64 protein-coding genes, 1 tRNA gene and 3 pseudogenes are annotated in these 53,588 nt (G+C 59.1%); 16 read left to right on the top strand and 52 right to left on the bottom strand.

What is annotated here, in order from left to right:
- Nucleotides 1-44: 44 nt before the first annotated feature.
- Complete coding sequence (locus tag ASC97_RS04725; protein WP_057467206.1) at nt 45-473, bottom strand: CoA-binding protein; 429 nt, start codon at nt 471-473, stop codon at nt 45-47.
- A 105-nt stretch (nt 474-578) separates the two neighbouring features.
- Here ASC97_RS04725 and ASC97_RS04720 point away from each other — a divergent pair, with 105 nt between their 5' ends.
- Together ASC97_RS04720 and ASC97_RS04715 are read left to right on the top strand one after the other, a co-directional pair.
- Nucleotides 579-908: a hypothetical protein gene (locus tag ASC97_RS04720; protein ID WP_057467205.1), complete on the top strand. Its 330-nt coding sequence runs from the start codon at nt 579-581 to the stop codon at nt 906-908.
- A 394-nt stretch (nt 909-1,302) separates the two neighbouring features.
- Nucleotides 1,303-2,139: a DMT family transporter gene (locus ASC97_RS04715; RefSeq protein WP_057467204.1), complete on the top strand. Its 837-nt coding sequence runs from the start codon at nt 1,303-1,305 to the stop codon at nt 2,137-2,139.
- A 75-nt stretch (nt 2,140-2,214) separates the two neighbouring features.
- Here ASC97_RS04715 and ASC97_RS04710 read toward each other — a convergent pair whose 3' ends face one another.
- The gene (locus ASC97_RS04710) at nt 2,215-3,042 is read right to left on the bottom strand and encodes an enoyl-CoA hydratase (RefSeq protein ID WP_057467203.1); all 828 of its coding nucleotides are present in this window, start codon (nt 3,040-3,042) and stop codon (nt 2,215-2,217) included.
- A gap of 73 nt (nt 3,043-3,115) precedes the next feature.
- Here ASC97_RS04710 and ASC97_RS04705 point away from each other — a divergent pair, with 73 nt between their 5' ends.
- From ASC97_RS04705 to ASC97_RS04675, 7 genes are all read left to right on the top strand, one after another.
- A complete protein-coding gene (locus tag ASC97_RS04705) occupies nt 3,116-3,541 on the top strand; it encodes a PaaI family thioesterase (protein WP_057467202.1) in 426 nt (141 codons plus the stop codon).
- 227 nt (nt 3,542-3,768) lie between these two features.
- Nucleotides 3,769-4,233 carry a 50S ribosomal protein L13 gene (gene rplM, locus ASC97_RS04700; protein WP_057467201.1) on the top strand — a complete coding sequence of 155 codons (465 nt, stop codon included), beginning with the start codon at nt 3,769-3,771 and terminating at the stop codon, nt 4,231-4,233.
- Between the two features lie 2 nt (nt 4,234-4,235).
- A complete protein-coding gene (gene rpsI / locus ASC97_RS04695; protein WP_057467200.1) occupies nt 4,236-4,703 on the top strand; it encodes a 30S ribosomal protein S9 in 468 nt (155 codons plus the stop codon).
- 139 nt (nt 4,704-4,842) lie between these two features.
- A complete protein-coding gene (locus ASC97_RS04690; protein ID WP_057467199.1) occupies nt 4,843-5,142 on the top strand; it encodes a putative quinol monooxygenase in 300 nt (99 codons plus the stop codon).
- Nucleotides 5,143-5,240: 98 nt separating this feature from the next.
- Nucleotides 5,241-6,200 (top strand): agmatinase, encoded by a 960-nt coding sequence (gene speB, locus ASC97_RS04685; protein ID WP_057467198.1) that lies wholly within the window; start codon nt 5,241-5,243, stop codon nt 6,198-6,200.
- Nucleotides 6,201-6,263: 63 nt separating this feature from the next.
- The gene (argC, locus tag ASC97_RS04680) at nt 6,264-7,196 is read left to right on the top strand and encodes an N-acetyl-gamma-glutamyl-phosphate reductase (RefSeq protein ID WP_057467197.1); all 933 of its coding nucleotides are present in this window, start codon (nt 6,264-6,266) and stop codon (nt 7,194-7,196) included.
- 16 nt (nt 7,197-7,212) lie between these two features.
- Nucleotides 7,213-8,004: a sulfite exporter TauE/SafE family protein gene (locus ASC97_RS04675; protein WP_057467196.1), complete on the top strand. Its 792-nt coding sequence runs from the start codon at nt 7,213-7,215 to the stop codon at nt 8,002-8,004.
- A 9-nt stretch (nt 8,005-8,013) separates the two neighbouring features.
- Here ASC97_RS04675 and ASC97_RS04670 read toward each other — a convergent pair whose 3' ends face one another.
- Complete coding sequence (locus ASC97_RS04670; RefSeq protein ID WP_057467195.1) at nt 8,014-8,421, bottom strand: DoxX family protein; 408 nt, start codon at nt 8,419-8,421, stop codon at nt 8,014-8,016.
- 129 nt (nt 8,422-8,550) lie between these two features.
- The gene (locus tag ASC97_RS04665) at nt 8,551-9,447 is read right to left on the bottom strand and encodes an aminoglycoside phosphotransferase family protein (RefSeq protein ID WP_057467194.1); all 897 of its coding nucleotides are present in this window, start codon (nt 9,445-9,447) and stop codon (nt 8,551-8,553) included.
- Between the two features lie 439 nt (nt 9,448-9,886).
- Here ASC97_RS04665 and dapA point away from each other — a divergent pair, with 439 nt between their 5' ends.
- Nucleotides 9,887-10,801: a 4-hydroxy-tetrahydrodipicolinate synthase gene (gene dapA / locus ASC97_RS04660; protein WP_057467193.1), complete on the top strand. Its 915-nt coding sequence runs from the start codon at nt 9,887-9,889 to the stop codon at nt 10,799-10,801.
- 126 nt (nt 10,802-10,927) lie between these two features.
- Here the strand turns inward: dapA and ASC97_RS36170 are convergent, their stop codons facing one another.
- Nucleotides 10,928-11,158, bottom strand: a complete 231-nt coding sequence (locus tag ASC97_RS36170; protein WP_057467192.1) for a hypothetical protein — start codon at nt 11,156-11,158, stop codon at nt 10,928-10,930.
- A gap of 114 nt (nt 11,159-11,272) precedes the next feature.
- Here ASC97_RS36170 and ASC97_RS04650 point away from each other — a divergent pair, with 114 nt between their 5' ends.
- Nucleotides 11,273-11,575 (top strand): DUF1883 domain-containing protein, encoded by a 303-nt coding sequence (locus ASC97_RS04650; RefSeq protein WP_057467191.1) that lies wholly within the window; start codon nt 11,273-11,275, stop codon nt 11,573-11,575.
- Here ASC97_RS04650 and ASC97_RS04645 read toward each other — a convergent pair whose 3' ends face one another.
- Both ASC97_RS04645 and ASC97_RS04640 read right to left on the bottom strand, forming a co-directional pair.
- Nucleotides 11,576-12,892 carry a replication-associated recombination protein A gene (locus ASC97_RS04645; protein ID WP_057467190.1) on the bottom strand — a complete coding sequence of 439 codons (1,317 nt, stop codon included), beginning with the start codon at nt 12,890-12,892 and terminating at the stop codon, nt 11,576-11,578.
- Nucleotides 12,889-14,292, bottom strand: a complete 1,404-nt coding sequence (locus tag ASC97_RS04640; protein ID WP_057467189.1) for a DegQ family serine endoprotease — start codon at nt 14,290-14,292, stop codon at nt 12,889-12,891. Before ASC97_RS04640 ends, ASC97_RS04645 begins: the two co-directional genes overlap by 4 nt.
- A gap of 364 nt (nt 14,293-14,656) precedes the next feature.
- Here ASC97_RS04640 and ASC97_RS04630 point away from each other — a divergent pair, with 364 nt between their 5' ends.
- Nucleotides 14,657-14,980 (top strand): lysozyme inhibitor LprI family protein, encoded by a 324-nt coding sequence (locus ASC97_RS04630; protein WP_443216726.1) that lies wholly within the window; start codon nt 14,657-14,659, stop codon nt 14,978-14,980.
- Nucleotides 14,981-15,026: 46 nt separating this feature from the next.
- Here ASC97_RS04630 and ilvD read toward each other — a convergent pair whose 3' ends face one another.
- On the bottom strand, nt 15,027-16,865 hold the full coding sequence (gene ilvD / locus ASC97_RS04625) for a dihydroxy-acid dehydratase (protein ID WP_057467186.1): 1,839 nt from the start codon (nt 16,863-16,865) through the stop codon (nt 15,027-15,029).
- A gap of 326 nt (nt 16,866-17,191) precedes the next feature.
- Between ilvD and msrP the strand changes: the two genes are divergently transcribed.
- A complete protein-coding gene (gene msrP / locus ASC97_RS04620) occupies nt 17,192-18,139 on the top strand; it encodes a protein-methionine-sulfoxide reductase catalytic subunit MsrP (protein ID WP_057467185.1) in 948 nt (315 codons plus the stop codon).
- Nucleotides 18,139-18,801, top strand: coding sequence for a protein-methionine-sulfoxide reductase heme-binding subunit MsrQ (msrQ, locus tag ASC97_RS04615; RefSeq protein WP_057467184.1), 663 nt, complete (start codon nt 18,139-18,141; stop codon nt 18,799-18,801). The genes msrP and msrQ overlap by 1 nt, the downstream gene beginning before the upstream one ends.
- A gap of 97 nt (nt 18,802-18,898) precedes the next feature.
- Here the strand turns inward: msrQ and rplQ are convergent, their stop codons facing one another.
- The 33 genes and pseudogenes from rplQ to rpsL all read right to left on the bottom strand — a co-directional run bounded on the left by rplQ (nt 18,899) and on the right by rpsL (nt 38,612).
- A complete protein-coding gene (gene rplQ / locus ASC97_RS04610; RefSeq protein WP_007531696.1) occupies nt 18,899-19,324 on the bottom strand; it encodes a 50S ribosomal protein L17 in 426 nt (141 codons plus the stop codon).
- 45 nt (nt 19,325-19,369) lie between these two features.
- Nucleotides 19,370-20,380, bottom strand: coding sequence for a DNA-directed RNA polymerase subunit alpha (locus tag ASC97_RS04605; RefSeq protein WP_024314764.1), 1,011 nt, complete (start codon nt 20,378-20,380; stop codon nt 19,370-19,372).
- 100 nt (nt 20,381-20,480) lie between these two features.
- The gene (gene rpsK / locus ASC97_RS04600) at nt 20,481-20,870 is read right to left on the bottom strand and encodes a 30S ribosomal protein S11 (protein WP_003547577.1); all 390 of its coding nucleotides are present in this window, start codon (nt 20,868-20,870) and stop codon (nt 20,481-20,483) included.
- A 134-nt stretch (nt 20,871-21,004) separates the two neighbouring features.
- Nucleotides 21,005-21,373, bottom strand: coding sequence for a 30S ribosomal protein S13 (gene rpsM / locus ASC97_RS04595; protein ID WP_037063318.1), 369 nt, complete (start codon nt 21,371-21,373; stop codon nt 21,005-21,007).
- Nucleotides 21,374-21,601: 228 nt separating this feature from the next.
- Nucleotides 21,602-22,252 carry an adenylate kinase gene (locus ASC97_RS04590; RefSeq protein WP_057467183.1) on the bottom strand — a complete coding sequence of 217 codons (651 nt, stop codon included), beginning with the start codon at nt 22,250-22,252 and terminating at the stop codon, nt 21,602-21,604.
- Entirely contained in the window at nt 22,249-23,589 is a 1,341-nt protein-coding gene (gene secY, locus ASC97_RS04585) for a preprotein translocase subunit SecY (protein WP_057467182.1), read from the bottom strand. Before secY ends, ASC97_RS04590 begins: the two co-directional genes overlap by 4 nt.
- Nucleotides 23,590-23,826: 237 nt before the next feature.
- A complete protein-coding gene (gene rplO, locus ASC97_RS04580; RefSeq protein ID WP_037063311.1) occupies nt 23,827-24,300 on the bottom strand; it encodes a 50S ribosomal protein L15 in 474 nt (157 codons plus the stop codon).
- 16 nt (nt 24,301-24,316) lie between these two features.
- On the bottom strand, nt 24,317-24,526 hold the full coding sequence (gene rpmD / locus ASC97_RS04575; protein ID WP_037063309.1) for a 50S ribosomal protein L30: 210 nt from the start codon (nt 24,524-24,526) through the stop codon (nt 24,317-24,319).
- A 14-nt stretch (nt 24,527-24,540) separates the two neighbouring features.
- On the bottom strand, nt 24,541-25,110 hold the full coding sequence (rpsE, locus tag ASC97_RS04570) for a 30S ribosomal protein S5 (RefSeq protein ID WP_016553561.1): 570 nt from the start codon (nt 25,108-25,110) through the stop codon (nt 24,541-24,543).
- Between the two features lie 134 nt (nt 25,111-25,244).
- Complete coding sequence (rplR, locus tag ASC97_RS04565; RefSeq protein ID WP_037063305.1) at nt 25,245-25,607, bottom strand: 50S ribosomal protein L18; 363 nt, start codon at nt 25,605-25,607, stop codon at nt 25,245-25,247.
- A 12-nt stretch (nt 25,608-25,619) separates the two neighbouring features.
- Nucleotides 25,620-26,153 (bottom strand): 50S ribosomal protein L6, encoded by a 534-nt coding sequence (rplF, locus tag ASC97_RS04560; RefSeq protein WP_057467181.1) that lies wholly within the window; start codon nt 26,151-26,153, stop codon nt 25,620-25,622.
- A gap of 42 nt (nt 26,154-26,195) precedes the next feature.
- Nucleotides 26,196-26,594: a 30S ribosomal protein S8 gene (gene rpsH, locus ASC97_RS04555; RefSeq protein WP_037063300.1), complete on the bottom strand. Its 399-nt coding sequence runs from the start codon at nt 26,592-26,594 to the stop codon at nt 26,196-26,198.
- Between the two features lie 12 nt (nt 26,595-26,606).
- Nucleotides 26,607-26,912: a 30S ribosomal protein S14 gene (gene rpsN / locus ASC97_RS04550; RefSeq protein ID WP_057467180.1), complete on the bottom strand. Its 306-nt coding sequence runs from the start codon at nt 26,910-26,912 to the stop codon at nt 26,607-26,609.
- A 32-nt stretch (nt 26,913-26,944) separates the two neighbouring features.
- Complete coding sequence (gene rplE, locus ASC97_RS04545; protein WP_037063297.1) at nt 26,945-27,502, bottom strand: 50S ribosomal protein L5; 558 nt, start codon at nt 27,500-27,502, stop codon at nt 26,945-26,947.
- Nucleotides 27,495-27,803, bottom strand: coding sequence for a 50S ribosomal protein L24 (rplX, locus tag ASC97_RS04540; protein ID WP_057467179.1), 309 nt, complete (start codon nt 27,801-27,803; stop codon nt 27,495-27,497). The genes rplE and rplX overlap by 8 nt, the downstream gene beginning before the upstream one ends.
- A gap of 12 nt (nt 27,804-27,815) precedes the next feature.
- Nucleotides 27,816-28,184 (bottom strand): 50S ribosomal protein L14, encoded by a 369-nt coding sequence (gene rplN / locus ASC97_RS04535; protein WP_037063292.1) that lies wholly within the window; start codon nt 28,182-28,184, stop codon nt 27,816-27,818.
- A 260-nt stretch (nt 28,185-28,444) separates the two neighbouring features.
- Nucleotides 28,445-28,684: a 30S ribosomal protein S17 gene (rpsQ, locus tag ASC97_RS04530; protein WP_057467178.1), complete on the bottom strand. Its 240-nt coding sequence runs from the start codon at nt 28,682-28,684 to the stop codon at nt 28,445-28,447.
- Nucleotides 28,685-28,688: 4 nt separating this feature from the next.
- Nucleotides 28,689-28,889 (bottom strand): 50S ribosomal protein L29, encoded by a 201-nt coding sequence (rpmC, locus tag ASC97_RS04525; protein WP_037063288.1) that lies wholly within the window; start codon nt 28,887-28,889, stop codon nt 28,689-28,691.
- 12 nt (nt 28,890-28,901) lie between these two features.
- Nucleotides 28,902-29,315: a 50S ribosomal protein L16 gene (gene rplP / locus ASC97_RS04520; protein ID WP_003573792.1), complete on the bottom strand. Its 414-nt coding sequence runs from the start codon at nt 29,313-29,315 to the stop codon at nt 28,902-28,904.
- A gap of 36 nt (nt 29,316-29,351) precedes the next feature.
- On the bottom strand, nt 29,352-30,071 hold the full coding sequence (rpsC, locus tag ASC97_RS04515; RefSeq protein WP_018900270.1) for a 30S ribosomal protein S3: 720 nt from the start codon (nt 30,069-30,071) through the stop codon (nt 29,352-29,354).
- Nucleotides 30,071-30,460 (bottom strand): 50S ribosomal protein L22, encoded by a 390-nt coding sequence (rplV, locus tag ASC97_RS04510; protein WP_037063285.1) that lies wholly within the window; start codon nt 30,458-30,460, stop codon nt 30,071-30,073. The genes rpsC and rplV overlap by 1 nt, the downstream gene beginning before the upstream one ends.
- A gap of 1 nt (nt 30,461) precedes the next feature.
- Nucleotides 30,462-30,740, bottom strand: coding sequence for a 30S ribosomal protein S19 (gene rpsS / locus ASC97_RS04505; protein WP_018900272.1), 279 nt, complete (start codon nt 30,738-30,740; stop codon nt 30,462-30,464).
- A 15-nt stretch (nt 30,741-30,755) separates the two neighbouring features.
- Nucleotides 30,756-31,592, bottom strand: coding sequence for a 50S ribosomal protein L2 (gene rplB, locus ASC97_RS04500; RefSeq protein ID WP_057467177.1), 837 nt, complete (start codon nt 31,590-31,592; stop codon nt 30,756-30,758).
- Nucleotides 31,593-31,603: 11 nt separating this feature from the next.
- Nucleotides 31,604-31,897: a 50S ribosomal protein L23 gene (locus ASC97_RS04495; RefSeq protein WP_037063279.1), complete on the bottom strand. Its 294-nt coding sequence runs from the start codon at nt 31,895-31,897 to the stop codon at nt 31,604-31,606.
- Nucleotides 31,894-32,514 (bottom strand): 50S ribosomal protein L4, encoded by a 621-nt coding sequence (rplD, locus tag ASC97_RS04490; RefSeq protein ID WP_037063276.1) that lies wholly within the window; start codon nt 32,512-32,514, stop codon nt 31,894-31,896. Before rplD ends, ASC97_RS04495 begins: the two co-directional genes overlap by 4 nt.
- Before the next feature lie 13 nt (nt 32,515-32,527).
- The gene (gene rplC / locus ASC97_RS04485; RefSeq protein WP_037063273.1) at nt 32,528-33,169 is read right to left on the bottom strand and encodes a 50S ribosomal protein L3; all 642 of its coding nucleotides are present in this window, start codon (nt 33,167-33,169) and stop codon (nt 32,528-32,530) included.
- 34 nt (nt 33,170-33,203) lie between these two features.
- Nucleotides 33,204-33,512: a 30S ribosomal protein S10 gene (rpsJ, locus tag ASC97_RS04480; protein WP_003547547.1), complete on the bottom strand. Its 309-nt coding sequence runs from the start codon at nt 33,510-33,512 to the stop codon at nt 33,204-33,206.
- A 312-nt stretch (nt 33,513-33,824) separates the two neighbouring features.
- A pseudogene (locus ASC97_RS36165) lies at nt 33,825-33,912 on the bottom strand (elongation factor Tu); the annotation flags it as partial.
- Between the two features lie 12 nt (nt 33,913-33,924).
- Nucleotides 33,925-35,100 (bottom strand): elongation factor Tu, encoded by a 1,176-nt coding sequence (gene tuf, locus ASC97_RS04475; RefSeq protein WP_057467294.1) that lies wholly within the window; start codon nt 35,098-35,100, stop codon nt 33,925-33,927.
- Nucleotides 35,101-35,496: pseudogene (locus tag ASC97_RS35025) on the bottom strand (GTP-binding protein); the annotation flags it as partial.
- Between the two features lie 68 nt (nt 35,497-35,564).
- Entirely contained in the window at nt 35,565-37,664 is a 2,100-nt protein-coding gene (gene fusA, locus ASC97_RS04470; protein WP_057467176.1) for an elongation factor G, read from the bottom strand.
- 29 nt (nt 37,665-37,693) lie between these two features.
- Complete coding sequence (gene rpsG, locus ASC97_RS04465) at nt 37,694-38,164, bottom strand: 30S ribosomal protein S7 (RefSeq protein ID WP_037068782.1); 471 nt, start codon at nt 38,162-38,164, stop codon at nt 37,694-37,696.
- A 76-nt stretch (nt 38,165-38,240) separates the two neighbouring features.
- Nucleotides 38,241-38,612 (bottom strand): 30S ribosomal protein S12, encoded by a 372-nt coding sequence (rpsL, locus tag ASC97_RS04460; protein ID WP_018902683.1) that lies wholly within the window; start codon nt 38,610-38,612, stop codon nt 38,241-38,243.
- A 484-nt stretch (nt 38,613-39,096) separates the two neighbouring features.
- Here rpsL and ASC97_RS04455 point away from each other — a divergent pair, with 484 nt between their 5' ends.
- Nucleotides 39,097-39,390, top strand: a complete 294-nt coding sequence (locus tag ASC97_RS04455) for a hypothetical protein (protein WP_057467175.1) — start codon at nt 39,097-39,099, stop codon at nt 39,388-39,390.
- A gap of 8 nt (nt 39,391-39,398) precedes the next feature.
- On the top strand, nt 39,399-39,827 hold the full coding sequence (locus tag ASC97_RS04450) for an NUDIX hydrolase (protein ID WP_057467174.1): 429 nt from the start codon (nt 39,399-39,401) through the stop codon (nt 39,825-39,827).
- Nucleotides 39,828-39,932: 105 nt separating this feature from the next.
- Here ASC97_RS04450 and rpoC read toward each other — a convergent pair whose 3' ends face one another.
- The 11 genes and pseudogenes from rpoC to ASC97_RS34425 form a co-directional block, all read right to left on the bottom strand.
- A complete protein-coding gene (rpoC, locus tag ASC97_RS04445) occupies nt 39,933-44,144 on the bottom strand; it encodes a DNA-directed RNA polymerase subunit beta' (RefSeq protein WP_057467173.1) in 4,212 nt (1,403 codons plus the stop codon).
- A 187-nt stretch (nt 44,145-44,331) separates the two neighbouring features.
- The gene (rpoB, locus tag ASC97_RS04440; RefSeq protein ID WP_057467172.1) at nt 44,332-48,471 is read right to left on the bottom strand and encodes a DNA-directed RNA polymerase subunit beta; all 4,140 of its coding nucleotides are present in this window, start codon (nt 48,469-48,471) and stop codon (nt 44,332-44,334) included.
- 259 nt (nt 48,472-48,730) lie between these two features.
- A complete protein-coding gene (gene rplL / locus ASC97_RS04435) occupies nt 48,731-49,108 on the bottom strand; it encodes a 50S ribosomal protein L7/L12 (protein ID WP_057467171.1) in 378 nt (125 codons plus the stop codon).
- Between the two features lie 58 nt (nt 49,109-49,166).
- Nucleotides 49,167-49,685, bottom strand: coding sequence for a 50S ribosomal protein L10 (rplJ, locus tag ASC97_RS04430; protein ID WP_037068786.1), 519 nt, complete (start codon nt 49,683-49,685; stop codon nt 49,167-49,169).
- A 329-nt stretch (nt 49,686-50,014) separates the two neighbouring features.
- A complete protein-coding gene (gene rplA, locus ASC97_RS04425; protein WP_057467170.1) occupies nt 50,015-50,707 on the bottom strand; it encodes a 50S ribosomal protein L1 in 693 nt (230 codons plus the stop codon).
- A gap of 4 nt (nt 50,708-50,711) precedes the next feature.
- On the bottom strand, nt 50,712-51,143 hold the full coding sequence (gene rplK, locus ASC97_RS04420; RefSeq protein WP_057467169.1) for a 50S ribosomal protein L11: 432 nt from the start codon (nt 51,141-51,143) through the stop codon (nt 50,712-50,714).
- A gap of 142 nt (nt 51,144-51,285) precedes the next feature.
- On the bottom strand, nt 51,286-51,816 hold the full coding sequence (gene nusG / locus ASC97_RS04415) for a transcription termination/antitermination protein NusG (RefSeq protein ID WP_037068790.1): 531 nt from the start codon (nt 51,814-51,816) through the stop codon (nt 51,286-51,288).
- A gap of 17 nt (nt 51,817-51,833) precedes the next feature.
- Complete coding sequence (gene secE, locus ASC97_RS04410) at nt 51,834-52,034, bottom strand: preprotein translocase subunit SecE (protein WP_037068792.1); 201 nt, start codon at nt 52,032-52,034, stop codon at nt 51,834-51,836.
- Between the two features lie 187 nt (nt 52,035-52,221).
- A tRNA-Trp gene (locus ASC97_RS04405) sits at nt 52,222-52,297 on the bottom strand.
- Nucleotides 52,298-52,438: 141 nt separating this feature from the next.
- Nucleotides 52,439-53,332, bottom strand: coding sequence for an NAD-dependent epimerase/dehydratase family protein (locus tag ASC97_RS04400; protein WP_057467168.1), 894 nt, complete (start codon nt 53,330-53,332; stop codon nt 52,439-52,441).
- A 168-nt stretch (nt 53,333-53,500) separates the two neighbouring features.
- Nucleotides 53,501-53,588 (bottom strand): annotated as a pseudogene (locus tag ASC97_RS34425) (elongation factor Tu); the annotation flags it as partial.

The raw sequence follows: 53,588 nt of genomic DNA, 5'->3' as shown, positions 1-53,588 counted from the left end.
ATCTGTTTCAACCGAAACGCGTTTCGAGAAAAATCTTCCCCCTTCTATGCGACAAGGCGCGGATACTCGATTGCCGGGCAGCGATTCATGACGACCTTGATGCCGCCAGCTTCCGCCCTTGCGGCAGCGGCGTCATCGCGAACGCCAAGCTGCGCCCAGATCACCTTCGGCCGGGGGTTCATGGCAAGCGACTCGTCCACCACTTCAGACAGGTGTTCCGACGCACGGAAGACGTCGACCATATCGACGGGAACGGGAAGATCGGCGAGCCGCGCATAGACCGTCTGCCCCTGTATGTGTTTTCCGGCCTGCCCCGGATTGACGGGAATAACCTCATATCCGCGTGACAGCAGATAACCCATGACACCGTTGCTTGGTCGGGCAGGATTGGGGGAGGCACCCGTCAAAGCGATGGTCTTTACCGAACGCAGGATGTCGAGAATATAATTGTCGTCGTATTGATCGTGGATCATGTCGCTATTCTCCCAATGGTGATCGCACTTAGATCTAGCTGCAATTGAAACCAACGGCCGGTTTCAGCGTATATAGTCATCAGGAAGACGAAGGAGGATGTCCCGATGAGAAAACTGGCGCTTTTCACCGCCTTCGTTGTGGCCGCGTCGCCAGCGCTGGCAATCTCCCGCTATAATTCGCAGGCGATGACGTGTCAGAAGGCGCGTACGGCGATTCACAACGAAGGCGCGGTCATCTTGCGCTATCCCTCGAAGCGCGTTGCCGGCATGACCCTGTATGACCGCTACATTCGAAACAGCCGTTTCTGCGATGCCAATCAATATGCCGAGTGGACGAGGATACCGACAAAGGACAATCCCAACTGCCCTGTCCTCAATTGTCAGAACATAGACAACCTGGACGGGACTTTCATAATTCCCGACAATTCGCTTTGACTGCTGTTCTCTTCGAGACTTTCAGGTCTTAGAAACGGTTGCACGGCACAACCACATCGTCGTTGGAACCAACCGCGAATTGGCAAACGTGTGCCTATCGTGCATCACCCCTCAAAATTGCGAGGCCCCGGCAGGCAAATGTTCACTGTATATCGTGTATATGTCTACATTTGTTCACGCGTATGTTAGAAACATCTCATGGTTGAATGAGGGCTTTCTATTGAAAGCTCATGGCGTACGTGCATCTTTTGGAATACCCTGATGATCATCTGAGAGTTGTATTTCATCGCTTCATTTGCTTGATCCGCGCTTCTGGCCTGGTGTTGCTTTTTGTCTGTGACGGCGTAACAAGCTTCCAGCCTTCCTTCCAATACACCACCCGGTAGTCCTCGCCTTGTCCATCACCGTCATACTGCTGGTTCTTTTCGGGGCGTTGCTGCATGCGACGTGGAATGCGATCATCAAGGCAGGAACGGACAAGTCCCTCGATGCCAGCCTGATTTCGGCCGGCGGCGCAGTGGCAGCGCTGCCCTTTCTGGCGCTGTTGCCGCTTCCCAACGCGGCCGCCTGGCCCTATATCGGCGCTTCGGCGATCCTTCAGTTTATGTATTTCCAGCTGGTCGCCGCAGCCTATCGGGCGGGCGATATTGGCCTGGTCTATCCGCTGATGCGGGGATGCGCACCGCTGCTGATCGCGGCGACGAGCGGTTTCATCCTGAATGAAAGCCTTTCCGGCGGAACACTCGCCGGCACGGTGACCATTTGCGTGGGTATCTTGACCCTTGCTTTCGAAGCGCCCAAAGGCAGCGGACAGGCGATACGCCTGGCACTTGCCAATGCCTGTGTGATTGCCACCTACACCTACGTCGACGGGATCGGAGCGCGAATTTCTGGAAATCCAGTGTCCTATACGCTCTGGATGTCGCTGCTGCCGCCCGTGCTGCTGCTTTCCTGGGCTATCTCGCGCCGTGGCGCTTATGCCGTTGCGATCCATGTACGGGCGAATTGGTGGCGCGGCCTGATCGGCGGCGCGGGCTCGATCGCATCCTACGGGCTGGCACTGTGGGCGATGACCAAAGCGCCGGTCGCGACCGTCGCGGCACTGCGCGAAACGTCGATCCTCTTCGCGCTGATCATCTCCGTCGTCGTCCTGAAGGAAAAGGCCAGCCGCTGGCGATATCTTGCCGGCGCGATCATCGCCCTCGGCGGGTTGGTCTTGAAACTGGGCTAGGCTGGCAGGCGTTCCGATCTACTGCGGATGGAAACGCCCGCCGCCATTCGCTCCATGGAGCTCGAATTATCCGCGCTATTCGCCGCTCCATTCCGGCATCCGCTTCTCCAGAAAGGCACCGATCCCCTCCTCGGCATCGTCGCTCATCATGCTATCGACCATTACCTGTGCGGTATAGCTGTAGGCCTCCTCGACCGGCATCTCGAGTTGGCGGTAGAAAGCCTCCTTGCCAATCCGCAGCGTCAGCGGTGATTTGCTGGCGATGATGGATGCATATTTGGTAACGACTTGGGTGAGGTATTGCTTCGGCACGATGCGATTCACCAGACCGAAATCCTTGGCGGTCGAAGCATCGATCGTCTCACCCGTCAGCAGCATCTCCATCACTTGCTTGCGGCGCGCCGCACGCGAGATGGCGACCATGGGCGTCGAGCAGAAAAGGCCGATGTTGACGCCGGGCGTGCAGAAGGTGGACGTATCGGTGCAGATCGCCAGGTCGCAGGACGCGACAAGCTGGCAGCCGGCAGCCGTTGCCAGTCCGTCGATCTCGGCGACCACCGGCTTCGGCAGACGCGTGATCTCCAGCATCAGGTCGGCAGCGAGCGCAAAGGTTTCCTCGAAGAATGCCACGCCGCCATCCGGATCGGGGCGATGTGCCGTCAACTCCTTCAGGTCGTGGCCGGCGGAAAAGACATTGCCGGTCGAAGCAATGACGACGATACGGACGTTGTCGTCCTCACCGGCTTTCTGGAGCTCGCCGAGCAACGTCTCGAGAACCGCGATCGAAAGCGCATTGGCGGGCGGATTATTCAGCGTCAGCCTCAATATTCCGTCGGAAAGCTGGCGGAGCACCAACGCGGTCGCTTTGCTTGGGTCCGTTCGGAATGATACGACTTCGGCCATTGTCTAACTCCCTGAATGTCCATTTCGTGTTAACAGTTCTGCCATAAGCCGTGAACAATTTCGAGGAGAAGCGATGCAGCCGGTCATGACGATCGAGGAGGTCAACCGGTTTCTGGAGACCGATTTTCCGCAGATCCACACCGACGGACGCGTCTTTGCCGTGACCGAGATCATACCAGGCCGCGCTTCGATGCGACTCGACCCTTCCGAGCGGCACCTGAGACCCGGCGGCACGGTTTCGGGCCCTGCCCTGTTCACGCTGGCCGACGTCACGGCTTACGTTGCCGTGCTTTCGCATATCGGCCCCGTGGCGCTGGCTGTCACGACCAGCCTGTACATCAATTTTCTGCGCCTGCCAAAGCCGGTTCAGACCACCTGCGTCTGCAAAATCCTGAAACTCGGCAAGCGCCTTGCTGTCATGGAAGCGTCGATTTTTCAGGAGGACGCCGATGAACTGGTCGCCCACGCAACGGTCACCTACTCGATTCCGCCGCGATAAATTGAGGTATCAAATTACCACATACATAACATGTTGATTTTGCTAGATTGTTTTTCTTGCCGTCTAGGTAGCCAATATTGACCGGATCGGCGTTTGCTTCTATACACGCCCCAGAACGCAGCCTTCCCCGGCTGCTTTCTTTTTGGTGTGCCCTTTGGCCATCAAATCAAGCAACAAGAAACGCCCTTTCGCCTTCGGGTCAAGGGATCCAAAAGAGAGTAACTACTATGGCAACCTTCTCCCAGAAGCCTGCAGAGGTGGAGAAGAAGTGGGTGATCATCGACGCCGAAGGGCTTGTCGTTGGCCGTCTCGCTTCTGTTATCGCTATGCGTCTGCGTGGCAAGCATAAGGCTACCTTTACGCCTCACGTCGACGATGGCGACAACGTTATCGTCATTAACGCCGACAAGGTCGTATTCACCGGCAAGAAGTATTCCGACAAGGTTTACTACTGGCACACCGGTTATGCCGGCGGCATCAAGGAGCGTACCGCTCGCCAGATCATGGAAGGCCGCTTCCCGGAGCGCGTCCTCGAAAAGGCAGTTGAACGTATGGTTCCGCGTGGCCCGCTCGGTCGTCGCCAGATGAAGAACCTCCGCGTTTACGCCGGTTCCAACCATCCTCACGAAGCACAGCAGCCCGTCGCCCTCGACGTTGCCAAGCTGAACAAAAAGAATGTAAGGAGCGCCTAAGAATGGCTGACCTCTCCTCCCTGAAGGATCTCGGCACGTCTTCCGAAGCAGCTGCTCCGGTTCACGTCCGTAAGGTCGACTCGCTTGGCCGTTCCTATGCGACCGGCAAGCGCAAGAACGCCGTTGCCCGCGTTTGGGTCAAGCCGGGCTCCGGTAAGATCGTCGTCAACGGCAAGGAATTCACGGAATACTTCGCGCGCCCGGTTCTGCAGATGATTCTGCGTCAGCCGATCGTTGCGGCTGCCCGTGACGGCCAGTTCGACATCATCGCGACGGTTGCCGGCGGCGGTCTTTCCGGCCAGGCCGGTGCCGTTCGTCACGGCGTCTCCAAGGCACTCACCTACTTCGAACCAGGCCTGCGCCCGGTTCTGAAGAAGGGTGGCTTCCTGACCCGCGACAGCCGTGTTGTCGAGCGTAAGAAGTACGGTAAGGCCAAGGCCCGCCGTTCGTTCCAGTTCTCCAAGCGTTAATCGCTTACCGAGAATACGGGAATTGCGAAGGCCGGGTTTTGCCCGGCCTTTTCTTTTGGCGCATTGTCGAGTCATTCAATCCTGTCGCGAGTTGGTGGTAGGTTGCGCTCGGGCACAGGCGCGCAAAGAGGAGACGACGATGACGAAACTTGCTCTCTACGAACTCAAAGCCAAAGCCGGCAAGGAAGACGAGGTCGCGCAATTCCTGACGAGCGCCCAGGCGCTGGTGGCCGCCGAACCCGACACGATCGCTTGGTTCGCGGTACGCTACGACAACAGTACATTTGCGATCTTCGATGCCTTTGACAATGAACCCGGCAGGCAGGCACACCTGAGCGGTAAAGTGGCGGCGGCGCTGATGGCACGAGCGGGGGAACTTTTTGAGACACCGCCTCAAATAAAACGCCCCGAGGTTTTGGCCGACCGCCTGCCCGGCTGACGCTCCATAGGCGACGAGGCCGGCCGGCCCCGGCCTCCAGCGTTTCGTAATTTCATTTCGATCAGCACCGTCCTTCCATCCATCCAGAGGAGCAGATCTTGGCGAACAAGTCGATCGACCATGCCTTCACGGCAACCAGCCTCACCTCCGCCGCGACCGACCCGACGTTTGCCGGCGCGCTGTCGTTCATGCGCCGTCGTTTCACCAAGGATCTGACCGGCGTGGATGCCGTCGTGTGGGGTATCCCCTTCGACGCGGCGACATCCAATCGGCCAGGGACGCGTTTCGGACCGCAGGCGATCCGCCGCGCGTCGGCGATTTTCGACAACGATCCGCAGTATCCGTTCGACCGCGATCTCTTTGCCGAAATGGCGGTCATCGACTACGGCGACTGCCTGCTGAACTATGGCAACCATCAGGAAACGCCTGCCGCAATCGAACAACAGGCAAAGACGATCGTCGAGAGCGGCGCCTTCATGCTGACGCTCGGCGGCGACCACTATGTCACCTGGCCGATCCTCAAGGCTCATGCCGCAAAGCACGGCCCGCTGGCACTCGTGCAGTTTGACGCCCATCAGGATACGTGGTTCGACGACAACAGGCGCATCGACCACGGCTCCTTTGTGGCGCGCTCAGCCCGCGACGGCATCATCGACCCGGACCGCTCGATCCAGATTGGCATCCGCACGCACGCGCCTGAAGACTTCGGCATCCATATTCTCTACGGTCACCAGATCGAGGACATGAATGCCACTGACATTGCGGCAACGATCATCTCCCACACCCGGGGGGCGCCTGCTTACCTGACCTTCGATATCGATTGCCTGGATCCGGCCTACGCGCCCGGCACCGGAACACCGGTTTCCGGCGGCCCCTCGAGCGCGAAAATCCTTTCCGTCCTGCAACGGCTGCACCAGCTCGACATCCGCGGCGCCGACGTCGTCGAGGTCTCCCCGCCCTACGACCATGCCGATATCACCGCCATTGCCGGGGCGACAGTGGCAATGTATATGCTTGGGTTGCATGCCGAACGGCGCGCTGCAGCGTCACACGGTTGACTCACCCAACTCTCAAAATGATTCCGGACTTCCTTCTAACCTATTGAAAGTGTGAAAAAGACAATGGCACCGAAGATCTTCATCGATGGCGAACACGGCACAACGGGCTTGCAGATCCGCACGCGCATGGCCGGCCGCCGCGACGTCGAGCTTCTGTCCATACCGGAGGCCGAGCGGCGCAACGCGGCGATCCGCGAAGACATGCTGAACAGTGCCGATATCGCCATCCTGTGCCTGCCGGACGACGCATCCAAGGAAGCCGTGCAGATGGTTTCGGCCAACAACAATGTGCGCGTCATCGACACGTCGACGGCCTTCCGCGTCAATCCGTCCTGGGCCTATGGCTTTGCAGAGATGGACAAGGAGCAGGCCGAGAAGATCAAGGCCGCCCGCTTCGTGGCAAACCCCGGTTGCTATCCCACGGGCGCCATTGGCCTCATCCGCCCCCTGCGCGCGACCGGCATGCTTCCGGACGGATATCCCGTGACTGTCAATGCGGTGTCTGGCTATACCGGCGGCGGCAAGCAGATGATCGCGCAAATCGAAGACCAGAGCCGCGAGGATGCCATTTCGGCGCCGCACTTTCTCTATGGACTGCCATTGACGCACAAGCATGTGCCCGAGATGAAGATCCACGGCCTCCTCGATCGCGCGCCGATCTTCTCGCCCTCCGTCGGCAAGTTCGCGCAGGGCATGATCGTGCAGGTGCCGCTTTACCTCGACGATCTTGCCGCCGGCTCCACGCTGGAGAGCATTCACGCAGCATTGGTGGCCCACTATGCGGGTCAGGACATCGTGACCGTCGTGCCGCTTGAGGAGAGCCGCGGGCTTTCCCGCGTCGATGCCGTCGAACTCGCAGGCAAGGACACGATGAAGCTGTTCGTCTTCGGCACACCGGGCGCTTCGCAGGTCAACCTCGTCGCGCTACTCGACAATCTCGGTAAGGGTGCGTCGGGCGCCGCCGTGCAGAACATGGATCTGATGCTGGCCTCGTAGTCCCGGTCGTTTGCCCATGTCTTTCGGCGCCTTTGTGGCCGACCTCAACGCGTCGTTCGCCGCGGCACTGCCTGACCACGGGCTTTACGCGCTGATCGCAATCGCTTTTATCGCTGGGCTTGCCCGCGGTTTCTCCGGTTTCGGGGCCGCTTTGATCTTCATACCGCTCGGCGGGGCGATCATCGGGCCAAAGCTGATTTCACCGGTTCTTCTGGTGATCGACGGACTGGCAACGCTCGGCATGATTCCGCCCGCCTGGAGAAACGCCAACAGGCGCGAAGTATTCACGATGGCCATCGGTGCAGCGTTCGGCGTCCCCGCAGGCACGGCAGTTCTGGCACTGGCAGACCCCTTGATTCTGCGCTGGGCCATCACGATTATCGCCGCCTGCCTACTCGTCCTGCTTGTCTCCGGATGGCGTTTTCACGGAGAGACCCTTACACTGCTCACCGCCGCGGTCGGCCTGGTCGCAGGGCTGTTCAGCGGCGCAGCCCAGCTTGGCGGCCCACCGGTCGTAGCATACTGGCTTGGTGGAAAGACCGAGTTTGCCAGGGTCAGAGCCAACGTCATCCTCTATTTCTCTGTCTCGACTTGCTTCAGCGTGGTCAGCTATTACGCCGGTGGCCTGTTCGTGGAGGCGGTTTTTGCGCTGACTGTCATCATCCTGCCGAGCTATGCCGTCGGCTTGTTCGCAGGCTCCAGGCTGTTCGGCCTGGCAAAGGAAAGCACCTTCCGGATCATCTGCTATGTGCTGATCGGCGCCTCCGCCCTCATTGGAATGCCTGCCTTCGACGCCATATTGCGGTAGATCGGAAAATCAGGCGGCTCGCCGCGCGTGGCCGGCTTTCACGACCAGTGCATCGCCCGGACCGTGGACGGCCGCAAACAGCAGTCCGGCGAGGAAGGTGAAGTGGTCGATGAAAAACCCGAATTCCGCCTGGCTTGCGCCCCAGCGGCCTGGGCCGTGGAATGCGAAGGCGAGAAAGACAACGTAGATTCCGGCCAGTAGTGACGCCTCGGAAAAGAATACACCGGTCAGCAGTGCAAGGGCGAGCGCAAGTTCGAAGAAGGCTGCGATCCAGGCAAGGAAGAGCGGGAAGGGAAAGCCCGCAGCGGAGATGAAGTTTGCGGTCGATTGCATATCGAGGAACTTGAAGCTCGTCGCCATGACGAAGACGGCGCCAAAAATCAGCCGCGCGACGAGGATTGCGATAGTCTTGCTCATGTCAGTCTCCTCTGTGGCCGCAATGGGCTCTCGATGGGTGACCGGGTGCACCGCAATTGTCGGCTTCCCGGTATATGCCAAGGACGGCTCAACGCCGCGCTTGCCGACACCGGCGCGCTTCTTTTTTCTTCATGCCCATTCGCGGTGGTCGGCCAAGACGTCGTCGATTACCCGCCAGGACCTGTCAACACCGGACTCGTTGGCCCCTGCCATCCCTGCCGCGACGATCAGCGCCTTCCACAGCGTCCAGCCGCGCCCCCGCGCCCAGGTTCCATTGTCGAGCGGCCGGGCGTCGCGAAATGCCTTCCGGCTCTCACCTTCGAACAGGTGCCAGGCGATCGCGAGATCGCAGGCAGGATCACCGATGCCTGACGTACCAAAATCGATAACCGCGCTGAGCCTGCCATTCTCGACGAGGAGGTTGCCGTTGGCGACGTCCCCATGGAACCAGACGGGCGGCATCCTCCAGGTGCTCGAAAGCGCCGCCTCCCATACTTCGGTCGCGGCGTTCACGTCGATCCGTCCCTCAAGATCCAGCAACGCCCTGCGGGTCTCTGCGTCGTAAACGTGGAGCGGAGCGCCTCGGTGAAAATTGTGAGGGCCAGGCAGCGGACCTCCGGTGGCATCCGCTCTCTGCAGTGCGTCCAGGAAGGCGGCGAGCGTCAGGGCGAATTCCGTGAGGTCCTCGATCCGTTCGACCCGGGCGGTCTCGCCCTCGCGCCACTCGTAGACGGACCACGGCCATGGATAGATTTCGTCCGGAACGCCCATCGCGAGCGGCGATGGGATCGGCAGTGGCAATTGGGGAGCGAGGATCGGCAGCCAGCGCTGCTCCTTTGCGACCTGCTCGGCATAGCGTGCAGCGCTCGGCAGCCGCACAGTCATGCGATCGCCCAGGTGAAACGTCCTGTTGTCCCAACCACCGAACGCGACCGGCTTCACCGGCAAGGTGGACCATTCGGGAAACTGCTGTCCAACCAGCCGGCGCACAAGCGCCGTATCGATCAAAGGCTGTTCTGTCGGCATATCAATCGCTGCAATGGTTCGTTCGGATATATTTCAATAATGTTCGGCATTCCGCCCGCAGATCAAGCCAGTTCTGCTTGTCTTCTAGATTCAAACGCCTCCTGCATCGATTCAGAGATCGCAGCCAAATACTTGTTTTTACGTGATATTCCAGCGTTTCACAGCTGTTGCGAATGATGGCGCTCTTTATATTATTTATATTTCTTTCGATCTTGCCCCCAATGGATTTCCTAGGGCGCGCGGCGTTAGCCTTCCTTGCAATGCAGAGGTAAAAGCCATGCGATATTTCATGTCCCCGATCTTTCTCGTCGCCCGCCCACGTAGGCCGATGCAAAGGCGACAGATGCGTGAAAAAAGAACGGCGCAGGCGCTGATCGTTTTCGGCATCGTGCTCGCCACCGTCGAGCTCTATGTGATCCTTGGGGGATTCTGACAGCCCATGCGAACACACATATCGTTGCGCCTCGGCACTATCACGACGGCGCTGATTACACCGTTTCGTGGCGACAGACCCGATCTCGCAGCGCTGGAGCAACTGGCGGAACGACAGATCCGTTCCGGAATTGACGGCTTGGCAGTCTGCACAGTGACCGGCGAAGGGCCGACCCTCTCCATGGAGGAGCAGGCCGAAGTCGTTCGGACATGTGTCCGGGTTGCAGCCGGTCGCGTACCGATCATCGCCGCGACAGGCACCAATTCCACATCAAGCACCATCGCCCTCACCCGCCAGGCAGAGAATCTCGGCGCCAGCGCGGCTCTGGTCACCGCCCCCTACTATTCCAAACCCCTGCAGAGGGGCGTCGTGCATCACTTCCAGATGTTGGCGGCCGAAACGACGCTGCCCCTTATCGTCGACAGTAACCAGTCTCGTTGCGCCATCAGCCTTTCCCGGGAGACGCTAGAAGCGTTTTCCTGCATCCCGTCGATCGTCGCCTTGGTGGGAGTGCTCGACACCGATATCTGTTCAGTCGATCTGCCGCGGCATCTGCGCGATCGGTTCACCTTCCTTTCCAACCGCGACGATACGGCGCGCGCCTTCTTGGGTCAGCGCGGCGACGGCATTATCTCAGCTGGAGCGAATATCCATCCCCGACTGTTTGCCTCAATGCAACAGGCGGCGCGCGCCGGAAATGTCCACGCCGCACTGGCGCTCGAGGGACGTCTTCTCCCGCTGGTGCAGGCTCTGGGCGCCGACGGCGATCCGTCCGCCGTCAAACACGCGCTCCATGTCCTCCTCGGTACAGACCCGAGCGTTCGGCTGCCGATGGTCGCGTTGGCTCCTGACGAAAAAACCTCCGTATTCGATGCCCTGACATTGGTATCCGATCTTCGCAGTAAATCCCTACCGCTATGAAATTCTTATATTTTCAGTTCTCTCCAGCGATGGAACCGAAACCCCTGCGCCCTTAGGATTCATAGGCACCTTCGGCAACGACCAAAAAGGAAAACGATGCCTTCCCTTCATTCGCGTCCCCCCATTTCACCGCTCCGGCACAAAGAAACGGTGCGTTTCACCATCGGCCAAGACAAGAGTGGCCATTGGGTGGTTCAGGATCGAGACGGACTCGTCGGCGGCATTTTCGCCAGCGAGGACGCAGCTCGTCACTTCGCCGCCGATGAGTGCGGCCATGATCCCACGCAGATCGCTCACAGCCGTGACGATGTGGTATTGCAGTTCATGCCACTTGAAGGCGACGGTGGACGTATCCATTGACGATATTGGTCGCGGGCACGCGCAGATTCCCGGCGACACGGGACGCCGCAAACGCTTCCTTAACCGGGCGCTGCTAGTCTGAGCGCATAGATCATTGATGCCAGAAGACCGATGTCGAAACCGAATTTTCGCTTTACCCACTACGATCTCAAAGACCAGCGGGCCGGGACGATCATCGAGGTGACGCTGAACGCTGTCGCGAATGTGCGGCTGATGACCGCGCCGAATTACCAGCGCTTTACCGAGGTCCTGGATTTCAAGTATGTAGGCGGTGTCGCCCGCAAATCCCCCATCCGCATGCCCATCCCCGAGAGCGGCCACTGGCATCTCGTGGTCGACATGGAAGGCCACCATGGGCTCGCGGAGTCCTCGGTCAAGATCACTCCGGCGACTGGACAGATGCGGGCATCTTAATCAGCGCGGATTGCGCTCTTTCCTCAGCTTCGCCCACCATTCGAGGCGCTTGCGGATGTCACGCTCGAAGCCTCGTTCGGGGGGATCGTAAAAGGTTTGGCGCCCCATCTTCTCGGGGAAATAATCCTGTCCGGAGAAAGCATCCGGCTCGTCGTGGTCATAGCGATAGCCGTCGCCGTAGCCCTCGCCTTTCATCAGCTTTGTCGGTGCGTTCAGAATATGCTTGGGCGGCAGCAGCGAGCCGTTCTGCTTGGCCGCCTGCATAGCAGCTTTGAATGCAGTGTAGACCGCGTTCGATTTCGGCGCGGTCGCGAGATAGACACAGGCCTGCGCCAGCGCCAGTTCTCCCTCAGGCGAACCGAGATAGTCGTACGCATCCTTGGCGGCATTGCAGATCACCAGCGCTTGCGGGTCCGCGAGGCCGATATCCTCTACCGCCATGCGAACCAGCCGGCGACCGAGGTATAGAGGATCCTCACCCGCATCGAACATACGGGCGAGATAGTAGAGCGCTGCGTCAGGGTCCGAACCTCGGACGGATTTATGCAATGCGGAAATCAGGTTGTAGTGCCCATCCTGCGCTTTGTCGTAGACCGGTGCACGGCGCTGCACGATGCGAGTCAGGCCCTCGGTATCGAAAGTCTCGCCCTCTCGCGCCGCACGCCAGATTTCTTCGGCGAGCGTCAGCACCGCCCGTCCATCGCCGTCCGCCATCCGCAGCAGGCTGACCCTTGCCTCCGGCGTGAGGGGCAACGCCTTCTCTTCGGTTGCTTCCGCACGTTTCAGCAGTTCTGCCAGGCTCTCGTCGTCGTGTGACTTGAACGTCAGTACGCGTGCCCTGGAGAGAAGAGCCGCATTGAGCTCGAATGACGGGTTCTCGGTCGTCGCTCCGACGAGGATCACAGTGCCGTCTTCCATGACGGGCAGGAAGCTATCCTGTTGAGCGCGGTTGAAGCGATGGATCTCGTCGACGAAAAGCAGCGTCTGGCGGCCGTCCATACGCCGCAGGCGGGCACCTTCGAAGACCTTCTTCAGGTCGGCAACGCCCGAGAAGATTGCGGAAATCTGCTCGAACGCAAGACCAGCCTCGCCGGATAGCAGTCGCGCGACCGTCGTCTTTCCCGTTCCGGGCGGTCCCCAGAAGATCATCGATCCCAATGAGCCGCTCTCGATCATCCGCCGCAGCACGCCGTCCTCGCCGGTCAGATGCTCCTGACCGGTGACCTCGGCCAGCGTTTGCGGGCGAAGTCGATCCGCCAGCGGCCGCCGGTTGGCGACCTCCTGCGGAATGCGCGGCGCGAAGAGATCGTTGCTCATCGGAAGAACTGCCGGACCCGCTGGCCGTCGCGCTCGATCTCGACGCGCCAGAAGCTCGGTTCCCCGTTCGCCATTTCGGCGAGATCCTTGGTGGTCTTCACTTCCGTGCCATTGATGGACACGATGATGTCCTTCGGTTCGAAGCCCAGGCGGGCAGCGAGAGAACCGTCCTTCACCTCGGATACCACGACACCTGACGATTCCGACGGCATGCGCAACTCGTCGGCAACGCGCGGAGAGAGGTTTTCGACGACAGTGCCGGTAAACGGCGAGTGCCCGCCTATCGTGCGCTGATCGCGCGGGGCGGTTTCGGGGGCGCGTCCGAGGGCGATGGAAACCGTCTGCTCCCGACCATTCTCGATAACCGTCAGGTTGACCGATTTGCCGAGACCAGCCGTCGTCAGCCTGTAGAGCAGCGCATCCGGGTGTTCGACCGGTATACTGTCTACCGCCGTCACCACCTGGCCGGCCTTGAGGCCGGCCTTTGCGGCGGGTCCGCCGTCCGTGACCTTGACCACGATCGCGCCGCGAGCCTTGGCAAGCCCCAGTGCATCAGCCACCTCAGACGTAACCGCGTCGAAGGTGGCGCCGACATACGGCCGCTCGAAAGACTTTACGCCGGCGTCGGCGGACGTCAGGAAAACCTTGACCAGATTGGCGGGGATGGCGAAGCCGATACCGTTGGAACCGCCGCCGCGCGAGAAGATCGCGGTGTTGATGCCAATCAGCTCGCCCTTCATGTTCATCAGCGCACCGCCGGAATTGCCGGGGTTGATCGATGCATCCGTCTGGATGAAGAAGCCAAACTCGTTCTTGACGACCTGGTTTCGAGCGAGTGCTGAGACAATGCCGCTCGTGACAGTCTGCCCGACACCGAACGGGTTGCCGATCGCCAGCACCAGATCACCCACCTCGACAGCATCCGAGTTTCCGATCGGGAGAGCCGGGAAGGTTTCCTTCGTCTCGATCTTCAAGACGGCAAGATCGAGACGATCGTCCTTCAGCACCACCTTGCACGGAAATTCCCGCCCGTCCGAGAGAGCGACCTTTATGTCGTCAGCGCCGTCGACGACGTGGTTGTTGGTTACCACGGTCCCGTTAGCCTCAACGATGACGCCGGAGCCGAGCGAGGACTGCTTCTCGCTGCGATTGGGCATTTGCTGGCCGAAGAACTGTTCGAAGAAGGGATCGCCCGCAAAGGGCGACTGACGGCGCACTGTCTTTTCCGCATAGACGTTGACGACGGCCCCGGTTGTCTGCTTGACCAGCGGCGCAAACGACAACTGCATTTCCATCTGGCTCTGGGGCACGGCCTTGGCCGTCTGGGCGCGGGCATCGAGCGGAAGTGCAAGCACCACAGCGAGCATCGGAAACGAGGCGCGCTTTAACAGGTCGTGCATGGGAATCCCTTCTGAAATACTCTTGAGAAGACGTTGTAGCGCCGGACGCTAGAAAGGAAAGAGGGCGGAACCATGGAAGAATGCGTACCCTCACGCAATGCTGAAGCCTGCTACCAAAATGAGTCGGGAAAACACGCCATATCGCTGATATCAAAGGTAAAAATCCGGGAACACCCTCAAGGCGAGACAGCTCGCCGCCCGTGATGTCGCGCTCTGGCTGCCTACAGGCATTGTCCTGTCGGAGATTTTTGTCCTTGCCGTCGAGCTGTCCTGCATCATCTTCATCGCCATGGCGCCGACAGGAGCCCGATAGCAATGGTACAGGAACGCATGCATGACGCGATACCGCAGCCCTCTCCTCCTTATGGCCACCGCCGTTCTGGCTCTTACGTCCAGCATCGCCAATGCGGCGAGCTTCAACTGCGACAGCAAGGAATTGAAGCCCGATGAGAAGGCGATCTGCGACAATCGGGCTCTCAACGATGCCGACGTGAAGATGGTGACCACCTTCGACCTTCTCTCAGGGCTCATGGCAATGGGCGCACGCGGAACGCTGCAGGATGAGCAGACGGCGTGGCTAAAGACGAGACAGGCATGCGAGGCGGATGCGAGTTGTATCAAGGCCGCCTATGAGGAGCGGCTGACGCAACTGGATGAAACCTACAAAAAAATTAACCGGCCGCTTTGAAGCGACCGGTCTCATGAGCATCTGACTTTTTAATCCGCAGGTCGTGTCAGCGGCCACCGAGATCGCGCACAGCACCGCGATCGGCGCTGGTTGCAAAGGCAGCATAGGCCTTGAGCGCGGTAGTCACGTTGCGCTTGCGCGGCTCAGCTGGATGCCAGCCCTTTTCCTCCTGCTCCGCGCGACGACTAGCAAGTTCCTTGTCGTCGACGCGCAGGCTGATGGTCCGGTTCGGGATGTCGATGTCGATCATGTCGCCTTCGCGGACCAAACCGATCGTGCCCCCATTGGCCGCTTCAGGAGAAGCGTGGCCGATCGACAGACCCGAAGTGCCGCCGGAGAAACGGCCATCGGTTATCAGCGCGCAGGCTTTGCCGAGGCCCTTCGACTTCAGATAGCTGGTCGGGTAGAGCATCTCCTGCATACCGGGGCCGCCCTTAGGCCCCTCGTAGCGGATGACGACGACGTCGCCGGCCTTCACCTCGTTGGCAAGGATCGCCTTCACGGAGGCATCCTGGCTTTCGAAGACGCGCGCCGGGCCCGAGAACTTCAGGATCGATTCATCGACGCCCGCCGTTTTCACGATACAACCGTCGAGCGCCAGATTTCCCTTCAGCACGGCAAGGCCGCCGTCCTTGGAAAACGGATGCTGGGCGTCACGGATGACGCCTTTTTCACGGTCGAGGTCAAGCTCTTCCCAGCGCGAACTCTGGCTGAAGGCAACCTGCGTCGGAACGCCGCCGGGCGCTGCACTGAAGAGGTCAAGGGCTGCTTTGTTGTCGGTGACGGCAATGTCCCACTGAGCAAGCGCCTCGCGCATTGTCGACGCGTGCACGGTCGGGAGATCGACGTTGAGAAGGCCCGCGCGGTTCAGCTCGCCCAGGATAGCCATGATACCGCCGGCGCGATGCACATCCTCCATGTGAACGTCGGCCTTTGCGGGCGCGACCTTCGAGAGGCACGGGACGCGACGGGACAGGCGGTCGATATCGTCCATGGTGAAATCAATCTCGCCCTCGTGGGCGGCCGCCAGAATATGAAGCACGGTATTGGTCGAGCCGCCCATGGCGATATCGAGCGCCATGGCGTTTTCGAAGGCGCCCTTGCTGGCTATGGTGCGTGGCAAGGCGGTGGCATCGTCCTGTTCGTAGTAGCGCTTGGCCAAATCGACGATACGGCGGCCGGCTTCCAGGAAAAGCCCCTTGCGGTCGGAGTGTGTTGCCAGGGTCGAACCGTTGCCTGGCAACGACAAGCCAAGGGCTTCCGTCAGACAGTTCATCGAGTTGGCCGTGAACATGCCGGAGCAGGAACCGCATGTCGGACAGGCCGAGCGCTCGATGACGGCGACGTCCTCGTCGCTGATCTTGTCATCAGCTGCGGCCACCATCGCGTCGACCAGGTCGAGCGCGACTTTCTTGCCATGCATCGTCACCTTGCCGGCTTCCATCGGGCCGCCGGATACAAAGACCGTCGGGATGTTGAGCCGCAGGGACGCCATCAGCATGCCGGGTGTGATCTTGTCACAGTTGGAGATGCAGACCATCGCGTCGGCGCAGTGGGCGTTGACCATGTATTCAACGCTGTCGGCGATCAGTTCGCGTGACGGCAGCGAATAGAGCATGCCATCGTGGCCCATGGCGATGCCGTCATCGACGGCGATCGTGTTGAATTCCTTGGCGACGCCGCCGGCAGCTTCAATCTCGCGGGCGACCAGCTGCCCCAGATCCTTGAGGTGGACATGGCCGGGAACAAACTGGGTGAAAGAATTCACCACAGCGATGATCGGCTTGCCGAAGTCCGAATCCTTCATTCCCGTTGCGCGCCAAAGGCCGCGTGCACCCGCCATGTTTCGGCCGTGGGTCGTGGTTCTGGAACGATAAGCTGGCATAGTCTTATTCCTCAAAGTGTCGGAGGTTATCCACGATGCTGGGCGGCAAAGTCATGTGGCCGGGCAATCGCTGCTTTTGGAATTGTCGTAGTCCAAACGGCCTGTACTGTCACTACCGGGAAGGCCGAAAGCGGTACGCCAGGTGCGTCCAGTTGCCAATCGCACATATACGTCGGCACTGGACGTTTTGTTACAGTCCAGCCCATCACGGCCGTACACAATAAATTTGCTTCCCGCAGCCCCCCGGGACGGCATAAACAATGATCCGGATACAGCTAGGATGCGTTCAAGGCATAGGCCGAGCATCGTGCTCAGGAGACCTCTCAATGTCAGTTTACCGTCCACCCAGGATAAATTCCTCCGAGATCACGCCCCGTCAGATCTATGTTCGGCGCAGAGAGTTCCTGGGCGCGGCCGCCCTTGGCGCCGTGGCGCTCTACAGCGCAGGCAAGGCGAGTGCCGCGGCTCTCTCCGCCGTCGAGAGCAAATATGCCGTCGATGAAAAACCAACGCCGCTTAAGGACGTCACCACCTACAACAACTTCTACGAATTCGGGCTAGACAAAGGCGACCCCGCCGCATTGTCAGGCGACTTCAAGCCGCTGCCGTGGACGATCAAGGTCGATGGGATGGTCGGCAAACCGGCCACCTTCGATATCGAAGCGCTGATGAAGGAATTCCCGATCGAGAGCCGTACCTATCGGATGCGCTGCGTCGAAGCCTGGTCGATGGTGATCCCCTGGGACGGGTTTCCGCTTGCTGCGTTGCTCAACAAGGTCGAGCCGCTCGGAAGCGCCAAGTACGTCGCCTTCGAAACCGTGGTGCGTCCGGAAGAAATGCCGGGCCAGAAAGGCATATTCCAGTCGCTCGAGTGGCCCTACGTCGAGGGCCTTCGCCTGGACGAAGCAAACCACCCGCTGACGCTGCTGGCCGTCGGCCTCTATGGCGAAACGCTGCCCAATCAGAACGGTGCGCCGATCAGGCTGGTCGTGCCGTGGAAATACGGCTTCAAGGGCATCAAGTCGATCGTGCGCATCACGCTGACGGACAAAGAACCGAAGAACACATGGCAGGTGACGAACCCGCAGGAGTACGGCTTCTACGCCAACGTCAACCCCGCCGTCGATCACCCGCGCTGGAGCCAGGCGACCGAGCGGCGCATCGGCGAAAGCGGCTTCTTCGGCGCGAGCCGCCACAAGACCCTACCCTTCAACGGCTATGCCGACGAGGTTGCCGGCCTCTATTCCGGCATGGATCTCAAGGCGAACTTCTGATGGCGGCCCTATCGTTCCATCTGCCAAAACGTTGGCAACCGGCCTCCGTGTGGCTGCTCTACGTCGTTGGCCTGCTGCCGGCGGCCTGGACCTTTTACCTCGGCGCATCGGATCAACTCGGCGCCGACCCCGTCAAGACCTTCGAGCGGTTTCTCGGCCTCTGGGCCATCCGCTTCCTCATCTTGACGCTTGCGGTCAGCCCTGCCCGCGATCTGCTGGGTTGGAACTACCTGCGCTACCGTCGCGCGCTTGGGCTTCTCTGTTTCTACTATGTCCTGATGCATTTCACGGTTTACATGGTGCTGGACCAGGCGTTCGATATCTCCGCCGTCGTCGACGATGTGCTGAAGCGACCGTTCATCATGTTCGGGATGGCGGGGCTTACGCTGCTGGTGCCGCTAGCGGTTACATCCAACAACTACTCGATCCGCAATCTCGGACCGAAATGGATTTGGCTGCATCGCCTCGTCTATATCATCGCGGCCTGCGGGGCCGTTCACTTCGCACTCTCAACGAAGCTGCTCGATCTCGAGCAATATATCTATGTCGGCCTGATCATCCTGCTTATCCTCTACCGCTCCTGGCGCCCGATCGCCCGGAGCCGGAAGACTGGACGCGGTCGGCAACACAGCGCATCTGCGGCGGCAGGGACGGTGAGCTAGCTAGGCTCCAGAAATGACTGTGCATCGCAGGCATGCACAAACGAAAACAGCCGGGCTTCGCAGCCCGGCTGTTTTGCTTCCGGCGGACCGGAAAGGATCAGGCAGCTTCAGCAGCAGCGGCTTCGGCTTCAACGCGAGCCTTGTCGGCTGCGCCCTTGGCGTAGGTGTCGCGGTCAACGAATTCGATGACGGCGAGAGCAGCGTTGTCGCCCTGGCGGAAGCCGGCCTTCATGATACGCAGGTAGCCGCCGTTGCGGGTTGCGTAGCGCGAAGCGATCGTGTCGAAGAGCTTCGAAACGACAGCGGCGTCGCGGATCTGCGAGATCGCCTGGCGACGAGCGTGCAGGTCGCCGCGCTTGCCGAGGGTCACGAGCTTCTCAACGATCGGACGGATTTCCTTTGCCTTCGGCAGGGTCGTCACGATCTGCTCATGGGTGATGAGCGAAGCCGCCATGTTGGCAAACATTGCCTTGCGGTGGCTAGCAGTTCTATTCAGCTTGCGGCCGGCTTTACCGTGGCGCATTGCTATTCTCCTTCACATGCAGGCATCTCGCCCGCCGTTTGAACGTTAGTATTGGTCTTCGTAGCGCTTTGCGAGATCTTCGATGTTCTCAGGCGGCCATGCCGGCACTTCCATGCCGAGGTGCAGACCCATGGAAGCGAGAACTTCCTTGATTTCGTTCAGCGACTTGCGACCAAAATTCGGCGTGCGGAGCATTTCTGCTTCGGTCTTCTGAATGAGGTCGCCGATGTAGACGATGTTGTCGTTCTTCAGGCAGTTTGCCGAGCGAACAGACAGTTCGAGTTCGTCCACCTTCTTCAGGAGAGCCGGGTTGAAAGCAAGTTCGGTAACTGCTTCTTCCTCGGTTTCCTTCTGCGGCTCGTCGAAGTTGACGAACACGCCAAGCTGATCCTGGAGAATGCGAGCCGCAAAAGCGACAGCATCTTCGCCGGAGATCGAACCATCGGTTTCGATCGTCATGTTCAGCTTGTCGTAGTCGAGAACCTGTCCTTCGCGGGTATTTTCAACCTTGTAGGACACCTTCTTGACCGGCGAATAAAGGCTGTCGACCGGGATGAGACCGATCGGAGCATCTTCCGCACGATTACGGTCGGCCGGAACGTAGCCCTTGCCGTTGTTGACCGTGAATTCCATACGGATTTCGGCGCCCTCGTCGAGCGTGCAAATGACATGCTCGGGGTTGAGGATTTCGATATCGCCGACCGTCTGGATATCGCCAGCCGTAACAACGCCCGGGCCCTGCTTGCGCACGACCATTCGCTTTGCGTCATCGCCATCCATCTTGATGGCGATTTCCTTGATGTTGAGGACGATGTCCGTCACGTCTTCGCGGACGCCCGGAATCGACGAGAATTCATGCAGCACGCCATCGATCTGCACGGCCGTTACTGCGGCACCGCGCAGCGAGGACAGCAGAACGCGGCGAAGCGCGTTGCCGAGGGTCAGGCCGAAACCGCGCTCCAGCGGCTCCGCTACGAGCGTCGCCTTGATGCGCGAGCTCGAAGAGAACTCCACCTTGTTCGGCTTGATCAATTCCTGCCAGTTTTTCTGAATCATATTTTTGCCTTCCGTTCGTTGCCACCATCCAATCGTAGCAACCGAGCTTGAGAAGCACCGGGAGCGACAAACCGCCCACCGGTGTTGTGAATGGCGATGATCAGACGCGGCGCTTCTTGCGCGGGCGGCAGCCATTGTGCGGGATCGGCGTCACGTCGCGGATGGACGTGATCATGAAACCAGCAGCCTGGAGCGCGCGCAGAGCGGATTCACGACCGGAACCCGGACCGCAAACTTCGACTTCCAGCGACTTCATGCCATGTTCCTGAGCCTTCTTGGCGCAGTCTTCGGCAGCGATCTGAGCAGCGAACGGGGTCGACTTGCGCGAGCCCTTGAAGCCCTTGGCGCCCGCAGACGACCAGGCAATAGCATTGCCCTGTGCGTCGGTGATCGTGATCATTGTGTTGTTGAACGTCGAGTTGACATGGGCAACACCCGACGAAATGTTTTTACGTTCGCGACGGCGAACGCGTACGGCTTCCTTGGCCATTTAAATCCCTTTCTTGGATCTCTTCACCGCCGTAATGCCAGCGGCTACACCGGAACGAGACCTTGCGGCCCTGCCCGAAACTCAAAAGAGGCCGGCGCAGACCGCCAGCCCCCTCATCCCCGGTTTCCCGGAAATTACTTCTTCTTACCAGCGATCGCCTTTGCAGGACCCTTGCGGGTACGAGCATTGGTGTGCGTGCGCTGACCGCGGACCGGAAGGCCGCGGCGATGACGCAGGCCGCGGTAGCAGCCCAGGTCCATCAGACGCTTGATGTTCATCGAGGTTTCACGACGCAGGTCGCCTTCAACCTGATAATCGCGGTCGATGGTTTCGCGGATCTGCAGGACCTCAGCGTCAGTCAGCTGATTTACACGACGATCAGCCGGAATACCGACCTTCTCGACGATTTCCTGTGCGAATTTCGAACCAATCCCGTGAATATACGTCAGCGCAATAACAACGCGCTTTGCAGTCGGGATGTTGACGCCAGCGATACGTGCCACGCCTATTCTCCTTGCGTTCCAGTTGCCATCCGGCAAGAGGCTTTTCGTTAGGCAGCCGGGAATGGCCGCTCGTTCAGATTTGAGTTCGTACATGTCAAAACGACCGAACCCGGAATTCCGTTTTAGGAAGTCCGCGCCGATCGCATTAGATGTCGCGAGTTGGCGCGGTGTTTAACGGAATCAGTGCCGAAAAGCAACCGTTCCCGCCAAGTTTTATTTTCCGAAGGTTCAAAGCTTCGAAAGAATTGTCGCGATCTCGCTGGTGACGTGATCGATATCCGCCATGCCGTCCACCGACTTCAACTTGCCCTTGGCATAGTAGTAGCCGATCAGCGGCGAGGTTTCCTTGTAATAGGCGCCGAGACGGGTGACGACCGTTTCCCGGTTGTCGTCGGGACGACGCTTGAAGTGGGTGGAACCGCAGCGGTCGCAGACCCCTTCCACCTTCGGCTTTACGTTGGTGTCATGGTATCCGGCGCCGCAGTTGGCGCAGGTATAGCGACCCGAAACACGGTCCGCCAGGATATTGTCGTCCACCTGGATTTCAATCACCGTGGACAGTTCGATGCCCTTGCCTTTCAGCATGGCTTCGGTCGCATCTGCCTGGACCAGGGTCCGTGGAAAACCGTCAAGGATAAAGCCCTTGGCGCAATCCGGCGCATCGAGACGCTCTGAGACGATTGCATTGACGATCTCGTCGGAGACAAGCTTGCCGGCGTCCATGACAGCCTTTGCGCGCTTGCCGACCTCCGTGCCCGCCGCAACGGCGGCACGAAGCATATCGCCCGTGGAAAGCTGCGGAATGCCGTACTTCTCCACGATCCGCTGGGCTTGGGTCCCCTTACCCGCGCCCGGCGGCCCTAACAGTATGAGTCTCATCGCCCCCTCTTTCCTCCACGCAACTTCGATTTCTTGATCAGGCCCTCGTACTGCTGTGCGATCAGGTGACCCTGTATCTGTGCCACCGTGTCGAGCGTTACGCTAACCACGATCAATAGCGAAGTGCCCCCGAGAGACAATGGAATGCCCGTTTGCGACACCAGAATTTCCGGCAGAATGCACACGAAGACGAGGTAGATCGCGCCGATGACCGTAATGCGGGTCAGCACGTAGTCGATGTATTCCGCGGTCCGCTCGCCCGGACGAATGCCGGGAATGAAGCCACCGTGCTTCTTCAGATTGTCGGCCGTGTCCTTCGGATTGAAGACGATGGCCGTATAGAAGAAAGCAAAGAAGGCAATCAACAGACCGTAGAGGAGCATGTAGAGCGGCTGGCCGTGACCCAGTGCAGCCACGATGGACGTTGCCCATCCCGGCAGAGCCGTGGTGTTTGCAAAGCCTGCGATGGTCGCCGGGAGCAACAGCAGCGAGGAAGCGAAGATCGCCGGGATGACGCCGGAGGTGTTGAGCTTCAGCGGCAGATGCGACGTATCGCCCTGGAACATGCGGTTGCCGACCTGGCGCTTCGGATACTGGATCAGAAGGCGGCGCTGGGCGCGTTCAACGAAGACGATGACCGCGATGACGGCAATCGCGACGATGATAACCGCGAGAATCAGCGTGGTCGACAGCGCACCGGTCCGGCCCAGTTCCAGCGTGCCGGCGAGAGCGGTCGGCAGACCAGCGGCGATACCGGCGAAGATGATAAGCGAAATGCCGTTGCCGATGCCGCGCGAGGTGATCTGCTCACCGAGCCACATCAGGAACATCGTGCCGCCAAGCAGCGTGATGACCGTGGAAACACGGAAGAAGATGCCCGGATCGACCACGAGACCGTTGCCACTCTCAAGGCCGACGGAAATGCCGTAAGCCTGGAGGGCACCGAGAAGCACGGTGCCATAGCGGGTGTACTGGTTGATGATCTTGCGACCCTGCTCGCCTTCCTTCTTCAGGTTTTCGAGCGCCGGAACGACCGAAGTCATCAGCTGCACGATAATCGAAGCGGAGATATAGGGCATGATGCCGAGCGCGAAGATCGCCATGCGCTGTACGGCGCCGCCCGAGAACATGTTGAAAAGCCCGAGGATGCCACCGGACTGACCGCGGAAGGCCTGAGCGTAGGCTTCTGGATTGAGACCCGGGAGCGGAATATGCGTACCCAACCGGTATACGAGGAGAGCTGCCAGTGTGAACCACAGGCGCTTCTTGAGATCCTCGGCTTTGGCGAAGGTCGAGAAATTAAGGTTGGAAGCCAACTGTTCCGCTGCAGACGCCATGCGATTCTCCGCGCTGCCGATTTCGGATCCAAACCAAGCGAACTGGACCCCGAATCAGCATTCTGAATTATTCAAAAGCGGGCTTCGGACGGATTGCGGGCGCAACCTATGCCTCACCCTTGTTTTTAGTCCTACCGTCCCTGACGCAGGTGCGTCCAAGCCGGTTTTTGTGAGGCTCACATATGGGAGCAAAATCGCCCGGTGTGAAGCACCCCGGGCGACTTATCATAGATTATATTATTCCGCAGCTGCGGCAGAAAGAAGCGTGACGGAACCGCCAGCCTTTTCGATCTTTTCGACAGCCGGCTTGGACGCGCCAGCAACTTCGAACTTGACCTTTGCCTTCAGCTCGCCGTCACCGAGAACGCGAACGCCGTCCTTGATGCGGCGGATAACGCCGGCAGCCTTGAGAGCCGCTGCGTCGACCGTCGACTTGGCGTCGAGCTTGCCAGCGTCGATCGCTGCCTGAACACGCTCCAGCGACACGACCACGAAGTCGGCCTTGAAGATGTTGTTGAAGCCGCGCTTCGGCAGACGACGGTAGATTGGCATCTGACCGCCTTCAAAGCCATTGATGGCAACGCCGGAACGGGACTTCTGCCCCTTTACACCGCGACCACCAGTCTTGCCCGAGCCCGAACCAATACCGCGGCCGAGGCGCTTGCGGCTGTGGGTCGAACCTTCGTTGTCTTTAATTTCATTGAGTTTCATAGCGAATACTCCCGGCTTACTTCTCGTCGACGACGCGAACGAGATGCTGGACAGCACGGATCATGCCGCGAACGGAAGGGGTATCTTCCAGCGTGCGACGACGGTGCATCTTGTTCAGTCCGAGACCGATCAGCGTACGCTGCTGGTAGTCCGGACGGCGAATCGGACTGCCGATCTGTTCGACAGTTACCGTCTTCGCTTCAGTCTTCTTGGTAGCCTTAGCCATCTGTCAGACTCCTCTTATTCTTCAGAGGCGTTGCCGGAAGCGGCACGGCGAGCCTGAAGCGTTGCATACTTGATGCCGCGCTGTGCTGCGATGTCCTTCGGGTGCACCTGGTGCTTCAGAGCGTCGAAGGTCGCGCGAACCATGTTGTATGGGTTCGAGGAACCGGTCGACTTGGCGACGACGTCGTGAACGCCGAGCGTTTCGAAAACGGCGCGCATCGGACCGCCGGCGATGATACCGGTACCGACCTTGGCCGAACGAAGCAGAACCTTGCCGGCGCCATGGCGGCCATGAACGTCGTGATGCAGCGTACGGCCGTCACGCAGCGGTACGAAGATCAGTTCGCGCTTGGCAGCTTCAGTCGCCTTGCGGATAGCTTCCGGCACTTCACGTGCCTTGCCGTGACCGAAGCCAACGCGGCCCTTCTGGTCACCGACGACGACGAGAGCGGCGAAACCGAAACGGCGGCCACCCTTAACAACCTTCGCAACGCGGTTGATCGCGACAAGCTTGTCGACGAATTCGCTATCGCGTTCCTCGCGGTTCTGGCGATCGTCGCGAGAACCTCTTCTTTCCTGTGCCATTGTCCTTTTCCTTTTTCTTTTCCGGGTGCAAACGGCAAACAAAACGAAGACCGCATCGACCTCTTCTTAGGAAGAGTGTTTGCGGTCCGGTGAAAATCCGGCCGGCACCTGGAAGGTCCGGCCGGAAATCTTAATCAGAAGGTCAGGCCGCCTTCGCGTGCTGCATCTGCCAGGGCCTTGATACGGCCGTGATAGATGAAGGCGCCACGGTCGAATACGACCTCGTTGACACCAGCCTTGGAGGCGCGCTCAGCAACGAGCTTGCCTACGAGGGCTGCTGCTGCCGTGTCGGCACCGGTCTTCAGAGAACCGCGCAGATCCTTATCGAGGGTCGAGGCAGACGCGAGCGTCTTGCCAGCAACATCGTCGATAACCTGAGCGTAGATGTTCTTCGAGGAGCGATGAACCGACAGGCGCGGACGGCCATTGGCCACCGACTTGAGCTGACGGCGCACGCGGTTGGCACGACGTGCAAGTGCTTCTTTCCTGCTAGCCATTTCGCGTGATCCTTACTTCTTCTTGCCTTCTTTGCGAACGATCCGTTCGCCGGCATACTTGACGCCCTTGCCCTTGTAAGGCTCAGGACCGCGATATTCGCGGATTTCAGCCGCAACCTGGCCGACCTGCTGCTTATTGATGCCAGTGACAACAATTTCAGTCGGCTTCGGAACGGCGATCGTGATGCCCTGCGGCGGCTCATAGATCACGTCGTGGCTGAAACCGAGCGCCAGCTGCAGGTTCTTGCCCTGAAGCGTTGCGCGGTAACCGACGCCGTTGATTTCGAGCTTGCGCTCATAGCCGTCCTTGACGCCCGTGAAGATGTTTTCGATCATCGTGCGGGACATGCCCCACTTCGAACGAGCATCCTTCGACTGCGTCAGCGGCGTGACTACGACCGCATTGTTTTCGAGCGTAACGCCGACTTCGTCATTTGCGACGAAGAACAGCTCGCCCTTCGGGCCCTTTGCAGTGACCTTCTGGCCTTCGACCGTAGCCGTAATCCCAGCAGGTATCTGAACGGGCTTCTTACCGATACGAGACATGTTTCAATCCTGTCTGTTCGCTATGGAGATCGATGCTCAATCTTAGAAGACCGAGCAAAGAACCTCACCACCAACGTTCTGTTCGCGAGCCTGGTGATCTGCCATCACACCCTTCGGAGTCGAAAGGATGGTGATGCCGAGACCGTTCGCGACCTGCGGAATGGACTTGACCGAGACATAAACCCGGCGGCCCGGCTTGGACACACGGCCGATCTCACGGATCACCGATGCGCCTTCATAGTACTTCAGCTCGATGCTGATTTCAGACTTGCCATTGCCAAAATCGACAAGGGAGTAGCCACGGATGTAGCCTTCAGCCTGAAGAACATCGAGTACGCGTGCACGGAGCTTCGAAGCAGGCGTCGAAACCGACGACTTGCGGCGAGAAGCGCCGTTGCGGATGCGAGTGAGCATATCGCCCAACGGATCAGTCATTGTCATCTAACCTGCTCCTTACCAGCTCGACTTGACAATACCCGGCACCTTGCCGAGATTGCCGAGTTCACGCAGCGCGATACGCGACATGCGCAGTTTGCGGTAGTATGCGCGCGGACGGCCCGATACTTCACAACGGTTGCGAATACGGGTCTTCGATCCATCGCGCGGCAGGGATGCCAGCTTGATCGAGGCCTTGAACCGCTCTTCGATCGGAAGAGCCTGGTTCATGATGATCGCTTTCAACTCAGCCCGCTTAGCGGCATGGTTTGCGACCGTAATACGGCGGCGCTTGTTCTTTTCAACTGCGCTTGTCTTCGCCATGTGTGGTTCCTTTTCTACGCTCGTCGTTACGGTTACTGACGGAACGGGAAGTTGAACTCTGTCAAGAGAGCCCGCGCTTCGTCGTCCTTGGTGGCCGTCGTGCAAACGATGATGTCCATGCCCCACATCTGATCAACCTTATCGTAGTTGATTTCTGGGAACACAATGTGCTCCTTGATGCCCATGGCGAAGTTGCCACGGCCGTCAAAGCTTTTCGGGTTCAGGCCGCGGAAGTCGCGAACGCGCGGAAGCGCGATGTTGATCAGGCGGTCCAGGAACTCGTACATGCGAGCGCCGCGCAGGGTAACCTTTGCGCCGATCGGCATATCTTCGCGAAGCTTGAAGCCCGCAATAGAGTTGCGTGCACGGGTGATGACCGGCTTCTGACCAGCGATAGCGGCCAGGTCAGCTGCAGCAACTGATGGCTTCTTCGAATCAGCCGTTGCTTCACCAACACCCATGTTGATCACGATCTTGTCGAGCTTGGGGATCTGCATCTCGTTGGCGAAGGAGAACTTCTCCTGCATCGCGGCACGAATGCGCTCGACATATTCTTTCTTGAGCCGCGGCTCGTATTTTGCGTCAGCCATCGATCACATCTCCAGAACGCTTGGCCACACGGACCTTCTTGCCATCAACAACCTTGAAACCGACGCGGGTCGGCTTGCCGTCCTTGTCGACGATCGAGACGTTGGACAAGTGAACCGAGGCTTCCTTGCTGATGATGCCGGCTTCCTGGGTCTGCGTCTGGCGCTGGTGGCGCTTTACGACGTTGACGCCACGAACTACGGCGCGATCTTCCTTAGGCAGAACCTGGAGGACTTCGCCAGTGCGGCCCTTGTCCTTGCCTGCGAGCATGACGACCGTGTCGCCCTTACGAATCTTTTGCATCGTTCGCGCTCCTTACAGTACTTCTGGAGCGAGCGAGATGATCTTCATGTGGTTCTTGGCGCGAAGTTCGCGCGGAACCGGTCCGAAGATACGAGTGCCGATCGGCTCTTTCTTGTTGTCGATGAGGACTGCTGCATTGGTGTCGAAGCGGATGACACTGCCATCAACGCGACGGATTTCCTTGGCGGTACGAACGACGACCGCCTTCATCACGTCACCCTTCTTCACGCGGCCGCGCGGGATAGCTTCCTTGATCGATACGACAATAATGTCGCCAATCGAGGCATACTTGCGCTTTGAGCCGCCCAGCACCTTGATGCACATGACACGACGTGCGCCGGAATTATCCGCCACGTCGAGGTTTGTTTGCATCTGAATCATATCAGGTCGCCTTCTTGGTTTACCGGAATGGTTGGGCTTGCGCCCCCTACCCCGGCATATGAAAATTGTCAGCCGGCCGCTTGCCAAGACAGCAGGCGAAAACACGGCAATAGCTTGAATAGCGCGGGATCGATCGTGCCAGGGTGGTTTCCCAACGGGACCTTCCGTGCGCTCAAAGCAAAAGAACGCTCGAAGAACGAGCGTTCTGACGCTGCTTCATACAGATATTTCCGCGAGACGCAAGGCCTCGCGCAAAAATCTTACTTGCTCTGGGCGGAAACGACCGTCCAGCGCTTGTCCTTGGAGATCGGTGCGCATTCCTCGATGGAAACGGCGTCGCCGATTTTGTACTGGTTGTTCTCGTCGTGGGCCTTGTACTTCTTGGAACGACGAACGGTCTTCTGGAGCAGCGGGTGAGCGAAACGACGCTCAACGCGAACGACTACAGTCTTTTCGTTCTTGTCGCCAACGACGACGCCCTGCAGGATGCGCTTCGGCATATTCTTAGGCCTTTGCTTCTGCCGCCTTCTGGCGGGCAATGGTTTTCACGCGGGCGATGTCTTTACGGACTTCGTTGACGCGGGAGGACTTTTCGAGCTGACCGGTGGCCTTCTGGAAGCGCAGGTTGAACTGCTCCTTCTTCAGGTCGGCAAGCTTGTCCTTGAGCTGATCGGCCGTCAGGCCGCGAACTTCATCGGCTTTCATGTGCCTTGCTCCTTACTCTGCAATGCGCTGTACGAAGCGCGTCTTGACCGAGAGCTTGGCAGAGCCAAGACGAAGAGCTTCGCGAGCGATCTCTTCGCTGACACCGTCGATCTCGAACATCATGCGGCCTGGCTTGACCTTGCATGCCCAATATTCAACGGAACCCTTACCCTTACCCATACGGACTTCGGTCGGCTTTGCGGTTACCGGAACATCCGGGAACACGCGGATCCATACACGGCCGGCGCGCTTCATGTAGCGCGTGATCGCGCGGCGAGCCGCTTCGATCTCGCGTGCATTGACGCGGTTCGGCTCTTGAGCCTTAAGGCCGAATTCGCCGAATGCGAGGTCTGAACCACCCTTGGCGACGCCCTTGATGCGGCCCTTAAATTGCTTGCGGTACTTGGTACGCTTTGGCTGCAACATTTTCTTATTCTCCGAACTTATCTGCCACCAACGCTATTAAGCGTTGTCGCGGCGACGATCGCGATCACGGCTAGCCGGACCCTGAGCATCACCCTCGAGTGCGCGGCGCTCGGAGGCCATCGGATCGTGCTCAAGGATTTCGCCCTTGAAGATCCAAACCTTGATGCCGCAAATACCGAAAGCGGTTTCCGCTTCAGCTGTGCCATAGTCGATGTCAGCGCGCAGCGTGTGCAGCGGAACGCGACCTTCGCGATACCACTCCGTACGAGCAATTTCAGCACCGCCGAGACGGCCTGCGCAGGTGATCTTGATGCCTTCGGCGCCAAGACGCATCGCAGACTGAACGGCGCGCTTCATGGCGCGACGGAAAGCAACACGACGCTCGAGCTGCTGAGCGATCGACTGGGCAACCAGAACAGCGTCGACTTCCGGTTTGCGAACTTCAACGATGTTGAGGTGCGTCTCGGAATTCGTCATGTCCGACAGCTTCTTGCGAAGCTTGTCGATGTCTGCGCCCTTCTTGCCGATGATCAGGCCCGGACGAGCCGAGTGGATCGTGACGCGGCACTTCTTGTGCGGACGCTCGATTACCACCTTGGAAATACCGGCCTGCTTCAGTTCGCTCATCACGAACTTGCGCATCTTCAGGTCTTCGTGCAGCAGCTGACCGTACTCGGCATTGTCCGCAAACCAGCGGCTATCCCAGGTACGGTTGATGCCAAGACGGAAACCGATTGGATTGATTTTCTGACCCATTATGCGGCCTCCTCTTGTGCCTGCACTTCGCGGACAACGATCGTGAGGTGAGCAAACGGCTTCTCGACGCGAGATGCACGGCCACGGCCACGAGCGTGGAAACGCTTCATGACGATCGACTTGCCGACGTAGGCTTCCGCCACCACCAGCGAGTCAACGTCGAGATCATGGTTGTTCTCGGCGTTGGCGATTGCAGATTCAAGCGTCTTCTTGACAGCACCTGCAATACGCTTGCGGGAGAATTCCAGCTCAGCGAGTGCACGTTCAACCTTCTTGCCGCGGATAGCCGCAGCAACGAGGTTGAGCTTCTGTGGGCTGACGCGGAGCGTGCGGGCGACTGCTTGCGCCTCGTTGTCCTTCAGCCGGCGTTCGGCTTTTGCCTTGCCCATGTTACTTCCTCTTTGCCTTCTTGTCCGCACCGTGACCGTAGTAGGTACGGGTCGGAGAGAATTCACCGAATTTATGGCCGACCATGTCTTCATTGACGTTGACCGGAATATGCTTGCTGCCGTTGTAGACGCCGAAGGTGAGACCGACGAACTGCGGCAGGATCGTGGAGCGACGGCTCCAGATCTTGATTACTTCTGCACGTCCGCCTTCACGAACCTTCTCAGCCTTCTTGAGAAGATAGCCGTCAACGAACGGACCTTTCCATACTGAACGAGCCATTGGAGACTTCCTCTCTTACTTCTTACGCTGATGACGCGAGCGCATGATCATCTTGTCGGTCGACTTGTTCGACCGTGTGCGCTTGCCCTTGGTCGGCTTGCCCCACGGAGTAACCGGATGACGGCCACCAGAGGTGCGGCCTTCACCACCGCCGTGCGGATGGTCGACCGGGTTCATGACGACACCGCGGTTATGCGGACGCTTGCCGCGCCAAACGGTACGACCGGCCTTGCCGTCGTTGATGTTGGCGTGGTCAGGGTTGGAGACGGCGCCGATCGAAGCAAGGCAGGAGCCATGGACGAGACGCTGTTCACCGGAGTTCAGGCGAAGGATCGCCATCCCCTGGTCGCGGCCGACGAGCTGCGCGTAGGAACCCGCAGAGCGCGCGATCTGACCACCCTTGCCCGGCTTCATTTCCACGTTGTGGATGATGGAGCCGACCGGGATGAACTGCAGCGGCATCGTGTTGCCGGGCTTTACGTCGACAGCCTTTTCCGAAGCGATGACCTTGTCGCCGGCAGCAAGGCGCTGCGGAGCGATGATATAGGCCTTCTCGCCGTCAGCGTAGCTGATGAGCGCGATGAACGCCGTGCGGTTCGGATCGTATTCGATCCGCTCGACGGTGCCATCGACGTCGAACTTGCGACGCTTGAAGTCGACCAGACGATAGGTACGCTTGTGACCGCCGCCGATGAAGCGGGCGGTGATGCGGCCGAGGTTGTTACGACCACCGCTCTTGGTCAAACCTTCCGTCAGCGCCTTGACCGGCTTGCCCTTGTAGAGCGAGGAACGGTCGACGATGACCAGCTGACGCTGGCTCGGGGTTGTAGGATTGAATGTTTTCAATGCCATCTTTTTATTCCTCAGAGACCGGTGGAGACGTCGATCGTCTGGCCTTCAGCCAAAGTCACGATTGCCTTCTTCACGTCCTTCTGCTTGCCGACAAAACCGCGAAAACGCTTGGTCTTGCCCTTGCGGAGCAGAGTGTTGACGGCCGTGACCTTGACGCCGAAGAGCGCCTCGACTGCAGCCTTGATTTCCGGCTTCGACGCCGTCTTGGCGACATTGAAAACAACCTGGTTGTTTTCGGATACCAGAGTGGACTTTTCGGTGATCGCCGGCGAGACGATCACATCATAGTGGCGAAGATCGGTCACTTGAAACGCTCCTCTAGAGCTTCAACGGCAGCCTTGGAAAGCACGAGCTTGCCGCGGCGCACGATGTCATAAACGTTGATGCCCTGGATCGGCAGAACATCGATGTTCGGGATGTTCTTTGCTGCGAGCTTGAAGTTGCCATCAAGTTCAGCGCCACCGATGAAGAGGGCGTTGGTCAGGCCGAGCGTCTCGAAAACCGATGCCAGTGCCTTCGTCTTTGCTTCAGCAGCGACCAGGTTGTCGATGATGATGACATCATCGGACTTCAGCTTCGCCGAAAGAGCGAGGCGCAGGCCGAGAGCGCGAACCTTCTTGGGAAGGTCGTGTTCGTGGCTGCGAACAACCGGGCCGTGAGCTTTACCACCGCCGCGGAACTGCGGAGCGCGAGCCGAATGGTGACGAGCGCGGCCCGTACCCTTCTGCTTGTACATCTTGGCACCGGTGCGCCATACTTCGGCGCGGCCCTTGGCCTTGTGCGTGCCCTGCTGCTTCTTTGCAAGCTGCCAGCGAATGACGCGGGCAAGAATGTCTTCACGTGGCTCGAGGCCGAAAATCGCGTCAGAAAGAGAAACCTTCCCTGCGTCTTTTCCCTCGAGGGTCTTGACGTTGAATTCCATTGGTCTGGCTCCCTTACTTCGCGGCCGACTTGACGGCGTCGCGCACAATGATCCAGGCACCCTTGGAACCGGGTACTGCACCCTTGATCAGGATCAGACCGCGATCTTCATCGGTCGAAACCACTTCAAGGTTCTGAGTCGTAACGCGCGTCTGGCCCATGTGACCAGCCATCTTCTTGTTCTTGAAAACCTTGCCCGGATCCTGGCGCGAGCCAGTCGAACCGTGCGAGCGGTGCGAAACCGACACACCGTGCGTGGCGCGGAGACCGCCGAAGCCGTGACGCTTCATGGCGCCGGCAAAGCCCTTACCGATCGTCGTGCCGGTGACATCGACGAGCTGTCCGGCGGCGAAGTGGCCAGCCTTGATCTCGGTGCCGACGTCGAGCAGGTTGTCTTCCGTTACACGGAATTCAGCAAGCTTCGCCTTAGGCTCGACGTTGGCAATTGCGAAATTGCCGCGCATTGCCTTCGACGTATTCTTGACCTTTGCCGTGCCAGCACCAAGCTGAACTGCGGCGTAGCCGTTCTTCTCTACTGTGCGCTGGGCTACAACCTGGCAGCCTTCCATACGCAGTACGGTAACCGGAACATGTTCGCCGGCGTCGTTGTAGACGCGGGTCATGCCCACCTTTTGTGCAATCACACCTGAACGCATCGGTTCAATCCTTCCAACTCAGCTCGAGCAGGGCTCAGAGCTTGATCTCAACATCGACACCAGCGGCGAGATCGAGCTTCATCAGCGCGTCTACCGTCTGCGGTGTCGGGTCAACGATGTCGAGAAGGCGCTTGTGGGTGCGCATCTCGAACTGCTCGCGGCTCTTCTTGTCGATGTGTGGGGACCGGTTAACCGTAAACTTCTCGATGCGAGTCGGAAGCGGAACGGGGCCCCGGACGCTAGCTCCGGTGCGCTTCGCCGTCGACACGATCTCGCGCGTCGAAGCGTCGAGAATGCGGTGATCGAACGCCTTCAGGCGAATGCGGATATTTTGGCCGTTCATTCGACGTTATCCTTGTGTTTTGTTATCCCGCGCGCCTTTCGGTTAGGCACGGGCTGTTTTTATTCCTAAGGCGGACCACCGGTTTCAAAGATCGAGAGAGGCGCCGGGTTACGGTGTCCCTATCCAGTCTTCAGGCCTTCCAGCCCACCTTATTGTTTGCTGTAGTCACCCGCATCGATAAACGAAGCAGGGCGCAAATAGCGCTCGCGCGCCATTTGCAACATTTCTCTGTAATAAGCAAGCGGCCAAGACCGCCTGCATCATAATATTGTCATCGAATCGGCCGCTCGGATGGAGCGGCCGTTCCGAAGATTACTCGACGATCGAAGCGACGATGCCGGCGCCGACCGTACGGCCGCCTTCGCGGATCGCGAAGCGCAGCTTTTCTTCCATTGCGATCNCGTTCCGAAGATTACTCGACGATCGAAGCGACGATGCCGGCGCCGACCGTACGGCCGCCTTCGCGGATCGCGAAGCGCAGCTTTTCTTCCATTGCGATCGGAACGATCAGCTCGACGGCAACCGTGACGTTGTCGCCAGGCATGACCATTTCCGTGCCTTCCGGAAGCGAAACGATACCGGTCACGTCCGTCGTACGGAAGTAGAACTGCGGACGGTAGTTCGTGAAGAACGGCGTATGACGGCCGCCTTCTTCCTTCGTCAGGATGTAGGCTTCTGCCATGAACTTCTTGTGCGGCTTGACAGAGCCCGGCTTGCACAGGATCTGGCCACGCTCGACGCCGTCACGGTTCACACCGCGAACCAGAGCGCCGATGTTGTCGCCAGCCTGGCCCTGATCGAGCAGCTTGCGGAACATTTCAACGCCGGTAACCGTCGTCTTCGAGGTCGGGCGAATGCCGACGATCTCGACTTCTTCGCCAACCTTGACAATGCCACGCTCGACGCGGCCGGTCACGACCGTACCACGGCCGGAGATCGAGAACACGTCTTCGATCGGCATCAGGAACGGCTGGTCGATCGGACGCTCAGGCGTCGGGATGTAGGCGTCAACAGCCGCCATCAGCTCGCGGATCGCGTCTTCGCCGATCTTCTTGTCGCTGTCTTCGAGCGCAGCAAGGGCCGAACCCTTGATGACCGGAATGTCGTCGCCCGGGAAGTCGTAGGACGACAGAAGTTCGCGCACTTCGAGCTCGACCAGTTCCAGAAGCTCGGCGTCGTCAACCTGGTCGACCTTGTTCAGGAACACCACGATCGCAGGAACGCCAACCTGGCGAGCCAGCAGGATGTGCTCGCGCGTCTGCGGCATCGGGCCGTCGGCAGCCGAGCAAACCAGRATCGCGCCGTCCATCTGCGCCGCACCGGTGATCATGTTCTTGACGTAGTCGGCGTGGCCGGGGCAGTCAACGTGGGCATAGTGGCGAGCYGGCGTCTCGTATTCGACGTGCGCCGTCGAAATGGTGATGCCGCGAGCCTTTTCTTCCGGAGCAGCGTCGATCTGGTCGTACGCCTTGTAYTCGCCGAAATACTTCGTGATCGCTGCCGTCAGAGACGTCTTGCCGTGGTCAACGTGGCCGATCGTGCCGATGTTAACGTGCGGCTTGTTGCGCTCAAACTTACTCTTTGCCATTTCGTTCAGGAACACCACGATCGCAGGAACGCCAACCTGGCGAGCCAGCAGGATGTGCTCGCGCGTCTGCGGCATCGGGCCGTCGGCAGCCGAGCAAACCAGRATCGCGCCGTCCATCTGCGCCGCACCGGTGATCATGTTCTTGACGTAGTCGGCGTGGCCGGGGCAGTCAACGTGGGCATAGTGGCGAGCYGGCGTCTCGTATTCGACGTGCGCCGTCGAAATGGTGATGCCGCGAGCCTTTTCTTCCGGAGCAGCGTCGATCTGGTCGTACGCCTTGTAYTCGCCGAAATACTTCGTGATCGCTGCCGTCAGAGACGTCTTGCCGTGGTCAACGTGGCCGATCGTGCCGATGTTAACGTGCGGCTTGTTGCGCTCAAACTTACTCTTTGCCATTTCGGCTCTCCATTCTTGCTAGTCCCCGGGGGGAGCTAATTCTTGTTATCGGTCAATTGGTATTCCGGTCACTTCTGACCGGAATACTTTGCCTGGATCTCGGTTGCGACGTTCGACGGAACCGGCGCGTAATGATCGAAAGTCATCGTGTACTGCGCGCGGCCCTGCGACATGGAGCGCAGGTTGTCGACGTACTTGAACATGTTCGCCAGCGGAACGTTCGCGTTGATGACAACAGCGATACCGCGGCTTTCCTGGCCCTGGATCTGGCCACGACGGGAGTTCAAGTCGCCGATGACGTCGCCGACATAATCTTCCGGCGTTACGACTTCGACCTTCATCATCGGCTCGAGGAGCTGAGCGCCGGCCTTCTTGGCTGCTTCACGGAAGCAAGCACGCGAGGCGATTTCGAACGCCAGGACCGACGAGTCGACATCGTGGAAGGCACCGTCGATGAGCGTCGCCTTGACGCCCAGCATCGGGAAGCCAGCCAGCGGACCGGACGACAGAACGCTCTCGATACCCTTCTGGACGCCGGGGATGTATTCCTTGGGAATAGAACCACCAACGATCTTGGATTCGAACTTGAATTCGTCGCCATCCGGGTTCGGCTCGAAGATGATCTTGACGCGAGCGAACTGACCGGTACCACCGGACTGCTTCTTGTGCGTGTAGTCTTCTTCGTGCTGGCGCGTGATCGTTTCGCGATAGGCAACCTGCGGAGCACCGACGGTTGCTTCTACCTTGAACTCACGACGCATGCGGTCGACCAGAATGTCGAGGTGAAGCTCGCCCATGCCCGCGATGATCGTCTGACCAGATTCCTGGTCGGTCTTGACGCGGAAGGACGGGTCTTCTGCTGCCAGGCGGTTGAGCGCGAGGCCCATCTTTTCCTGGTCGCCCTTGGTCTTCGGCTCGATCGCGATCTGGATGACCGGCTCGGGAAATTCCATGCGCTCGAGGATAACCGGCTTCAGCGGATCGCAGAGCGTATCGCCAGTGGTGGTTTCCTTCAGGCCTGCCAGAGCAACGATGTCGCCTGCAAAGGCTTCTTCGATGTCTTCACGCGAGTTGGAGTGCATCTGCAGCATACGGCCGACGCGCTCGCGCTTGTCCTTGACCGTGTTCATGACCGACGTGCCCTTTTCGAGCTTACCGGAGTAGATGCGCGCAAAGGTGAGCGAACCGACGAACGGGTCGTTCATGATCTTGAACGCAAGCATCGACAGCGGCTCTTCATCCGACGGATGACGCTCGATTTCGGCTTCGGTCTTCACGTCGATACCCTTGATGGAAGGAATATCGAGCGGCGAAGGCAGGTAGTCGCAAACGGCGTCGAGCAGAGGCTGAACACCCTTGTTCTTGAAAGCGGTACCGCAGAACATCGGATGGAACTTGACGTCGATCGTGCCGCGGCGAACGAGAGCGCGGATCTTGTCGTTGTCCGGCATGATGCCTTCGAGGTAGGCTTCAGTCGCCGCTTCGTCGATCTCGACAACGGTCTCGATCAGCTTTTCGCGATATTCGGCAGCCTTGGCCTTCATGTCTTCCGGGATTTCAACGACATCCCACTGTGCGCCGAGCGACTCGTCGCGCCAGATGAGTGCGTTCATCTCGATCAGATCGATAACGCCCTTGAACTCGGTTTCTGCGCCGATCGGCAGCTGCATGACGACAGCCGTTGCGCCGAGACGGGTCTTGATCATCTCGACGGAGCGGTAGAAGTCCGCGCCGGTCTTGTCCATCTTGTTGCAGAAGATCATCCGCGGGACATTGTACTTCTCAGCCTGGCGCCAGACGGTTTCCGTCTGCGGCTCAACACCGGCGTTGGCATCGAGAAGAGCGATAGCACCGTCGAGAACGCGCAGCGAACGCTCGACTTCGATCGTGAAGTCGACGTGGCCGGGAGTGTCGATGATGTTGAAGCGGCGCATCTTGCCGTCGCGACCCTTCCAGTAGGTCGTCGTGGCAGCGGAGGTGATCGTGATGCCACGCTCCTGCTCCTGCTCCATCCAGTCCATCGTGGCCGCGCCATCGTGCACTTCGCCGATCTTGTGCGACTTGCCGGTGTAGTAAAGGATACGCTCGGTCGTCGTCGTCTTGCCGGCGTCGATGTGCGCCATGATACCGAAATTACGGTAGTCTTCGATTTTATATTCGCGAGCCATAATGGACTGCCTTTCGATACCGTTCGGAATTACCAGCGATAGTGAGAGAACGCACGGTTGGCATCAGCCATCTTGTGCGTGTCTTCGCGCTTCTTGACGGCGCTACCGCGGTTGTTGGATGCATCGAGAAGCTCGCCGGAAAGGCGATCGACCATGGTCGTTTCGTTACGCTTGCGGGCAGCAGCGATCAGCCAGCGAATAGCGAGAGCCTGACGGCGCTCCGGACGAACATCGACCGGAACCTGGTACGTCGCACCACCAACGCGGCGCGAACGGACTTCAACGTGCGGGGCAATATTATCAAGCGCAGCATGGAACACGATGAGCGGCTCCTGCTTGGACTTGCCCTGTACGGAGTCGAATGCACCGTAAACGATGCTCTCAGCTACGGACTTCTTGCCATCGAGCATGATGGCATTCATGAACTTCGTGACGATCAGATCGCCGAACTTCGGGTCCGGGTTGATCTCGCGCTTTTCTGCTCTGTGACGTCTGGACATGCTTCTCGTCTCTTAATCGTTAAGGCGCTTTATCACGCGGAGGACCTCACGCAGCGCCGGATTTCTAAAACCCGAATTACTTCGGACGCTTCGCGCCGTACTTGGAGCGACGCTGCTTGCGGTTCTTGACACCCTGGGTATCGAGAACGCCGCGGATGATGTGGTAACGGACACCCGGAAGGTCCTTCACGCGGCCGCCACGGATCATGACGACAGAGTGTTCCTGAAGGTTGTGACCTTCGCCAGGAATGTAACCGATGACTTCAAAGCCATTGGTCAGGCGGATCTTCGCGACCTTACGCAGAGCCGAGTTCGGCTTCTTCGGCGTCGTCGTGTAGACGCGGGTGCAAACACCACGCTTCTGCGGGTTTTCCTGCAGAGCAGGAACCTTGTTACGCTTTACGTTCGGCTGGCGCGGCTTGCGGATCAGCTGGTTTACGGTAGGCATTCAACCATCCCTTACGTTTATATCTCAGACCCTTGCGGGCGTAACTCGCGCCGTCTCCGGCAAGATCACACGCTTGTCTCAATGCGCAAAACGTGGCCCGATCCGTTTTCACAGATGGACCACAGAGAGCAGAGGACGCAAAAGAAATGCGTCATGCGTGCAGGCAACATATCTTCAACGTGCGTTTCGAACCTTGTTTGAGGTGATCTCCAGGGCGTGTCGCCCCGGATGGCCATGCCTCACATGGGTTCCGATGGCGCGGGTACTACTGGTTTCCCGTCGTCTCGTCAAGGCTGTTAAGAAATAATCTTCGCGGGAACGCCTTGAAACGCGGCCTTTCGGCCCTCTTTTGAGGCTTTTAGACAAATTCACCGGGAGCTGCCAAGATAAACTTGGGCATTGCGGCGAAAGCGGCTAAGGAATCAAAAAATGCACATGCCGAGCGCCTGAAAACAGATTCAAATCTCGAATCGAAGGACAGAGAATGATTACTAACCCCGACAACGACAACAATACCGAAGGTCCGATGGTCTTCATCATCATCGGCAAAGGGTATGAGTCCGACGCCAGCGATGGTGTCGACCTCCATATCATGCTGAAGGCGGCCGACGACGACAGCGCCGTGCGCGAGGCTCTCAACGCGCTCGCCGAAGAAGGTTTCATCGAAGCCGATCTCGACCAGATCGGCATGCTGACGGAAATCCCGGAGGAGGAGCCACACGCTTCGGCCTATCAGGGCGCCGTCGAAGGCGAAGTCGCGATCATTCGCTTCAGCTGAGTTCACCGATGAAGCCTGATGCGTTGAAGGTGCTCATCTATGCGACCTGGCGCGACTGGCTTCTGGTTTTCGACGAGCCGGATTTCCCTTTGGTGCGGTGGCAGGTTCCGGGCGGGACGGTCGAGATCGGCGAGGACGTGGCACACGCGGCCCGCCGGGAATTCCAAGAGGAAACGGGGCTGACGCTTGCAAGGCCCCTCACCCCGCTTGCGGTCCATGACTATTCCTTTGCAAGGCACGGCAAAGATATCTGCCACAGGCGACACTATTTCCATGTAGCACTTGAGGGCGAGCTGAGGCCCACCTGGGTCCACCGCGAGCTGACGCCGTTCGACGGCGGCGAGCCGATCCTGTTTCGATTCTTCTGGGTCAGTCTTGCGGAGGCGAGAGTGCGGCTTGGCTACGGCATGGCCGACTGCCTGCCACTGATTTTCTAGAGGTCTCGCAGGCCACATAGGCGACCGCCCCTTTCCACATAGCTGGCAAAGAAAAACCGCCCGGATCGCTCCGGGCGGTTTTCAATTTGTGGATCGAGCTGGCGATTACTCGGCAGCTGGAGCGCTTTCGCTGGCGAGGTCCTGGAGCATCGGGGTTGCAACATCTGCACCCGTGCCCTTGCGGCGCTCTTCGAGGATCATCTCGTCGCGCGATGTGGCGATACGGCGGATCTGGGTCATGGTACCACCGGTACCGGCCGGGATCAGACGGCCGACGATGACGTTTTCCTTCAGACCCTGCAGGCCGTCGGTCTTGCCGGCGATCGCAGCTTCCGTCAGCACCTTCGTCGTTTCCTGGAAGGAAGCGGCGGAGATGAAGGACGGCGTCTGCAGCGATGCCTTGGTGATGCCGAGCAGAACCGGATCGCCGTAGGCAGGCTTCTTGCCCTGTTCGATCAGGCCGTCGTTGACGTCTTCGAGCTCGATACGGTCGACATTGTCGCCGACGATATAGGTCGAGTCGCCTGCATCGGTGATCTCCACCTTCTGCAGCATCTGACGGACAATCACTTCGATGTGCTTGTCGTTGATGACAACGCCCTGCAAGCGGTAGACTTCCTGAATTTCATTCACGAGGTAGGAAGCCAGAGCCTCCACGCCCTTGATCGCCAGGATGTCGTGCGGAGCCGGGTTACCGTCGAGGATGTAATCACCCTTTTCGATGTAGTCGCCTTCCTGAAGGTGGAAGGGCTTGCCCTTCGGGATCAGGTATTCGACGGGCTCGACACCGTCTTCCGCCGGCTCGATGATGACGCGACGCTTGTTCTTGTAGTCGCGGCCGAGGCGGATCGTACCATCGATCTCAGCGATGATGGCATGGTCCTTCGGACGACGGGCTTCGAACAGTTCGGCAACACGCGGCAGACCGCCGGTGATGTCCTTGGTCTTGGCGCTTTCCAGCGGCGAACGCGCAAGCACGTCACCCTGGGAAACCTTCTGACCCGGCTCGACCGACAGGATCGCGTCGACCGAGAGCAGGAAGCGTGCATCGGCACCGCGCGGCAGCTTCATGACGTTGCCGCTGGCATCCTTGACCACGATTGCCGGCTTCAAATCCGAACCGCGCGGGGTCGAACGCCAATCGATAACCTGGCGCTTGGTGATACCGGTGGATTCGTCGGTCGCTTCGAGAACCGAAAGACCGTCGATGACATCTTCGAACTGAACGGTACCAGCCACTTCCGTCATCATCGGACGTGTGTACGGGTCCCACTCCGCCAGACGCTGGCCGCGCTTGACCTTGTCGCCTTCGTCGACATGCAGCTTCGAACCGTAGGCGACGCGCTGCGAAGAGCGCTCGACGCCGCGCTCGTCCAGGATCTGGACAGTCATGTTGCGGCCCATGGCGACGAGAACGCCGTCCGAGTTGCGCAGCATGTTGCGGTTCTTGATCTGCACCGTACCTTCGTACGACGCTTCGAGGAACGACTGGTCGACCACGGTTGCCGTACCACCAAGGTGGAACGTACGCATGGTGAGCTGGGTGCCGGGTTCACCGATCGACTGTGCGGCGATGACGCCGACAGCTTCGCCCATGTTGACCGGCGTACCACGAGCAAGGTCGCGGCCGTAGCAGACTGCGCAAACACCAGTCTGGATTTCGCAGGTCAGCGCCGAGCGAATTCGGATGGACTGGATACCAGCCTTCTCGATTTCGACAACGTCAGGCTCGAGGATCATCTTGCCAGCATCGACGATGCGCTCACCGGTGACCGGATGGTCGATATCGTCGAGCGCGGTACGACCGAGGATACGGACACCGATGGAAGCAACGACCTGACCGGCATCGACGATGGCAGTCATGGTAAGGCCGGTATCGGTACCGCAATCGACCGAGTTGACGATGCAATCCTGAGCGACGTCGACGAGACGCCGTGTCAGGTAACCCGAGTTTGCCGTCTTCAGGGCGGTGTCTGCCAGACCCTTACGGGCACCGTGCGTCGAGTTGAAGTACTCGTTGACGGTCAGGCCTTCCTTGAAGTTCGACGTGATCGGCGTTTCGATGATTTCCCCCGACGGCTTGGCCATGAGGCCGCGCATGCCGCCCAACTGACGCATCTGGTTCGGAGAACCACGGGCGCCCGAGTGCGACATCATATAGATGGCGTTCATGGGCTTCTGACGCCCGGTGGTCTTGTCGAATTCGACGGCCTTAATGCGGGCCATCATGTCTTCGGCGACCTTCTCGGTAGCCTTGCCCCAGGCGTCGACGACCTTGTTGTACTTTTCGCCCTGGGTGATCAGGCCGTCATTGTACTGCTGTTCGTATTCCTTCACGAGATTTTCGGTATCACCGACGATCTTCGCCTTGGTTTCCGGAATGACCATGTCGTCCTTGCCGAACGAAATGCCGGCGCGGCAAGCATGACCGAAGCCAAGCTGCATGATGCGGTCGCAGAAAATGACCGTGTCCTTCTGGCCGCAATGGCGATAGACCGCGTCGATCATCTTGGAGATGTTCTTCTTGGTCATTTCCTGGTTGCAGATGTCGAAGGTGACCTTGCCGTTCTTCGGCAGAAGTTCGCCGATGAGCAGACGACCAGGTGTCGTTTCGTAGATCTTCGAGTACGGCTTGCCATCTTCGTCGATCGACTTGAAGCGTCCGCGGATCTTGGTGTGCAGCGTTACGACCTTGGTTTCGAGCGCATGATGCAGTTCGCCGAGATCGGAGAAAGCCATGCCTTCGCCCGGCTCGTTCTGATTCATGATCGAGAGGTAGTAGAGGCCGAGAACCATGTCCTGCGACGGAACGATGATCGGTGCACCGTTTGCGGGGTGCAGGATGTTGTTCGTCGACATCATCAGAACGCGTGCTTCGAGCTGGGCTTCGAGCGACAGCGGCACGTGAACAGCCATCTGGTCGCCGTCAAAGTCGGCGTTGAAGGCCGTGCAGACGAGCGGATGCAGCTGGATGGCCTTGCCTTCGACCAGGGTCGGTTCGAAGGCCTGGATGCCCAGGCGGTGCAGCGTCGGTGCGCGGTTCAGGAGAACCGGATGCTCGCGGATAACCTCGTCGAGGATATCCCAAACTTCCGGCTTTTCCTTTTCAACCAGCTTCTTGGCCTGCTTGACTGTCGAGGAGTAACCCTTGGCATCGAGGCGGGCGTAGATAAACGGCTTGAACAGCTCGAGCGCCATCTTCTTCGGAAGACCGCACTGGTGCAGCTTCAGTTCCGGACCGGTCACGATGACCGAACGACCGGAATAGTCGACGCGCTTGCCGAGCAGGTTCTGACGGAAGCGGCCCTGTTTGCCCTTGAGCATGTCGGACAGCGACTTCAGCGGACGCTTGTTGGCGCCGGTGATGACGCGGCCGCGGCGGCCGTTGTCGAACAGCGCGTCCACAGATTCCTGCAGCATGCGCTTTTCGTTGCGGATGATGATGCCCGGTGCACGAAGCTCGATCAGGCGCTTCAGACGGTTGTTACGGTTGATGACGCGGCGATAGAGATCGTTCAGGTCGGATGTCGCGAAACGGCCGCCGTCGAGCGGAACGAGCGGACGCAGATCCGGCGGAATGACCGGAACGACCTTCATGATCATCCATTCCGGACGGTTGCCCGACTCCATGAAGTTCTCAACGATCTTCAGGCGCTTCATCAGCTTCTTCTGCTTGAGATCCGACGTCGTGTCGGCGAGATCGGAGCGGAGATCGCCCGCGATCTTCTCAAGGTTCATCGACGCCAGCATCTCATAGATTGCTTCGGCACCGATCATGGCGGTGAACTGGTCTTCGCCGTATTCGTCGACTGCCAGCATGTATTCTTCTTCCGAGAGGAGCTGATGCTCCTTGAGGGCGGTCAGGCCCGGCTCGGTGACAATGTAGTTTTCGAAGTAGAGAACGCGCTCAACATCCTTCAGAGTCATGTCGAGCAGCGTCGAGATGCGGCTCGGCAGCGACTTCAGGAACCAGATATGGGCAACCGGAGCGGCGAGCTCGATATGGCCCATACGCTCACGGCGAACGCGCGACAGCGTGACTTCAACGCCGCACTTTTCGCAGATGATGCCCTTGTACTTCATGCGCTTGTACTTGCCGCACAGGCACTCGTAGTCCTTGATCGGTCCAAAGATGCGCGCGCAGAAAAGACCATCGCGTTCAGGCTTGAACGTACGATAGTTGATCGTTTCCGGCTTCTTGATCTCACCATAAGACCAGGAGAGAATCTTCTCCGGAGACGCAATCGAAATCCGGATGGAATCGAAATTCTGCGCAGGCACCTGCGGATTGAAAAGATTCATGACCTCTTGGTTCATGCCTGTCTCCTTCATGGGCTTAGCGCCCTCAAACTGCGATGGTCGGCGGCAATTCCCGGGCGCCGCGCCATAGCAAAAAACGACAATAACCGCAAAATGCGGCGAAATCGTCCCTGCCCGGCCGACACGATACGGGGCCCGAGCGGGAACGGTGTGCGCTGCAGGACAGCGCACACCCTATCTTTGGTTACTCAGCAGCGTCCGGCAGCTGGCCAGCCTGCTGCTCGTCGAGCTTCGAATTCTCGAGTTCGACGGAGAGACCCAGCGAGCGCATTTCCTTGACGAGAACGTTGAAGCTTTCCGGAATACCGGCTTCGAACGTATCGTCGCCCCGGACGATGGCTTCGTAGACCTTGGTGCGGCCGGCGACGTCGTCCGACTTCACCGTCAGCATTTCCTGCAGCGTGTAGGCTGCTCCGTATGCTTCCAGAGCCCAGACTTCCATTTCGCCGAAGCGCTGACCGCCGAACTGCGCCTTGCCGCCCAGCGGCTGCTGGGTAACGAGCGAGTAAGGACCGATCGAACGGGCGTGGATCTTGTCGTCGACCAGGTGGTTCAGCTTCAGCATGTAGATGTAGCCAACCGTGACCTGGCGGTCGAACTGCTCGCCGGTACGGCCGTCGTACAGTGTCGACTGACCGCTTTCCTTGAGACCGGCCAGAGCCAGCATGTCGTTGACGTCACCTTCATGCGCACCGTCGAACACCGGCGTTGCAATCGAGACACCACGCTTCCACTGGTCTGCCAGACGCAGGACAGAGTCGTCGTCGAAGTCCTTGACCTGTTCGGCCTTCGGTCCGTCGCCGACAACGTCGCCGATCGTCTTGCGCAGCGGCTCGATGTTGCCGTTGGCCTTGTAGGCTTCGATCAGTTCACCGATCTGGCGACCCATGCCGGCGCAAGCCCAGCCAAGGTGCGTTTCGAGAATCTGACCGACGTTCATGCGCGAAGGCACGCCCAGCGGGTTCAGAACGACGTCGACGTGGGTACCGTCTTCCAGGAACGGCATGTCTTCGACCGGCACGATACGCGACACGACACCCTTGTTGCCGTGACGGCCGGCCATCTTGTCGCCTGGCTGGATCTTGCGCTTCACAGCGACAAAGACCTTGACCATCTTCATCACGCCCGGAGGCATTTCGTCGCCGCGCTGGACCTTCTCGACCTTATCCATGAAGCGCTGTTCAAGGCGCGACTTGGATTCGTCGTACTGGCCACGCAGGGCTTCGAGCTCGCTCTGGACCTTCTCGTCTTCGACGGCGAACATCCACCACTGCGAGCGGGGATATTCGGAAACGACGGCGTTCGCCAGCTCGGTGCCCTTCTTGAAGCCCTTCGGGCCAGCGATGGCGACCTGGCCGCGCAGCATGTCGACCAGACGACCGTAAACGTTACGGTCGAGGATCGCCTGCTCGTCGTCGCGGTCCTTTGCAAGACGCTCGATTTCTTCGCGCTCGATAGCCATCGCGCGCTCGTCCTTTTCAACGCCGTGGCGGTTGAAGACGCGCACTTCGACGATCGTTCCATAGGTGCCCGGAGGCATACGCATGGACGTGTCGCGGACGTCGGACGCCTTCTCACCGAAGATGGCGCGCAGAAGCTTTTCTTCCGGCGTCATCGGGCTTTCGCCCTTCGGCGTGATCTTGCCGACGAGGATATCGCCCGGCTGAACTTCGGCGCCGATGTAGACGATGCCGGCTTCGTCGAGATTCTTCAGCGCTTCTTCCGAAACGTTCGGAATGTCGCGCGTGATTTCTTCCGGACCAAGCTTGGTGTCACGGGCCATCACTTCGAATTCTTCGATGTGAATGGAGGTGAACACGTCGTCAGCAACGATGCGCTCGGAGAGCAGGATCGAGTCTTCGTAGTTGTAGCCGTTCCACGGCATGAACGCGACGAGCGCATTGCGGCCGAGGGCGAGATCGCCCAGGTCCGTCGACGGACCGTCGGCGAGGATGTCACCCCGGTTGACTTCGTCACCGACGGTGACCAGCGGACGCTGGTTGACGCAGGTGTTCTGGTTCGAGCGCTGGAACTTCTGCAGGCGGTAGATATCGACGCCCGACTTGCCGGCTTCGAGGTCTTCCGTCGCACGGATAACGATACGCGTCGCGTCGACCTGGTCGACCACGCCGCCGCGGCGGGCGCCGATGGCAGCACCGGAGTCGCGAGCAACGACCGGCTCCATGCCGGTGCCCACGAACGGCGCTTCTGCGCGCAGCAGAGGCACAGCCTGACGCTGCATGTTCGAGCCCATGAGAGCGCGGTTGGCGTCGTCGTTTTCCAGGAACGGGATGAGAGCGGCAGCCACCGAAACGACCTGCTTCGGCGAGACGTCCATCAGGTTCATGCTGTCGCGAGGGGCGAGCATAACTTCGCCGGCGTGACGGCAGACAACGAATTCATCGACGAAGGAACCTTCCTTGTCGAGTTCGGCGTTGGCCTGTGCGACGTAGTACTTCGCTTCTTCCATTGCGGAGAGGTAAAGAACGTCGCTCGTCACCTTGCCGTCGACGATGCGGCGGTACGGGCTTTCGATGAAGCCGTACTTGTTGACACGTGCGAAGGTCGCGAGGCTGTTGATCAGACCGATGTTCGGGCCTTCCGGCGTCTCGATCGGGCAAATGCGGCCGTAGTGGGTCGGATGAACGTCGCGCACTTCGAAGCCGGCGCGCTCGCGGGTCAGACCACCCGGGCCAAGTGCCGAAAGGCGGCGCTTGTGGGTGATTTCCGAGAGCGGGTTGACCTGGTCCATGAACTGCGAGAGCTGCGAGGAGCCGAAGAATTCGCGAACGGCAGCAGCTGCCGGCTTCGCGTTGATCAGGTCCTGCGGCATGACTGTATCGATTTCGATCGAGGACATACGTTCCTTGATCGCGCGCTCCATGCGGAGCAGCCCGAGACGGTACTGGTTTTCCATCAATTCGCCGACCGAGCGAACACGGCGGTTGCCGAGGTTGTCGATGTCGTCGATCTCGCCCTTGCCGTCGCGCAGTTCGACCAGCATCTTGACCACGGCCAGGATGTCGTCCTTGCGCAGGATGCGGACGGTGTCTTCGACGTCGAGGTCGAGACGCATGTTCATCTTCACGCGGCCAACGGCGGAGAGGTCGTAGCGCTCCGCATCGAAGAACAGCGAGTTGAACATGGCTTCGGCCGATTCCATGGTCGGCGGCTCACCCGGACGCATGACGCGGTAGATGTCGAACAGAGCGTCCTGGCGATTCTCGTTCTTGTCTGCGTTCAACGTGTTGCGGATGTAGGCACCCACGTTGATATGGTCGATACCGAGGACCGGGATCTCGTCAAAGCCATTGGCGAGGATGATCGGCAGGGTCTTCTCGTCGATTTCGTCGCCGGCCTCGAGGTAGATTTCACCCGTCGAGTAGTTGACGATGTCTTCGGCAAGGAAGTTGCCGTACAGATCTTCGTCGGTCGCCTTCAGGGCCTTGAGGCCCTTGTCGGACAGCGTGCGAAGCAGACGCGGGGTCAGCTTCTTGCCGCCTTCGACAACGACTTCGCCGGTGTCGGCGTCGACCATGTCGGTGATCGTCTTGGCGCCCTTCAGGGTTTCCGGCGTGAACGGAATACGCCAGCCCTTGCCGTCGCGGGCATAGTTCGACTTCGTATAGAACGTCGACAGGATTTCTTCGCCATCCATGCCGAGCGCCATCAGCAGCGACGTCACCGGCAACTTGCGGCGGCGGTCGATACGGGCGTAGACGATGTCCTTGGCGTCGAACTCGATGTCGAGCCACGAACCGCGGTAAGGAATGACGCGCGCAGCGAAGAGCAGCTTGCCGGACGAATGGCTCTTGCCCTTGTCGTGGTCAAAGAAGACGCCCGGCGAACGGTGCATCTGGGACACGATAACGCGCTCGGTGCCGTTCACGATGAACGTGCCGTTGTTCGTCATGAGCGGCATGTCGCCCATGTAAACGCTCTGTTCCTTGATGTCCTTGATGGACTTCGCGCCGGTATCCTCGTCGATATCGAACACGATGAGACGGAGAGTAACCTTCAGCGGCGCGGCGTAGGTGAGGTCGCGCTGGCGGCATTCGTCGACGTCGAACTTCGGCGGTTCGAACTCATAGGACACGAATTCCAGCATCGACGCGCCGGAGAAATCCGTGATCGGGAAAACGGACTTGAAGACGGCCTGAAGGCCCTCATCAGGGCGACCGCCCTTGGGCTCTTCAACCATCAGGAATTGATCGTACGATGCCTTCTGAACCTCGATGAGGTTCGGCATCTCTGCTACTTCTGGAATCTTACCGAAAAACTTGCGTACGCGCCTACGACCGTTGAACGAAAGGGTCTGAGCCATCGTCGCTCCTTCAAAAATTGCATCCGGGCCTGCAACGGACGGGAACCGATGGCCAGTCGACCCCGTCAATCAATGAGTAGTTCAATCTCGTCTCACTTCCCGAAACTGCGAGGCCGGAGTGCCTACACATTTCGGTTCGAGACCATCCTCTTGAAGAACCCATTACCCAAAAGCCGGTTTCACTTGGCTTTTGGGTAATTCGTTCCAGAAAACGGCAAATGGGAGGCGGGGAAATCCGCCTCCCAAATGCAGTTCAAGATTACTTAACGTCGGCCTTTGCGCCGGCGTCTTCAAGCTTCTTCTTGATGTCGGCAGCTTCAGCCTTGGAAACAGCTTCCTTGACAGCCTTCGGAGCGCCTTCGACGAGGTCCTTGGCTTCCTTGAGGCCGAGGCCGGTGATAGCGCGGACTTCCTTGATGACGTTGATCTTGTTGGCGCCAGCGTCAACCAGGATAACGTCGAACTCGGTCTTTTCTTCTTCGACGACAGCAGCAGCGCCACCGCCAGCAGCGGCAGCAACAGCTACCGGAGCAGCAGCGGAAACGCCCCACTTTTCTTCAAGAAGCTTCGACAGTTCTGCGGCTTCCAGAACGGTCAGCGTGGAGAGGTCGTCTACGATCTTTGCGAGATCAGCCATTGTATCAGTTCCTTTTGTTCGGTTCGAACCGGTTTTCTATAAACAGCGAAAAACCGCCTTACGCGGCTTCGTCCTTCTTGGCATAAGCCGAGAACACGCGAGCAAGCTGGCTTGCCGGTGCTGCAACAACGCTTGCGATGCGGGTAGCCGGAGTCTGGATCATGCCCAGCAGCTTCGCACGCAGTTCGTCCAACGACGGCAGGGTCGCAAGCGACTTGACTGCATCGGCATTGAGCGTGGTTGTTCCCATGGCACCGCCCAGTACAACGATCTTGTCGTTGCCCTTGGCGAAATCCACGACGACTTTCGGAGCGGTGATCGGATCGACGCTGTATGCAATCAGCGTCTGACCGGTGAAGAGATTGGAAATCCCTTCCGCTTCCGTACCCTGAAGGGCGATCTTGGCCAGGCGGTTCTTCGCGACTTTGACGGTGCCGCCAGCAGCGCGCATCTTCGAACGGAAGTCGTTCATCTGTGCGACTGTAGCACCAGCATAGTGGGCCACGACAACCGAGCCCGAAGCCTTAAAGACTTCGTTCAGTTCCGTGACGAATTCGCGTTTTTCCGCTCTTTCCACTGCCTATCTCCAGTTGGCGGGACCGTGAAACGGACCCACCGGGTTGCCTTTGCCTCCTGGGATCAGAATAGATCCCAAGCGACGCTTGAGGATCCTGTCCCCTCGCGCTCCGCGCCAGAAAGGCTAAGAGGCACAAGGCATCCAAGGCTCGAACCAAATCGATCGAAGCGTAGCTTCATGCAATTCGGGTCTTACCCGTCTCATGCAGGCTGAGTGATTAAGGGATAACCACCTGCAATCTCGGACAGGATTCCGGATTTCTCCGGAATATTCCGGCCCCTTGCGAGGCCGGAATTCTTTGAACCGGACCGAAGCCCGGAAAAACTTGCTTAGGCGGCCGAAACGGACGACGGGTCGATCTTGACGCCCGGGCCCATGGTCGAAGAGATCGCTACGCGCTTGACGTAGTTGCCCTTTGCGCCAGCCGGCTTCGCCTTGATGACAGCGTCGGCGAAAGCCTTGATGTTTTCTTCAAGAGCCTTGGCGTCGAACGAAGCCTTGCCGATGCCGGCGTGGACGATACCAGCCTTCTCGACGCGGAACTCGACAGCGCCGCCCTTGGAAGCCTTTACAGCTCCAGCGACGTCCATCGTGACGGTTCCGACCTTCGGGTTCGGCATCATGCCACGCGGGCCGAGAACCTTACCGAGGCGACCGACGAGCGGCATCATGTCAGGGGTCGCGATGCAGCGATCGAAGTCGATCTTGCCGCCCTGAACAATTTCGACCAGCTCTTCAGCGCCGACGATGTCAGCACCGGCAGCCTTGGCTTCATCGGCCTTGGCGCCACGAGCGAAGACAGCAACGCGAACGTCGCGGCCCGTGCCGTTCGGCAGGTTGACCACGCCGCGGACCATCTGGTCTGCGTGACGCGGGTCGACGCCGAGGTTCATTGCAACTTCGATGGTCTCATCGAACTTGGCGACAGCCCGTTCCTTGACCATGCCGATAGCAAGGTTCAGATCGTAGAGCTTTGTGGGATCAACACCTTCGTTGATCTTCTTGGTGCGCTTGCCAGCCATGGTCTTAACCTACCACTTCCAGGCCCATGGCGCGGGCAGAGCCCTCAATCATCGCCATTGCACCTTCGATGTTCGCTGCGTTCAGATCCTTCATCTTGGCTTCTGCGATGGCCTTGACCTGAGCCTTGGTCAGTTTGCCAACAGCAGCACCCTTGCCCGGCGTCTTGGAGCCGGACTGGATCTTGGCTTCCTTCTTGATGAAGTAGCTGACCGGCGGCTGCTTCATGATGAAGGTGAAAGACTTGTCCTGGTAATAGGTGATGACGACCGGAATCGGCATACCCTTTTCCAATTCCTGCGTAGCGGCGTTGAACGCCTTGCAGAATTCCATAATATTAACGCCACGCTGACCAAGCGCCGGACCAATCGGCGGGGACGGGTTTGCCGATCCTGCCTTGACCTGGAGCTTGAGCTGGCCTGCAACTTTCTTAGCCATATCTCTCTGCCTTTCATTGATGACCGGTTGCCCGGCCAGTGATGCCGGATTTCTCCGGCGGCTGCGGTTGCGTGGTGCGGCACCAGGGTCCGGCTAAAGACCCCTCGCCTTCCACGCGGTTCGCGGCTTACGCCGCGGCCGATCAGACCTTTTCGACCTGAGCGTATTCCAGTTCGACCGGCGTAGCGCGGCCAAAGATCGACACTTCCACCTTCAGGCGCGAACGCTCTTCGTCCACATCCTGAACCGTGCCGTTGAACGAAGCGAACGGACCATCCGAAACGCGAACCTGCTCGCCGATCTCGAAAGTGACAGAAGACTTCGGACGCTCGACACCCTCCTGGACCTGACCCAGGATGCGCTCCGCTTCGTAGTCAGGAATCGGAACAGGCTTATTGTCGGAACCGAGGAAGCCGGTCACTTTCGGCGTATTCTTGATCAGGTGGTAAGCTTCATCCGTCAGGTTGGCTCTAACGAGAACGTAGCCCGGAAAGAACTTGCGCTCGGAATCGACCTTGCGGCCGCGACGCACCTCAACCACCTTTTCAGTTGGGACGAGAATCTTTTCAAAAAGATGCTGCAGCCCCTTCTGCTTGGCCTTCTCCTCGATGGATTCAGCCACCTTCTTCTCAAAATTCGAATACGCGTGGACGATATACCAACGTGCCGCCATCTTATATCTCCACCCGTTCAGTTGCCGACGTTGAGCACGAAGCCCAGAAGCCAGCCGATAAGCTGGTCAGCAGCAAAGAAGAACAGCGCGGCAAAAACCACCATGACAAGCACCATGACCGTCGAGATCATCGTCTCGCGGCGCGACGGCCAAGTAACTTTCGACGTCTCCGTGCGGACCTGCTGGAGAAACGTAAACGGATTAGATTTGGATGCCATCGACTGCCCACGCAATTACGGCGCGTAAAGCTGAACATATCAGCCCCACGCACCGCGTGTCTGTTGAACCCTACATAAACACCGATTCCCGAATATACAAGAGGGAAACCGAAGCTTAACGAAATTAGCCATAGTCGCCGCCCCGAATGGAACGCAGCGGAAAACCGCGCTGTCCGTTCAAGGAAGATGGCAGGGGCAGTAAGGCTCGAACTTACGACCTGCGGTTTTGGAGACCGCCGCTCTACCAACTGAGCTATACCCCTTCGCGCTCTGCACTCCGCCCCGTTGACCCGAAAGCCCCCGAAGCACGACTGCAAGCATGAGGCTCCTTTAAGGCGGCGGCGCAGGATTGGCAAGTGCGTTTTTCGATTTTTCCAGTTCCGTATCTCGCCGCCATGCACCAATCAGGCGTTTACATATTTACGCCAGTCGTGCTCCTCCCTGAAACCCAGCACTTCCCGGATTTTCCGGTTGGAAAGCAGGCTCTCATACTCGCCGATATCGCGCCTGAACGGCACGTTTGGAAAGAATCGGCGGGCAAGTTCCCGTGATGGCGTGTTTGCCGAAACCGTATCGTTTGCGGCATTGAAGACCTGAAAGCCCAAGCCATCCTTCTCGATGCAGAGGTGGCAGATCTGCCCGAGGTCCCGGGCATCTATATAGCTCCAGGCGATTCGCTTTCTCATTTCCGGATTGGCGAAGTAGGTCGGGAATTTGTCGTACTCGTGCGGCTCGATGACATTTCCGATTCGCAACGCATAGATGTCGAAACCCGAGCGCTCCGCGAACGCCCGCGCGGTCTTCTCGTTGACCACCTTCGACAGGCCGTAGGAGTCCATCGGATTGACGTCGTAATCTTCTTCCAACGGAAACTGATGGAAGTCCCGATGCCCTTCGGCAAAGCAGACGCCATAGGTCGTCTCGCTGGAGGCCACGACGATTTTCCTGATGCCGAGCTTTACCGCCGCCTCGATCACGTTGTACGTGCCCATCGCGTTGATCCGGAACGTCTCGTTGTCAGGTTTGATCAGTATCCGCGGAATAGCGGCGAAATGGACCACCGCATCATAGGGTTGAACGCCCCTGCCCGCCTCGAGATCCGGAAAGTCCCGGTGCATTGAAAGCGCATTGAAGACCTGTCCGCTGTCGGTGATGTCGACGATCAGGTTGGTGACACCTGGGCTATCGAGCGGCACGAGATCGACGTTGTGGACTTCGTAGCCGGCGTTGACCAGCCAAGGCACGGCATGCCGCCCAGCCTTGCCCGAGCCGCCAGTGAAGAGTACGCGCTTTTTCATGATATCCTCCGCCTTACGAGATCGCGGGGATAGATATAGGCTTTGCCGGCAAGCGCAAGGGAGCGCGAAGCCGCATCGTCGTTGCCGACCCCCAGCTGGCCAGTGCCGCAAAGCGAAAGGCCCTGGCGTTTCCGCCAGGGCCTTTCTCAATTCTCGATGTTCCGAAGATTACTCGACGATCGAAGCGACGATGCCGGCGCCGACCGTACGGCCGCCTTCGCGGATCGCGAAGCGCAGCTTTTCTTCCATTGCGATC

Source organism: Rhizobium sp. Root1203 (genome assembly GCF_001424945.1).
In the GTDB taxonomy this organism is placed as follows: Bacteria; Pseudomonadota; Alphaproteobacteria; order Rhizobiales; family Rhizobiaceae; genus Rhizobium.
This window is presented reverse-complemented; position numbering and strand designations above follow the sequence as displayed.

Excerpts from the sequence above, each read along its gene's own strand:
- ASC97_RS04725 (WP_057467206.1), bottom strand. The coding sequence starts at position 473 with ATGATCCACGATCAATACGACGACAATTATATTCTCGACATCCTGCGT.
- ASC97_RS04720 (WP_057467205.1), top strand. The coding sequence starts at position 579 with ATGAGAAAACTGGCGCTTTTCACCGCCTTCGTTGTGGCCGCGTCGCCA.
- ASC97_RS04710 (WP_057467203.1), bottom strand. The coding sequence starts at position 3,042 with ATGGCCGAAGTCGTATCATTCCGAACGGACCCAAGCAAAGCGACCGCG.
- ASC97_RS04705 (WP_057467202.1), top strand. The coding sequence starts at position 3,116 with ATGCAGCCGGTCATGACGATCGAGGAGGTCAACCGGTTTCTGGAGACC.
- rplM (WP_057467201.1), top strand. The coding sequence starts at position 3,769 with ATGGCAACCTTCTCCCAGAAGCCTGCAGAGGTGGAGAAGAAGTGGGTG.
- rpsI (WP_057467200.1), top strand. The coding sequence starts at position 4,236 with ATGGCTGACCTCTCCTCCCTGAAGGATCTCGGCACGTCTTCCGAAGCA.
- ASC97_RS04690 (WP_057467199.1), top strand. The coding sequence starts at position 4,843 with ATGACGAAACTTGCTCTCTACGAACTCAAAGCCAAAGCCGGCAAGGAA.
- argC (WP_057467197.1), top strand. The coding sequence starts at position 6,264 with ATGGCACCGAAGATCTTCATCGATGGCGAACACGGCACAACGGGCTTG.
- ASC97_RS04675 (WP_057467196.1), top strand. The coding sequence starts at position 7,213 with ATGTCTTTCGGCGCCTTTGTGGCCGACCTCAACGCGTCGTTCGCCGCG.
- ASC97_RS04670 (WP_057467195.1), bottom strand. The coding sequence starts at position 8,421 with ATGAGCAAGACTATCGCAATCCTCGTCGCGCGGCTGATTTTTGGCGCC.
- ASC97_RS04665 (WP_057467194.1), bottom strand. The coding sequence starts at position 9,447 with ATGCCGACAGAACAGCCTTTGATCGATACGGCGCTTGTGCGCCGGCTG.
- dapA (WP_057467193.1), top strand. The coding sequence starts at position 9,887 with ATGCGAACACACATATCGTTGCGCCTCGGCACTATCACGACGGCGCTG.
- ASC97_RS36170 (WP_057467192.1), bottom strand. The coding sequence starts at position 11,158 with ATGGATACGTCCACCGTCGCCTTCAAGTGGCATGAACTGCAATACCAC.
- ASC97_RS04650 (WP_057467191.1), top strand. The coding sequence starts at position 11,273 with ATGTCGAAACCGAATTTTCGCTTTACCCACTACGATCTCAAAGACCAG.
- ASC97_RS04645 (WP_057467190.1), bottom strand. The coding sequence starts at position 12,892 with ATGAGCAACGATCTCTTCGCGCCGCGCATTCCGCAGGAGGTCGCCAAC.
- ASC97_RS04640 (WP_057467189.1), bottom strand. The coding sequence starts at position 14,292 with ATGCACGACCTGTTAAAGCGCGCCTCGTTTCCGATGCTCGCTGTGGTG.
- ASC97_RS04630 (WP_443216726.1), top strand. The coding sequence starts at position 14,657 with ATGGCCACCGCCGTTCTGGCTCTTACGTCCAGCATCGCCAATGCGGCG.
- ilvD (WP_057467186.1), bottom strand. The coding sequence starts at position 16,865 with ATGCCAGCTTATCGTTCCAGAACCACGACCCACGGCCGAAACATGGCG.
- msrP (WP_057467185.1), top strand. The coding sequence starts at position 17,192 with ATGTCAGTTTACCGTCCACCCAGGATAAATTCCTCCGAGATCACGCCC.
- msrQ (WP_057467184.1), top strand. The coding sequence starts at position 18,139 with ATGGCGGCCCTATCGTTCCATCTGCCAAAACGTTGGCAACCGGCCTCC.
- rplQ (WP_007531696.1), bottom strand. The coding sequence starts at position 19,324 with ATGCGCCACGGTAAAGCCGGCCGCAAGCTGAATAGAACTGCTAGCCAC.
- ASC97_RS04605 (WP_024314764.1), bottom strand. The coding sequence starts at position 20,380 with ATGATTCAGAAAAACTGGCAGGAATTGATCAAGCCGAACAAGGTGGAG.
- rpsK (WP_003547577.1), bottom strand. The coding sequence starts at position 20,870 with ATGGCCAAGGAAGCCGTACGCGTTCGCCGTCGCGAACGTAAAAACATT.
- ASC97_RS04590 (WP_057467183.1), bottom strand. The coding sequence starts at position 22,252 with ATGAGACTCATACTGTTAGGGCCGCCGGGCGCGGGTAAGGGGACCCAA.
- secY (WP_057467182.1), bottom strand. The coding sequence starts at position 23,589 with ATGGCGTCTGCAGCGGAACAGTTGGCTTCCAACCTTAATTTCTCGACC.
- rplO (WP_037063311.1), bottom strand. The coding sequence starts at position 24,300 with ATGAAACTCAATGAAATTAAAGACAACGAAGGTTCGACCCACAGCCGC.
- rpmD (WP_037063309.1), bottom strand. The coding sequence starts at position 24,526 with ATGGCTAAGGCTACCAAGAAGACTGAAGCGAAGACGGTAACTGTCGAA.
- rpsE (WP_016553561.1), bottom strand. The coding sequence starts at position 25,110 with ATGGCACAGGAAAGAAGAGGTTCTCGCGACGATCGCCAGAACCGCGAG.
- rplR (WP_037063305.1), bottom strand. The coding sequence starts at position 25,607 with ATGGCTAGCAGGAAAGAAGCACTTGCACGTCGTGCCAACCGCGTGCGC.
- rplF (WP_057467181.1), bottom strand. The coding sequence starts at position 26,153 with ATGTCTCGTATCGGTAAGAAGCCCGTTCAGATACCTGCTGGGATTACG.
- rpsH (WP_037063300.1), bottom strand. The coding sequence starts at position 26,594 with ATGACAATGACTGATCCGTTGGGCGATATGCTCACTCGCATCCGCAAC.
- rpsN (WP_057467180.1), bottom strand. The coding sequence starts at position 26,912 with ATGGCGAAGACAAGCGCAGTTGAAAAGAACAAGCGCCGCCGTATTACG.
- rplE (WP_037063297.1), bottom strand. The coding sequence starts at position 27,502 with ATGGCTGACGCAAAATACGAGCCGCGGCTCAAGAAAGAATATGTCGAG.
- rplX (WP_057467179.1), bottom strand. The coding sequence starts at position 27,803 with ATGCAAAAGATTCGTAAGGGCGACACGGTCGTCATGCTCGCAGGCAAG.
- rplN (WP_037063292.1), bottom strand. The coding sequence starts at position 28,184 with ATGATTCAGATGCAAACAAACCTCGACGTGGCGGATAATTCCGGCGCA.
- rpsQ (WP_057467178.1), bottom strand. The coding sequence starts at position 28,684 with ATGCCGAAGCGCATCCTGCAGGGCGTCGTCGTTGGCGACAAGAACGAA.
- rpmC (WP_037063288.1), bottom strand. The coding sequence starts at position 28,889 with ATGAAAGCCGATGAAGTTCGCGGCCTGACGGCCGATCAGCTCAAGGAC.
- rplP (WP_003573792.1), bottom strand. The coding sequence starts at position 29,315 with ATGTTGCAGCCAAAGCGTACCAAGTACCGCAAGCAATTTAAGGGCCGC.
- rpsC (WP_018900270.1), bottom strand. The coding sequence starts at position 30,071 with ATGGGTCAGAAAATCAATCCAATCGGTTTCCGTCTTGGCATCAACCGT.
- rplV (WP_037063285.1), bottom strand. The coding sequence starts at position 30,460 with ATGGGCAAGGCAAAAGCCGAACGCCGGCTGAAGGACAACGAGGCGCAA.
- rpsS (WP_018900272.1), bottom strand. The coding sequence starts at position 30,740 with ATGGCTCGTTCAGTATGGAAAGGTCCGTTCGTTGACGGCTATCTTCTC.
- rplB (WP_057467177.1), bottom strand. The coding sequence starts at position 31,592 with ATGGCATTGAAAACATTCAATCCTACAACCCCGAGCCAGCGTCAGCTG.
- rplD (WP_037063276.1), bottom strand. The coding sequence starts at position 32,514 with ATGGAATTCAACGTCAAGACCCTCGAGGGAAAAGACGCAGGGAAGGTT.
- rplC (WP_037063273.1), bottom strand. The coding sequence starts at position 33,169 with ATGCGTTCAGGTGTGATTGCACAAAAGGTGGGCATGACCCGCGTCTAC.
- rpsJ (WP_003547547.1), bottom strand. The coding sequence starts at position 33,512 with ATGAACGGCCAAAATATCCGCATTCGCCTGAAGGCGTTCGATCACCGC.
- fusA (WP_057467176.1), bottom strand. The coding sequence starts at position 37,664 with ATGGCTCGCGAATATAAAATCGAAGACTACCGTAATTTCGGTATCATG.
- rpsG (WP_037068782.1), bottom strand. The coding sequence starts at position 38,164 with ATGTCCAGACGTCACAGAGCAGAAAAGCGCGAGATCAACCCGGACCCG.
- rpsL (WP_018902683.1), bottom strand. The coding sequence starts at position 38,612 with ATGCCTACCGTAAACCAGCTGATCCGCAAGCCGCGCCAGCCGAACGTA.
- ASC97_RS04455 (WP_057467175.1), top strand. The coding sequence starts at position 39,097 with ATGATTACTAACCCCGACAACGACAACAATACCGAAGGTCCGATGGTC.
- ASC97_RS04450 (WP_057467174.1), top strand. The coding sequence starts at position 39,399 with ATGAAGCCTGATGCGTTGAAGGTGCTCATCTATGCGACCTGGCGCGAC.
- rpoC (WP_057467173.1), bottom strand. The coding sequence starts at position 44,144 with ATGAACCAAGAGGTCATGAATCTTTTCAATCCGCAGGTGCCTGCGCAG.
- rpoB (WP_057467172.1), bottom strand. The coding sequence starts at position 48,471 with ATGGCTCAGACCCTTTCGTTCAACGGTCGTAGGCGCGTACGCAAGTTT.
- rplL (WP_057467171.1), bottom strand. The coding sequence starts at position 49,108 with ATGGCTGATCTCGCAAAGATCGTAGACGACCTCTCCACGCTGACCGTT.
- rplA (WP_057467170.1), bottom strand. The coding sequence starts at position 50,707 with ATGGCTGGCAAGCGCACCAAGAAGATCAACGAAGGTGTTGATCCCACA.
- rplK (WP_057467169.1), bottom strand. The coding sequence starts at position 51,143 with ATGGCTAAGAAAGTTGCAGGCCAGCTCAAGCTCCAGGTCAAGGCAGGA.
- nusG (WP_037068790.1), bottom strand. The coding sequence starts at position 51,816 with ATGGCGGCACGTTGGTATATCGTCCACGCGTATTCGAATTTTGAGAAG.
- secE (WP_037068792.1), bottom strand. The coding sequence starts at position 52,034 with ATGGCATCCAAATCTAATCCGTTTACGTTTCTCCAGCAGGTCCGCACG.
- ASC97_RS04400 (WP_057467168.1), bottom strand. The coding sequence starts at position 53,332 with ATGAAAAAGCGCGTACTCTTCACTGGCGGCTCGGGCAAGGCTGGGCGG.